Source organism: Mesorhizobium sp. B1-1-5, assembly GCF_006443065.1.
Taxonomy (GTDB): Bacteria; Pseudomonadota; Alphaproteobacteria; order Rhizobiales; family Rhizobiaceae; genus Mesorhizobium.
This window is the reverse complement of the sequence record NZ_VFWS01000021.1, coordinates 1-57,671: the sequence shown is the minus strand read 5'-3', so window position 1 is coordinate 57,671 and position 57,671 is coordinate 1. Positions and strand designations below refer to the sequence as shown.

General features: G+C 64.1%; 47 protein-coding genes and 1 pseudogene (1 of these 48 running past the window's edge). 29 read left to right on the top strand and 19 right to left on the bottom strand.

What is annotated here, in order from left to right; genetic code table 11:
• Together FJ980_RS10435 and FJ980_RS10425 are read left to right on the top strand one after the other, a co-directional pair.
• Window positions 1-136: the 3' end of a GFA family protein gene (locus tag FJ980_RS10435; RefSeq protein WP_140542816.1), read on the top strand. The gene continues 260 nt to the left of window position 1, outside the view; the window shows 136 of its 396 coding nt (coding positions 261-396); its start codon lies off the left edge, out of view; it ends in the stop codon at window positions 134-136.
• 278 nt (window positions 137-414) lie between these two features.
• Complete coding sequence (locus FJ980_RS10425) at window positions 415-627, top strand: hypothetical protein (RefSeq protein ID WP_140542814.1); 213 nt, start codon at window positions 415-417, stop codon at window positions 625-627.
• A gap of 20 nt (window positions 628-647) precedes the next feature.
• On the opposite strand, the gene FJ980_RS10420 is transcribed toward FJ980_RS10425, so the two are convergent.
• Window positions 648-1,577, bottom strand: coding sequence for a hypothetical protein (locus FJ980_RS10420; protein WP_140542813.1), 930 nt, complete (start codon window positions 1,575-1,577; stop codon window positions 648-650).
• A gap of 204 nt (window positions 1,578-1,781) precedes the next feature.
• On the opposite strand from FJ980_RS10420, the gene FJ980_RS10415 reads away from it, so the two are divergent.
• The 3 genes from FJ980_RS10415 to FJ980_RS10405 all read left to right on the top strand — a co-directional run bounded on the left by FJ980_RS10415 (window position 1,782) and on the right by FJ980_RS10405 (window position 4,781).
• Entirely contained in the window at window positions 1,782-2,654 is an 873-nt protein-coding gene (locus tag FJ980_RS10415; RefSeq protein ID WP_140542812.1) for an undecaprenyl-diphosphate phosphatase, read from the top strand.
• 48 nt (window positions 2,655-2,702) lie between these two features.
• Window positions 2,703-3,488: a phosphodiester glycosidase family protein gene (locus tag FJ980_RS10410; RefSeq protein WP_140542811.1), complete on the top strand. Its 786-nt coding sequence runs from the start codon at window positions 2,703-2,705 to the stop codon at window positions 3,486-3,488.
• Window positions 3,489-3,641: 153 nt separating this feature from the next.
• Window positions 3,642-4,781, top strand: coding sequence for a GH25 family lysozyme (locus tag FJ980_RS10405; RefSeq protein WP_140542810.1), 1,140 nt, complete (start codon window positions 3,642-3,644; stop codon window positions 4,779-4,781).
• Between the two features lie 414 nt (window positions 4,782-5,195).
• Here FJ980_RS10405 and FJ980_RS10400 read toward each other — a convergent pair.
• A pseudogene (locus FJ980_RS10400) lies at window positions 5,196-5,558 on the bottom strand (VOC family protein); the annotation flags it as partial.
• 62 nt (window positions 5,559-5,620) lie between these two features.
• Entirely contained in the window at window positions 5,621-5,827 is a 207-nt protein-coding gene (locus FJ980_RS10395) for a type II toxin-antitoxin system HicB family antitoxin (protein WP_140542809.1), read from the bottom strand.
• A 112-nt stretch (window positions 5,828-5,939) separates the two neighbouring features.
• On the opposite strand from FJ980_RS10395, the gene FJ980_RS10390 reads away from it, so the two are divergent.
• On the top strand, window positions 5,940-7,055 hold the full coding sequence (locus FJ980_RS10390; protein WP_140542808.1) for an Ldh family oxidoreductase: 1,116 nt from the start codon (window positions 5,940-5,942) through the stop codon (window positions 7,053-7,055).
• A 278-nt stretch (window positions 7,056-7,333) separates the two neighbouring features.
• On the opposite strand, the gene FJ980_RS10385 is transcribed toward FJ980_RS10390, so the two are convergent.
• Window positions 7,334-11,110: a vitamin B12-dependent ribonucleotide reductase gene (locus FJ980_RS10385; RefSeq protein WP_140542807.1), complete on the bottom strand. Its 3,777-nt coding sequence runs from the start codon at window positions 11,108-11,110 to the stop codon at window positions 7,334-7,336.
• Between the two features lie 710 nt (window positions 11,111-11,820).
• Here FJ980_RS10385 and gltX point away from each other — a divergent pair.
• Window positions 11,821-13,194: a glutamate--tRNA ligase gene (gltX, locus tag FJ980_RS10380; protein ID WP_140542806.1), complete on the top strand. Its 1,374-nt coding sequence runs from the start codon at window positions 11,821-11,823 to the stop codon at window positions 13,192-13,194.
• Here gltX and FJ980_RS10375 read toward each other — a convergent pair.
• The 3 genes from FJ980_RS10375 to FJ980_RS10365 all read right to left on the bottom strand — a co-directional run bounded on the left by FJ980_RS10375 (window position 13,112) and on the right by FJ980_RS10365 (window position 17,704).
• Entirely contained in the window at window positions 13,112-14,335 is a 1,224-nt protein-coding gene (locus FJ980_RS10375) for a DUF2865 domain-containing protein (RefSeq protein ID WP_140542805.1), read from the bottom strand. The two genes, gltX and FJ980_RS10375, sit on opposite strands and share 83 nt — an antisense overlap.
• Before the next feature lie 102 nt (window positions 14,336-14,437).
• Window positions 14,438-16,762, bottom strand: coding sequence for an NADP-dependent malic enzyme (locus FJ980_RS10370; protein WP_140542804.1), 2,325 nt, complete (start codon window positions 16,760-16,762; stop codon window positions 14,438-14,440).
• 162 nt (window positions 16,763-16,924) lie between these two features.
• Window positions 16,925-17,704, bottom strand: coding sequence for an SDR family oxidoreductase (locus tag FJ980_RS10365; RefSeq protein ID WP_140542803.1), 780 nt, complete (start codon window positions 17,702-17,704; stop codon window positions 16,925-16,927).
• Between the two features lie 121 nt (window positions 17,705-17,825).
• Between FJ980_RS10365 and FJ980_RS10360 the strand changes: the two genes are divergently transcribed.
• Both FJ980_RS10360 and FJ980_RS10355 read left to right on the top strand, forming a co-directional pair.
• On the top strand, window positions 17,826-18,656 hold the full coding sequence (locus tag FJ980_RS10360; protein WP_140542802.1) for a UDP-2,3-diacylglucosamine diphosphatase: 831 nt from the start codon (window positions 17,826-17,828) through the stop codon (window positions 18,654-18,656).
• A 191-nt stretch (window positions 18,657-18,847) separates the two neighbouring features.
• Window positions 18,848-20,062, top strand: coding sequence for an MFS transporter (locus tag FJ980_RS10355; protein WP_140542801.1), 1,215 nt, complete (start codon window positions 18,848-18,850; stop codon window positions 20,060-20,062).
• On the opposite strand, the gene dgcA is transcribed toward FJ980_RS10355, so the two are convergent.
• Window positions 20,033-21,016 carry an N-acetyl-D-Glu racemase DgcA gene (gene dgcA, locus FJ980_RS10350; protein ID WP_140542800.1) on the bottom strand — a complete coding sequence of 328 codons (984 nt, stop codon included), beginning with the start codon at window positions 21,014-21,016 and terminating at the stop codon, window positions 20,033-20,035. The genes FJ980_RS10355 and dgcA overlap by 30 nt on opposite strands.
• 77 nt (window positions 21,017-21,093) lie before the next feature.
• On the opposite strand from dgcA, the gene FJ980_RS10345 reads away from it, so the two are divergent.
• The 4 genes from FJ980_RS10345 to FJ980_RS10330 are packed head-to-tail and all read left to right on the top strand — an operon-like array spanning window position 21,094 to window position 25,170.
• A complete protein-coding gene (locus FJ980_RS10345; RefSeq protein WP_140542799.1) occupies window positions 21,094-22,278 on the top strand; it encodes an ABC transporter permease in 1,185 nt (394 codons plus the stop codon).
• Window position 22,279: 1 nt separating this feature from the next.
• Window positions 22,280-23,092 carry an ABC transporter ATP-binding protein gene (locus FJ980_RS10340; RefSeq protein WP_140542798.1) on the top strand — a complete coding sequence of 271 codons (813 nt, stop codon included), beginning with the start codon at window positions 22,280-22,282 and terminating at the stop codon, window positions 23,090-23,092.
• Between the two features lie 14 nt (window positions 23,093-23,106).
• Entirely contained in the window at window positions 23,107-24,480 is a 1,374-nt protein-coding gene (locus FJ980_RS10335) for an MlaD family protein (RefSeq protein ID WP_140542797.1), read from the top strand.
• A gap of 36 nt (window positions 24,481-24,516) precedes the next feature.
• Window positions 24,517-25,170 carry an ABC-type transport auxiliary lipoprotein family protein gene (locus FJ980_RS10330; RefSeq protein WP_140542796.1) on the top strand — a complete coding sequence of 218 codons (654 nt, stop codon included), beginning with the start codon at window positions 24,517-24,519 and terminating at the stop codon, window positions 25,168-25,170.
• A 99-nt stretch (window positions 25,171-25,269) separates the two neighbouring features.
• On the opposite strand, the gene FJ980_RS10325 is transcribed toward FJ980_RS10330, so the two are convergent.
• Window positions 25,270-31,383, bottom strand: a complete 6,114-nt coding sequence (locus FJ980_RS10325; RefSeq protein WP_140542795.1) for a kinesin — start codon at window positions 31,381-31,383, stop codon at window positions 25,270-25,272.
• A 301-nt stretch (window positions 31,384-31,684) separates the two neighbouring features.
• On the opposite strand from FJ980_RS10325, the gene FJ980_RS10320 reads away from it, so the two are divergent.
• The 3 genes from FJ980_RS10320 (at window position 31,685) to FJ980_RS10310 (ending at window position 33,739) form a co-directional block, all read left to right on the top strand.
• Window positions 31,685-32,053 carry an Hpt domain-containing protein gene (locus tag FJ980_RS10320; protein WP_140542794.1) on the top strand — a complete coding sequence of 123 codons (369 nt, stop codon included), beginning with the start codon at window positions 31,685-31,687 and terminating at the stop codon, window positions 32,051-32,053.
• A 101-nt stretch (window positions 32,054-32,154) separates the two neighbouring features.
• The gene (locus FJ980_RS10315; RefSeq protein ID WP_095765250.1) at window positions 32,155-32,475 is read left to right on the top strand and encodes a 2Fe-2S iron-sulfur cluster-binding protein; all 321 of its coding nucleotides are present in this window, start codon (window positions 32,155-32,157) and stop codon (window positions 32,473-32,475) included.
• Between the two features lie 232 nt (window positions 32,476-32,707).
• Window positions 32,708-33,739 (top strand): NAD(P)/FAD-dependent oxidoreductase, encoded by a 1,032-nt coding sequence (locus FJ980_RS10310; RefSeq protein WP_140542793.1) that lies wholly within the window; start codon window positions 32,708-32,710, stop codon window positions 33,737-33,739.
• Between the two features lie 182 nt (window positions 33,740-33,921).
• On the opposite strand, the gene FJ980_RS10305 is transcribed toward FJ980_RS10310, so the two are convergent.
• Both FJ980_RS10305 and FJ980_RS10300 read right to left on the bottom strand, forming a co-directional pair.
• A complete protein-coding gene (locus tag FJ980_RS10305) occupies window positions 33,922-35,406 on the bottom strand; it encodes an MDR family MFS transporter (protein WP_140542792.1) in 1,485 nt (494 codons plus the stop codon).
• A gap of 210 nt (window positions 35,407-35,616) precedes the next feature.
• On the bottom strand, window positions 35,617-36,237 hold the full coding sequence (locus FJ980_RS10300) for a DUF922 domain-containing protein (RefSeq protein ID WP_140542791.1): 621 nt from the start codon (window positions 36,235-36,237) through the stop codon (window positions 35,617-35,619).
• 84 nt (window positions 36,238-36,321) lie between these two features.
• Here FJ980_RS10300 and folP point away from each other — a divergent pair, with 84 nt between their 5' ends.
• Genes folP through folK form a run of 3 tightly spaced genes read left to right on the top strand, consistent with a single transcriptional unit; the run spans window position 36,322 to window position 38,034 of the window.
• The gene (gene folP, locus FJ980_RS10295; RefSeq protein ID WP_140542790.1) at window positions 36,322-37,176 is read left to right on the top strand and encodes a dihydropteroate synthase; all 855 of its coding nucleotides are present in this window, start codon (window positions 36,322-36,324) and stop codon (window positions 37,174-37,176) included.
• 2 nt (window positions 37,177-37,178) lie between these two features.
• Window positions 37,179-37,538 (top strand): dihydroneopterin aldolase, encoded by a 360-nt coding sequence (gene folB, locus FJ980_RS10290; RefSeq protein WP_095765255.1) that lies wholly within the window; start codon window positions 37,179-37,181, stop codon window positions 37,536-37,538.
• Entirely contained in the window at window positions 37,522-38,034 is a 513-nt protein-coding gene (gene folK, locus FJ980_RS10285) for a 2-amino-4-hydroxy-6-hydroxymethyldihydropteridine diphosphokinase (RefSeq protein WP_140542789.1), read from the top strand. Before folB ends, folK begins: the two co-directional genes overlap by 17 nt.
• 1 nt (window position 38,035) lies before the next feature.
• Here folK and FJ980_RS10280 read toward each other — a convergent pair whose 3' ends face one another.
• Genes FJ980_RS10280 through FJ980_RS10270 form a run of 3 tightly spaced genes read right to left on the bottom strand, consistent with a single transcriptional unit; the run spans window position 38,036 to window position 40,694 of the window.
• Window positions 38,036-38,275, bottom strand: a complete 240-nt coding sequence (locus tag FJ980_RS10280; protein WP_140542788.1) for a hypothetical protein — start codon at window positions 38,273-38,275, stop codon at window positions 38,036-38,038.
• Window positions 38,276-38,300: 25 nt separating this feature from the next.
• Window positions 38,301-38,849, bottom strand: coding sequence for a DUF924 family protein (locus FJ980_RS10275; protein ID WP_140542787.1), 549 nt, complete (start codon window positions 38,847-38,849; stop codon window positions 38,301-38,303).
• 9 nt (window positions 38,850-38,858) lie between these two features.
• Complete coding sequence (locus tag FJ980_RS10270; protein WP_140542786.1) at window positions 38,859-40,694, bottom strand: monovalent cation:proton antiporter-2 (CPA2) family protein; 1,836 nt, start codon at window positions 40,692-40,694, stop codon at window positions 38,859-38,861.
• 140 nt (window positions 40,695-40,834) lie between these two features.
• Between FJ980_RS10270 and FJ980_RS10265 the strand changes: the two genes are divergently transcribed.
• Window positions 40,835-41,818, top strand: coding sequence for an AraC family transcriptional regulator (locus FJ980_RS10265; protein WP_140542785.1), 984 nt, complete (start codon window positions 40,835-40,837; stop codon window positions 41,816-41,818).
• 60 nt (window positions 41,819-41,878) lie between these two features.
• Window positions 41,879-43,090 (top strand): MFS transporter, encoded by a 1,212-nt coding sequence (locus FJ980_RS10260; protein ID WP_140542784.1) that lies wholly within the window; start codon window positions 41,879-41,881, stop codon window positions 43,088-43,090.
• A gap of 84 nt (window positions 43,091-43,174) precedes the next feature.
• Here the strand turns inward: FJ980_RS10260 and FJ980_RS10255 are convergent, their stop codons facing one another.
• Complete coding sequence (locus FJ980_RS10255; protein ID WP_140542821.1) at window positions 43,175-44,071, bottom strand: LysR substrate-binding domain-containing protein; 897 nt, start codon at window positions 44,069-44,071, stop codon at window positions 43,175-43,177.
• A 260-nt stretch (window positions 44,072-44,331) separates the two neighbouring features.
• On the opposite strand from FJ980_RS10255, the gene FJ980_RS10250 reads away from it, so the two are divergent.
• From FJ980_RS10250 to FJ980_RS10220, 7 genes are read left to right on the top strand one after another with little or no spacing between them, the layout of a single operon-like run.
• Complete coding sequence (locus FJ980_RS10250; RefSeq protein ID WP_140542783.1) at window positions 44,332-45,846, top strand: leucyl aminopeptidase; 1,515 nt, start codon at window positions 44,332-44,334, stop codon at window positions 45,844-45,846.
• Between the two features lie 39 nt (window positions 45,847-45,885).
• Complete coding sequence (locus FJ980_RS10245; RefSeq protein ID WP_140542820.1) at window positions 45,886-46,803, top strand: proline iminopeptidase-family hydrolase; 918 nt, start codon at window positions 45,886-45,888, stop codon at window positions 46,801-46,803.
• 4 nt (window positions 46,804-46,807) lie between these two features.
• Window positions 46,808-48,469 (top strand): ABC transporter substrate-binding protein, encoded by a 1,662-nt coding sequence (locus FJ980_RS10240; protein WP_140542782.1) that lies wholly within the window; start codon window positions 46,808-46,810, stop codon window positions 48,467-48,469.
• Between the two features lie 57 nt (window positions 48,470-48,526).
• A complete protein-coding gene (locus FJ980_RS10235) occupies window positions 48,527-49,543 on the top strand; it encodes an ABC transporter permease (RefSeq protein WP_140542781.1) in 1,017 nt (338 codons plus the stop codon).
• On the top strand, window positions 49,543-50,514 hold the full coding sequence (locus tag FJ980_RS10230; RefSeq protein WP_140542780.1) for an ABC transporter permease: 972 nt from the start codon (window positions 49,543-49,545) through the stop codon (window positions 50,512-50,514). Before FJ980_RS10235 ends, FJ980_RS10230 begins: the two co-directional genes overlap by 1 nt.
• A complete protein-coding gene (locus FJ980_RS10225) occupies window positions 50,511-51,470 on the top strand; it encodes an ABC transporter ATP-binding protein (RefSeq protein ID WP_140542779.1) in 960 nt (319 codons plus the stop codon). Before FJ980_RS10230 ends, FJ980_RS10225 begins: the two co-directional genes overlap by 4 nt.
• An 8-nt stretch (window positions 51,471-51,478) precedes the next feature.
• On the top strand, window positions 51,479-52,468 hold the full coding sequence (locus FJ980_RS10220) for a dipeptide ABC transporter ATP-binding protein (protein ID WP_140542778.1): 990 nt from the start codon (window positions 51,479-51,481) through the stop codon (window positions 52,466-52,468).
• Between the two features lie 48 nt (window positions 52,469-52,516).
• On the opposite strand, the gene FJ980_RS10215 is transcribed toward FJ980_RS10220, so the two are convergent.
• From FJ980_RS10215 to FJ980_RS10200, 4 genes are all read right to left on the bottom strand, one after another.
• Window positions 52,517-53,071, bottom strand: a complete 555-nt coding sequence (locus tag FJ980_RS10215) for a hypothetical protein (RefSeq protein ID WP_181181165.1) — start codon at window positions 53,069-53,071, stop codon at window positions 52,517-52,519.
• Between the two features lie 99 nt (window positions 53,072-53,170).
• A complete protein-coding gene (locus FJ980_RS10210) occupies window positions 53,171-54,253 on the bottom strand; it encodes a TIGR01620 family protein (RefSeq protein ID WP_140542776.1) in 1,083 nt (360 codons plus the stop codon).
• Window positions 54,250-55,722, bottom strand: coding sequence for a YcjX family protein (locus FJ980_RS10205; RefSeq protein WP_140542775.1), 1,473 nt, complete (start codon window positions 55,720-55,722; stop codon window positions 54,250-54,252). The genes FJ980_RS10210 and FJ980_RS10205 overlap by 4 nt, the downstream gene beginning before the upstream one ends.
• A gap of 63 nt (window positions 55,723-55,785) precedes the next feature.
• The gene (locus tag FJ980_RS10200) at window positions 55,786-56,289 is read right to left on the bottom strand and encodes a histidine phosphatase family protein (protein WP_140542774.1); all 504 of its coding nucleotides are present in this window, start codon (window positions 56,287-56,289) and stop codon (window positions 55,786-55,788) included.
• A gap of 246 nt (window positions 56,290-56,535) precedes the next feature.
• On the opposite strand from FJ980_RS10200, the gene dksA reads away from it, so the two are divergent.
• Window positions 56,536-56,952: an RNA polymerase-binding protein DksA gene (dksA, locus tag FJ980_RS10195; protein WP_095765270.1), complete on the top strand. Its 417-nt coding sequence runs from the start codon at window positions 56,536-56,538 to the stop codon at window positions 56,950-56,952.
• Window positions 56,953-57,671 lie beyond the last annotated feature (719 nt).

The window sequence follows — 57,671 nt, the reverse complement described above, 5'->3', positions numbered from 1 at the left end:
TCTCGGCGTCACCTCCGGATCGCTCGACGACCCGTCCCTGTTCAAGCCGGACATGCATTTCTGGACCGCCTCGAAGCAGCCCTGGGTGATGCTCGACGATGGCCTGCCGCAATATGAAGGCGCGCCGCCGGCGTAGGATTTTCCTTCTCCCCTTGTGGGAGAAGGTGGATCGGCGCGTAGCGCCGAGACGGAAGAGGGGTGTTCCAGCGGAGTGAGACGTTGGCTTTCCCTGGAGCACCCCTCATCCGGCCGCTTCGCGGCCACCTTCTCCCACACGGGGCCCACACGGGGAGAAGGAAAAACTGCACAAAAATTTCATCTTCGATTCACGAGATAGCCGGCAAAGCGTCATTGGCGGGCCATCATTGGCTGCCTATCTAAGCGCCGTGCGGGAAGGCATCGAGGAGGCGACGGATGAGCGAGAGCATCAACACCCTGGACGAGCTTTTGAACGACCCGATGGTCCAACTCGTGATGGCGCGCGACCGCGTGCGCCCGGCCGAGCTTCGCCTGCTTCTGGAAAAGGCTCGCGAGAGGGCGAGCGAGGATTCCCGCATCGATCAGGCTTCGGTGCCGCCAGCGCATGTGGTGGCAAGAGGCTGCCTGAAGCAGTGGTTGTACCGCTGAGGCAACTCCAGGGAAATTGGTCAGCTCGAATTCGCGGGCAAGTAACTGTAATGGCTACGCAAATAGGCGAGCTTGAAGCCGAGCCGGTCGTAGTTGCGATAGGCCGGCCCGTCGCGGTCGGGGCGCGGCGCCTCGATATCGGCGACAAACAGTTTCGCGCCGGCGGCTATGCCGTCGCGGACCAGCCTTTCGCCAAGCATGGCGTCAAGATCGAAGCTCGGCGCCATGATGCCCGGCACCGGCGCGTCGATGCCGCTCCAGGCGGCCCCGTCTGAGATGAAGAACGAGCGCACGGCGGCGACCGCGCCCCTGCGTTTCAGCATGTAATGATGCCAGCCCTTGCGGCCGACAAGCGCCATCAGCCAGGGCGAGGTAGGGAGCCTGTATTTGGCATCGATGAAAGATGCCCATTCCGAGGCTGTCCTGGGCGTGACCTCCTCGACCATCAGATCGTCAACCGGGATCAGCGGGTCGCCCGTGAAAAGCGGTTCGTCCGGCAGCGATGTCGCGTCGCGATAGATGCGCTCCCAGCCGCCTTGCTGCTGCATCCCGCGCGCTTCCAGCCAGCATCTCAGCCGCGACGGCTCGGTATGCGGGTTGGTATAGAACCAAGGCCGCATGACGCCGGCCGCGCGGTAGTGCGCGAGCAGCGCGTCGACCTGTTCTTCCGTCGCCGGCCCATCGACGCCGATATTCTTCACGCAGTTGAAATGAATGAACGGGATCGTCGTGCAGGTGGTCCACACAAGGTCGCCGTCGCTTGCGATCGAAAGCCCGTGCTGCGCCGCGAAGTCCGCCGGCGCCGCTCCGTAGAGGTCGAGCCAGGCGGCGACGTCGGCGCGTTCGATGGCGCGGCTGAAATCGCGCGACACCACCTCGATCGCGATGTCCGGGACGTGCGTTTGCGGCGGCACCGCTGGTTGCAGTTCCGAGAGGGCGGCTGTCGACATCGTGATGCTCCTCCAATTTGCCTTACAGTGTAAGATTAGCGAATGATAATGTGGAGGCGGCCATTGTCAAGCAAGATTAGCGGCACCTTACAAATCCGTGAGTTGGAATCACGCTATCGTGAGGCTAAGCCTGTCCTCCAGGCTTTTCGAATGACGATTCACTTTTTGCCCCCAAAATGATTGGGGCACGAGGAAAGGACCGGGATGACCGACGTCTGCACTCAAGGACTGGATACCGGCTTTGTCGGCCTGGGTTATGCCAAGGTGGCATTTCTCGGCATCGTGCAAGGCATCACCGAATTGCTGCCGATCTCGTCCACGGCGCATATGCGCATCGTGCCGGCCGTTCTCGGCTGGCAGGACCCCGGCTCGGCCTTCTCCGCCGCCATGCAACTGGCGGCGCTGGCGGCGGTGGTCAGCTATTTCTGGAGCGATGTCAGGGACGTGCTGTTCGGTTCGGTTGCGGCGATCTCGCGCCGCGATTTCGGCGACCGCTATTTCCGCCTGGCGATCAGCATCGTCCTTGCCACCGTCCCGATCGTCATTGTGGGCCTCGCGCTTTCGGGCGTGCTCAACGCCTGCAATTCGCCGCTGCGGGGGCTGGCCGTCATCGGCTGGGCCTGTATCGCCATGGCGATCCTTTTGGCGCTCGCCGAGATCTTCGCCAGCCACAAGCTCGTGCTGCGCCAGGCATCGATCCTCGACGCGCTGCTGGTGGGCGTCGCCCAGGTCGGCGCGCTTATTCCCGGCGTCTCGCGCTCGGGCTCGACGCTGACGGCGGCGATGGGGCTGGGCTTCGCCCGGCCGGAGGCGGCGCGCCTGTCCTTCCTGCTCGGCCTGCCGGCCATCGCGCTGGCCGGCCTCAAGGAGCTCTATGAACTGCACAAGGTGCATCTCGATGCGCATGGCTGGTCGATCCTGGCCGTCGGCCTTGTCGTCGCCTCGATCTCGGCTTTCTTCGCGATATGGGGGCTGATGCGCGTGCTCGAGCGCTTCTCCGCCTGGCCGTTCGTCATCTATCGCGGCCTGCTCGGCGTGGTGCTGCTGATCGGCGTTGCGACCGGCTGGCTTGTCTAGAGGTCTCGGCCCACTCCGCTAAATCGACGCCGACGCCCGGGTGCGCTGATGGATCTTGTGACGCTGCTGCAATCGGTGCCGTTGCTGGCGACGCTGGTGAAATCGGCGGTGCCGGCGGCAATTGGCGCCGGCATGGGCTTCGGCCAATGGCTGGCGGCGCTGCCGCCGTGCCGCAACCAGGTTTTTGAGAACGCGACCTATCTGGTCTGCGAAACCGATCCCAAGCACTTTTCCATCGAGCTGTTCTGGAAGAACAAGGACGGCGATCTCTACCGATCGCTGCACAATCTGCGCAGCGCGCAGCAGGCGACGGGGCGCACCATGCTCTTCGGCATCAATGCTGGCATGTATCATCCGAACCTTGCGCCGGTCGGCCTCTATGTCGAGCGCGGCGAGCAGTTCACGCCGGCGAAGACGGGATCGGGCACCGGCAATTTCTCCATGCAGCCCAACGGCATCTTCTATCTCAGCGCCGGCAGGGCCGGCGTGCGTGCGACCAGGGATTATCTCAAGCGTCCGCCGCGCGTCGACTATGCCACGCAGTCCGGGCCGATGCTGGTCATCGACGGCAAGCTGCATCCGAAATTCCGTTACGACGGCACCTCGCGCAAGATCCGCGATGGCGTCGGCGTGCGCGCCGACGGGGTCGCGGTCTTCGCGATCTCGAACGATGTCGTGACTTTCCACGAATTCGCGCGGCTGTTCCGCGACCGGCTCGGCTGCCCGAACGCGCTCTTCCTCGATGGCTCGATCTCGAGCCTCTATGCGCCCGGGATCGGCCGCAACGACGATTTCTGGAATCTGGGGCCGATGATCGGCGTGTTCAGGCGCTAGCCACGAAGCTCGTTTCGGCGCCATCCCGAATCATCCGGTCGCGCCAAAGGTAAATTTTGATTCAAACTTTGTTGGTAATTTCTCATTAGGAATGGGGTTTCCGGCGGCGCTGTTCCTGCCTTCGGTCTGTTTTGTTTTGCGTACAGGTCAAAGATGCGGAATTTTGGCGTCGTCAGTTTCGTGCTCGCATCGCTTTGCCTTGCCGGCTGCTCGTCCACGTCCGGCGTCGATGCCTTGCAGATGCCGTCCAACGAGACGACGAGCTCGGTTGTGCGGCCAAGCGCGCCGGTGTCGAAGGGCGTGAGGACAGCCGTCACCGAAAGAACCGTCGAGACCGCGTCGATGTCGGGCGCCGCGCGCATCAAGCCGCCGGCGCCGTTGCTCGACGAAAACAATGCGATCCCCGACGACGAGAACGCTCGTGCCGGCGATGAAGATTCGCGCCCCTTCGGCCTTGCCGAGGAGGAGACGGTGAACTTCCCGGCGACGGACCTCCCGGACAGCGTCGAGCCGCCGGTGCAGGAGGCAGCGCTCGTCTCGCCGCCGAAGCGGCTGTCGCGTGCCGCGCCTGCGATGCTCGCCGGTCCGGTCACCCGCTATGCGTTCCGCGACGCCAAGCCGATCAATTTCGGCCGCTCCTCGCCTCGCCACCTGGCCGTGCACGGCGTCGACGTCTCGCGCTGGCAGGGCAACATCAACTGGCAGAAGCTACGCGCCCAGGGCGCCAACTTCGCCTATATCAAGGCGACCGATGGCGGCGACCATCTCGACCCGATGTTCATGAAGAACTGGCGCAACGCCGATGCCGCCGGGCTGAAGCGCGGCGCCTATCATTTCTTCTACTGGTGCCGCACCGCCGGCGAGCAGGCCGACTGGTTCATCCGCAACGTGCCGAAGGTCGACGGCGCGCTGCCGCCGGTCATCGACGTCGAGTGGAACGGCGAGTCCTCCTGCAAGCGGCGGCCCTCGCGCGAGAAGGTGCTGGAAAAAATGCAGGTGTTCATGGACAGGCTGGAGCGCCACTATGGCCAGCGGCCCATCATCTACACCAGCCCCGACTTCTATCGCGACAACCTGCGCGGCGCCTTCCAGGACTACCCGTTCTGGCTGCGCGCCGTGGCCGCGCACCCGTCAAAGGTTTATCCGGGCCGCAGGTGGCTGTTTTGGCAGTATTCCGGCTCCGGCCTGTCGCATGGCGTCAGCGGCCGCATCGACCTCAACGTCTTCCATGGCGACGAGCGCCAATGGCGCGCCTGGCTGGGCGGCGGGCAGATGATAGCCGACGCGGATTGAGGGGCGCTTTTTCCTTCTCCCCTTGTGGGAGAAGGTGGCCGCGAAGCGGCCGGATGAGGGGTGCTCCAGGGAACGCAGACCTTCGCAAACGACTGATGATCGCCAGCGTCTCACTCCGCTGGAACACCCCTCATCCGTCTCGGCGCTGCGCGCCGATCCACCTTCTCCCACAAAGGGGAGAAGGAAAGGGCGCTCACGCCTCGGCTCGCGCAGGTCGTCATCCTCGGGCTTGTCCCTGGGCTTGACCCGAGGATCCATTCCGTGACCTCCGCGCAGCGCGCAACCGTGCAGAATTCTGAACCCGCTGCAACGCTTCAGAGTCACGGAATGGATTCCAGGGTCTGCGCGCGTCGCTTCGCTCCTTGCTCCGCCCTGGAATGACGAAGCGGAGGTTTTGCCGCCACCTACCCCCCCGTTGATCATCGCCTCGATATTATAACCATCGGGATCGAGCACGAAGCAGGCGTAGTAATGCTCCGCATAATCCGGACGCGGCCCGGGCGCGCCATTGTCCGCCGCGCCCGCTTCGAGCGCCGAGCGGTAGAACGCATCCACCTCCGTCTTGCTCTTCACCCGGAAGGCGACATGCAGATGGGTGAGCGGCGGCTTCTCGCCCGTGCTCTGGATCTCGAACAGGCAGCCATTGCCGACATCGAAGGCCCAGAACACGCCTTCCTTGCCGAAGGACAGGCGATATCCCAACGGCGAAAAGGCCTTTTCGTAGAAGAGCTTGCTCTTCTCGAAGTCGTTCACTTCGATGGTGATGTGGTCGATCATTGTCGGTCAATGGGTGCGTTTGGCAGCGAGGCCTTACCCAGGGTCGGCGTGGCTGGCGGCAGCTATGCCTCTACATACTCGGCCAGGCTGACGCCTTTCGGCACACCCAGTCCGTCGGCACGCAGACTTTCGATGTGGAAGCGGATCGCATCACGGATTTCGGTTTCCACTTCAGCTACCGTCGCTCCGGTAGCGATGCAGCCTGGCAGGTCGGGCACATATGCGGAAAAGTTATTTCCGGCTTTTTCGATGATCACAGCATAAAGCATTGCGCTATTTCCGTTCACATATAGTAGGCTCCGTTGGTGGGCCGACGGTTTCATCCGTGCGATCGGCGACGGCGCCGTCCGTTGTTCGCCGCTTATCTTTGCTGAAATCTGTTTGATCGCCGACGATGACTGGAACAAAGACTGGGTTTGTAATATGGAAACCTTCGAAAATGTCCAAATTCGTCACGCAGCCTTAGAGGCATTCTGCAGCCTTGTTTTGCAAAGCCATGGTGCTTCGGAGTCCGCTGCCGCGGCCTGTGCCCGGGCACTGTCGGAAGCATCGCTTCGCGGTGTTGATACCCACGGTGTGCGTCTCCTCCCGCTTTATGTTCAGTGGATCAAGGGTGGGCGACTGAATACGTCCGCCAATATCAAATACTCGAAAGTCGCGCCAGGCTTGGGCGTTGTGGATGCAGACGGTGGGTTCGGTCATGTCGCTAGCTACCGCGCGGTTAATGAAGCGATCGTGCTCGCGAAAGAGACCGGTATTGGAGCCGTTGCCGTCCACCGCACGTCACACCATGGCGCCACAGGGACATACGCTCTCCATGGTGCGTCCCAGGGTTTCGTAACCTTCGGTTTCACGCAATCCGGTCCAGGTGTTGTCGCGCATTCCGGACGAGAGCCTTTCCATGGAACGAATCCGATTGCCTTCGCGGTTCCGCTTGAACGCGAAGAACCCGTGCTGCTGGACACGGCGACAAGCTCTATCCCTCTCAACCGGATATACCTCAGGCGCGATACCGGCACTCAATTGCCAGAGGACGTCGCGGTTGATCAAGAGGGGCGGATGACGACCGATCCGCATCGTGCGGTATCCCTACTACCGCTGGGAGGGGTCGAATATGGATACAAAGGCGCCGGACTGGCAACAATGGTTGAGTTGCTATGCACGATGTTCACGGGCAGCGCTGCAGCCGTTACCTTGCCGGCTTTAAATGATGTCAGCAGGGGCCAGCCCAGCCCATTAGGTCACTTTTTCTTGGTGCTGGACGGAGCACGCTTTCGCGGTATGGCACCGCTGCTGGAAGTCGCTTCAAGTCTCGTCACTAAGCTTCGTGCTTGTGAGAGCGTCGCCGGCGGCCAAGTTATGGCGCCGGGCGATCCCGAAAAACTTGAAAAAATGCGACGGTCCGAAACTGGCGTGCTGGTCGACCGTGCGACTTGGCTGCGGCTCAGTGAACTGGCGAACGAAAAGGCTTTGCCAGTTCCGGCAACGCTTGCGTAGCAAGGCCGGTTAATCAGGAACCAAGCACCGGCTTACCCGTCGCGACCGTCGATAACAGTGTGATAGATTCAAAAGTGTCTTCGTCCGAAGCAGAACTCCATACTGGATGGAATGCAATCCAACTCCAGCAAAGTCTGCATAACCATTCGTCGCTCGTTCTCCAATCTGAAGCCTTGAGCTTGAAAAAGATCTGATATCGCGTCGAGTCCATTTCCAATGAAAGTCCTGCGCCCTGAGCGCGGGACTAATTAGCCGTAGAAGGAATTTCGCGAAGCTTTTCAGCTGCACCCGCTCGTGCTTCCGCACGTGTCGCACTTCTCGCAGGTGCCGTTCCGCACCATGGTGAAGTTGTGGCACTCGGAGCATTCGTTGCCGGTGTAGCCCTGGAGAAGCGATTGCTGGCGCCTTGTCGCGGCGAGCTTCTTCGCCTCGGCCGCCTCGTTGGCGGCGGCGTCGGTGAACAGCGCTTCGGCGCCGCCGGCGGCCTCGGCTTCTTCTTCCACCATATCCTCGGCCAGTTCCCTGGCGCGCTCCTCATAGTCGCGCTTGTAGGCGATGGCCTCGTCGCTTGCCGGCTTCAGCGCCAGCACGTTCGAGCCTGAGAAGGCGGTGGGCGCAGCGCGGGCTGGGGCGGTCGACGGCCCCGAGCCGCCGAAACCCTTCGGGTCTGAACCAGCAGCGGACACCAGCTTCACCGGCGAGGCGCCGCGATAGAGGCCCTTGGAGAAGGGCGTCGCCTTGCCTTCGGTGATGCCGCGGCCGAGCGCCGTCTTGTCGAAATCCGACTGGTCGACATGGGCGAGGTCGTGGCGGCCGAGATAGGAGACGGCGAGCTCGCGGAACACATAGTCGAGGATCGACGTCGCGTTCTTGATCGCGTCGTTGCCCTGCACCATGCCGGCCGGCTCGAACTTGGTGAAGGTGAAGGCCTCGACATATTCGTCGAGCGGCACGCCATATTGCAGGCCGAGCGAGATGGCGATGGCGAAGTTGTTCATCATCGCGCGGAAGGCGGCGCCCTCCTTGTGCATGTCGATGAAGATCTCGCCCAGGCGGCCGTCGTCGAATTCGCCCGTCCTGAGATACACCTTGTGGCCGCCGACGACGGCCTTCTGGGTGTAGCCCTTGCGGCGGTTCGGCAGTTTCTCGCGGTCGCGGTAGAGCCGCTCGATCACGCGCTCGACGATCTTTTCCGTCACCTGCACGGCGCGCTGCGCGGCGGGCGCCGCGATCAGCTGCTCGACCGCCTCGTCCTCGTCCTCCTCGCCATCGGCGAGCAGCGAGGCGTTGAGCGGCTGCGACAGCTTGGAGCCGTCGCGATAAAGCGCGTTGGCCTTCAGCGCCAGCTTCCAGGACAGCATGTAGGCGTTCTTGGCGTCCTCGACCGTCGCCTCGTTCGGCATGTTGATGGTCTTGGAGATGGCGCCCGAGATGAAGGGCTGCGCTGCCGCCATCATCAGGATGTGGCTGTTGATCGAGAGCGAGCGCTTGCCGATCTTGCCGCAGGGGCTGGCGCAGTCGAACACCGGCAGGTGCTCGGCCTTGAGGAAGGGCGCGCCTTCCAAGGTCATCGCACCGCAGACATGGATGTTGGCGGCGTCGATGTCCTTCTTCGAGAAGCCGAGAGCCGGCAGCATCTCGAAGGAGATGTCGCCGAGCTGCTCGTCGGTGAAGCCGAGCGTCTCCTTCACCCAGTCGGCGCCGAGCGTCCACTGGTTGAACACGAACTTGATGTCGAAGGCCGACTTCAGCGCCGCATTCAGCGCCGCGATCTTTTCGTCGCTAAAACCCTTGGCCTTCAGCGAGGAGGGGTTGATGCCGGGCGCCTGGTTGAGGTTGCCGTGGCCGACGGCATAGGCCTCGATCTCGGCGATCTGGCTCTCGGAATAGCCCAGCGTGCGCAGCGCTTCCGGCACGGCGCGGTTGATGATCTTGAAGTAGCCGCCGCCGGCGAGCTTCTTGAACTTCACCAGCGCGAAGTCGGGCTCGATGCCGGTTGTGTCGCAATCCATGACGAGGCCGATCGTGCCAGTCGGCGCGATGACGGTTGCCTGCGCATTGCGGTAGCCATGTTCCTCGCCGAGCTCGATGGCGCGGTCCCAGGCGGCGCGGGCATGCTCGGCCAAAGCCTGCTGCTTCAGGTCGGAGGCGACCAGCGGCACCGGGTTGACGGCGAGCTTCTCGTAGCCGTCCTTGTCGCCGTAAGCGGCGCGGCGGTGATTGCGCATGACGCGCAGCATGTTCTGGGCGTTGCGGTCATAGTCCGGGAAGGCGCCGAGCTCGGCGGCCATTTCGGCCGAGGTCGAGTAGGCGACGCCGGTCATGATGGCGGTGAGCGCGGCGCAGATGGCGCGGCCCTCGTCGGAGTCGTAAGGAATGCCCGAGGTCATCAGCAGGCCGCCGATATTGGCGTAGCCGAGGCCGAGCGTGCGGTAGTCGTAGGAGAGCTTGGCGATCTCCTTGGACGGGAACTGCGCCATCATCACCGAGATTTCGAGCACGACGGTCCACAGCCGAACGGTATGCTCGTAAGCGGCGATGTCGATCGTGCCGTCTTCGCGGCGGTAGGGCAAAAGGTTGATCGAGGCGAGGTTGCAGGCCGTGTCGTCGAGGAACATGTATTCCGAGCACGGGTTGGAAGCCCGGATCGCACCGGCGGAGGCGCAGGTGTGCCAGTCGTTCATCGTCGTGTTGAAGTGCAGGCCCGGATCGGCGGAAGCCCAGGCGGCGTAGCCGATCTTTTCCCACAGGTCGCGCGCCTTCAGCGTCTTCAGCACCTTGCCGTCCTTGCGGGCGGTGAGCTGCCAGTCGCCATCCGCCTCGACGGCGCGCAGGAAGTTGTCCTTCAGCGACACCGAATTGTTGGAGTTCTGGCCGGAGACGGTGAGATAGGCGTCCGAATCCCAGTCGGTGTCGTAGGTCTTGAACGACATCGAGGTGTAGCCCTGGCGCGCGAACTGGATGACGCGGTAGATGTAGTTCTCCGGCACGGCGTCCTTCTTGGCCGCCTTGATCTCGCGCTTCAGCGCGGTATTCAGCGCCGGGTCGAAGCAGGCGTCGTCATGGCCTTCGCAATTGACGCAGGCCTTCATGATGGCTTCGAGATGCTTCTTGACGATCTTGGAGCCGGTCACCAGCGAGGCGACCTTCTGCTCCTCATTGACCTTCCAGTCGATGAAGTCCTCGATATCCGGGTGGTCGGCGTCGACAATGACCATTTTCGCCGCGCGGCGCGTCGTGCCGCCCGACTTGATGGCGCCCGCCGCGCGGTCGCCGATCTTGAGGAAGCTCATCAGGCCGGACGAGCGGCCGCCGCCGGAAAGTTTTTCGCCCTCACCGCGCAGCATCGAGAAGTTCGAGCCGGTGCCGGAGCCGTATTTGAACAGGCGCGCTTCACGCACCCACAGGTCCATGATGCCGCCCTCGTTGACGAGGTCGTCCTGCACGCCCTGGATGAAGCAGGCATGCGGCTGCGGGTGCTCGTAGGAGGACTTCGACTTGGTCAGCTTGCCGGTAAAGGGGTCGACATAGAAGTGGCCCTGACTCGGGCCGTCAATGCCATAGGCCCAGTGCAGGCCGGTGTTGAACCATTGCGGCGAGTTCGGCGCGACGCGCTGGGTGGCGAGCATATAGGCGAGCTCGTCGCGGAAGGCGCGAGCGTCATCCTCGGATTTGAAGTAGCCGCCCTTGTATCCCCAGTAGGTCCATGTGCCGGCGAGGCGATCGAAAACCTGGCGGGCGTCGGTTTCCGAACCATAGCGCTCGGCCTCGGGCAGCTTGGCGAGCTCGGCCTCGTCGGCAACCGAACGCCACAGAAAGGAGGGGACGTCGTTCTCCTCAACCTTCTTCAGGCGTGCCGGCACGCCGGCCTTGCGGAAATACTTTTGCGCCAGGATGTCGGCCGCGACCTGGCTGAACTGCGCCGGCACATCGATATTGTCCAGGCGGAACACCACCGAGCCGTCGGGATTCTTGATCTCCGACAAAGCCTTGCGGAATTCAATCTCCGCATAGGCAGACTGATCTGGCTTGGTGAAGCGACGCTCGATGCGCATTGGTCCCGTTCCTTTGTGTCTATATATAGCGCTTTTCCCAAGGGATTGCTGCCCTACATGGCGAAAAGCGCAGTCCGCCGTTTGCCGGCATCGCGGGCGACGCCGACACTCTCCTCGTCGCAGGCGCCGCCATGCAGACAAGCAAACGCCTTTCCAGGCGCTTACCCAGGTTGCCGGCCGACCCGCGGGCCCCTCGAACTGAAACTTTTGTCGATTCCCTACGTAGAGGGAGGTTCACACTATCTAGCGTCGAGCCTGCCTGCAAACACTAAATATAGTGTTAACAGATCATTTTTTCCAGGCCGACAATTCTCCCTTTCGCCCACCCAAGCCCTAACGATCCCAACGCTTCCGCCGGCCTCGTGAACAGGCGGAAATCCGGGCAAAACGCACAAAATCCGGGAAAAAGACCGGCCTCAGAACTCTCCGGTCGCGCCCGCTACAGGAGCGCATGGCCTATAAAAAGCGACTCGTTCCGACCCGTCAAGGATTCGTTTGCGTAGCTTTTATGACCCCAACATCTTGTGTGTCACATATGTGGATAACGGGGACATGCGAAGCCCGGCTTTGCAGGCGCTTGACGCGGTGATCGGCCGGGCGGGCAACCGTGTCGGGCCGATGGCTTTTCATTTTAGCTGGCTTGCACTATCTGTTGCGTTCGCGCGGGGGCGCGCCTTGTCAACACCAAAAGCATCCGCTACGCCCCGCTCATGACAGTTACCGTACGTTTCGCCCCATCGCCGACCGGCCGCATCCATATCGGCAATGCGCGGACCGCGCTGTTCAACTGGCTTTTCGCCATGAACAACAAGGGCCGTTTCATCCAGCGCTTCGACGACACCGACATTGCCCGCTCGACGCAGGAATATGCCGATTCCATTCTTTACGACCTGCATTGGCTGGGCATCTTCCCGGATGTCACCGAATACCAGTCGCGCCGCTTCGAGATTTATGACGCTGCGGTCGAGCGGCTGAAGGCGGCGCGGGTGCTTTATGCCTGCTACGAGACGCCGGAAGAGCTCGACCTGCGCCGCAAGGTGCGCCGCACGCGCGGCCTGCCGCCGGTCTATGGCCGCGAGGCGCTGACGCTGACGCCGGAGCAGGTGGCCGAGTACCAGTCGGATGGCCGCCGGCCGCATTGGCGTTTCCTGCTGCCCAACTACACCAACGACCCGCTGCAGCCGGAGCGCACCGAGGTACGCTGGAACGACCTGGTGCGCGGCGAGGAGACGGTCGACCTCGCCTCACTGTCGGATCCTGTCCTGGTGCGCGAGGACGGCACCTACCTCTACACGCTGCCCTCGGTGGTCGACGACATCGAGATGGGTGTCAGCCATGTCATCCGCGGCGACGACCATGTCACCAACACCGGCGTGCAGATCGCCATCTTCAAGGCGCTGGGCGCCGAGCCGCCGGTCTTCGGCCACCACAATTTGCTCACCACAGTGTCGGGCGAGGGGTTGTCGAAGCGCACCGGCGCGCTGTCGATCGAAAGCCTGCGCGAGGACGGCATCGAACCGATAGCCGTCGCTTCGCTGGCGGTGCTTGTCGGCACGTCGGAAAATGTCACCGCCGCGCATGATCTCAACGAGCTTGCCGGCCATTTCGACCCGGCGGCGACGTCCAAGTCAGCCTCCAAATTCGACCCGGACGAGCTCTTCGTGCTCAACCGCACACTGATGCATCGCATGTCGTTCGAGGAAGCGCGCGACCGGCTGATGGTGCTGGGCATTTCCGGCGACAAGGCCGAGCCGTTCTGGCTTGCCGTGCGCGGCAATCTCGACCGCCTGTCGGACGCGGTCGCGTGGTGGCGCATCCTGAGCGAAGGCCCGCAGGAACCGGCCGAGTTTTCCGGCGAAGACCGCGATTTCCTCAATCAGGCGTTCGACGTTCTCCCCGAGGAGCCGTGGAACGGCACGGTGTGGAAAGACTGGACCGGCAAGATCAAGGAAGCCACCGGCCGCAAGGGCAAGCCGTTGTTCATGCCGCTGAGGTTGGCCCTTACCGGGCGGACTTCGGGGCCGGAGCTTTCAGATCTATTGCCGCTGATGGGTCGGGAAGGAACGCTGGCCCGACGACCCTGACTTTGCGCTGATCGGGCGGCAGCGCCGAGACCGGCGACACCGGCACCTTGGTGATCAGCCGCCTGATCGCGTCCTGGTCAAGCCTGCCTTCGGCATCGGCGAGTGTTTCCGGATCGGCGCCCGGATCGGGTTTGACCGCCGGCTTCGGAATGAAAGGCGCTGCCCCGCCGTTCGGCTGCGACTGTTCGGGATCGGGCGGGTTGCCGCCGATGATCGTGAAATTGCCGGCCTGCGCGTTGCAGCCGCAGGTGGGCGGGCGCGAGTAATTGGCCTGCTTGTAGAGATAGGCGGTCGGCAGCTCGCTATAGGATTGACCTGTCGCCGACGAGGTCATCGAGCCAGAGTCGTCGTCCATTCCGCGCGAATAGAAGACCTGCATCTCGGTACCTGGGCAGCTCGATTCGCAATTCTTCTGGTCGCGCTCGAAGTCACCGATGGAAGCGGCATTCGACATCGGGAAGAAATAGCCGTCGCAGGTGCGCACGCACATCGTATGGAATTCGCCGCCCAGCCGGGGCAGATCCATGCCGTCCGGCTGGTTGATGACACGGCGGATGTTGCGCACGCTCGGATCATCAGGCGGCACCTCCGCCGAGTCCGGCATATCGGGGGCATCGGGCGTTTCGAGCTGCTGGTCCTGGCGGCCGAAAAGCTGCTCGAACAGATTGCCGCCGCCATTGTCGCGGGCCGCCTCCCGAAGCGGCGCGCGGCGCGGCGCGATCTCGTCGTCGCGGCAGCCATTGGCATCGAGCGCCGCCAGGATGCGGCTGCGGTCGCGCCGCGTGCCGCCGGCGGCCAGCCGCTCGCGCTTGGCCTGCAAGGTGTCCAGATTGGCGTTCATGCGCTCAATCGAGGCGTTGATCGCCGCGCATTGGCTGACATTGCGCGAAAACAGCGTGAAGCCGCAACCGGCGTCGCTTGCCCGGCCGCGGGCCTTGGCAAGCTGCTCGCTCTGGCGCCGGATGGCATCGTCGTATTTGCGCACGATGCCGGGGCCTCCGCCACCACCGCGGGCGGTGGCGAGTTCAGCTTTGAGGTGCCGGCATGTGCGAGAGGCGGCCTGGGTTTCAGCGACGGCGACAGCTGAACCTGTAAGCGCTGCAAGCAGCGTCGCAAGATGCGTCAGCTTCAGCCCCTTCATTCGCCTGGAATCCCGATTGCCCGTGGCCGGAAGACTATCGCGTTCGTGGTTAACTGTTCCCTTAGTCTGCTACTCGACACAATTGCGCTTTGGCGCGTCGCCTCAATTCAGGTCGACAAGCGCCTGCGCCTTATGCGCCGCCTCGACCACCGCAAGCGCGGTCATGTTGACGACGCCGCGCGAGGTTACGGACGGCGTCAATATATGCGCGGGCTTGTCGGTGCCGAGCAGGATCGGCCCGACATGCAGCGCGTCCATCATGGCGCGCAAAGCCGTCAGCGTGATGTTGGCCGAATCGAGGTTCGGGAAGACCAGAAGATTGGCTTCGCCCTTCAGCCGCGAATGCGGATAGACGCGCTGGCGCAGATGCTCCGACAATGCGGTATCGGCATGCATCTCGCCGTCGCACTGCAAGCCGGGCGCGATGCGGCCGAGGATTTCCGCCGCGCGGCGCATCTTCAGCGCGCTCGGGGAATCGCGCGAGCCGAAATCCGAATGCGACAGAAGTGCTGCCTTCGGCTCGATGCCGAAGCGCTGGATTTCCTCCGCCGCCAGCACCGTCATCTCGGCGATCTCCTCCGCCGTCGGATCGACCGAGACATGCGTGTCGGTGAGGAAGATGATGCCGCGCTGCGAGATCAGCATCGACAGCGTCGACAGGTCGCGGTCCTTGATGCCGGCGCGAGGCCCGATGATCAGCGCGACATTGCGCAGATGCCGTTCGAAGCGGCCTTCGAGGCCGCAGACCATGGCGTCCGCGTCGCCGCGCTTCAGCGCCAGGGCCGCAATCACCGTGTTGTCGGTGCGCACCATGGTGCGGGCGGCCTCCGTCGTTATGCCGCGCCGGCCGGCCAGTTCGATCAAAAGGTCGACATAATGGCGGTAGCGCGGATCGTCCTCCGGATTGATCAGGGCGAAATCGACGCCCGGACGGATGCGCAGGCCATAACGCTTCAGCCTGACCTCGACCACATGCGGGCGGCCGATCAGGGTCGGTTCGGCGATTCCTTCCTCCAGCACCACTTGCGCGGCGCGCAGCACGCGCTCGTCCTCGCCGTCGGCATAGATGACGCGCTTGGCGCTCGAGGTTTTGGCGGAGGAGAACACCGGCTTCATCACCAGGCCGGAGCGGAAGACGAAGCGGTTGAGCTTGTCGATATAGGCGGTGAAATCGGCGATCGGCCGCGTCGCGACGCCGGTGTCGCAGGCAGCCTTCGCCACCGCCGGCGCGATGCGCAGGATAAGGCGCGGATCGAAGGGCGAGGGGATCAGGAAATCGGGGCCGAAAATCGGCGTCTCGCTGGAATAGGCGCGCGCCGCGACATCCGAAGGCTCCTCGCGGGCAAGGGCGGCGATCGCCCGCACGGCCGCCATCTTCATCTCCTCGTTGATGGCGCTGGCGCCGCAATCGAGCGCGCCGCGGAAGATGTAAGGAAAGCACAGCACGTTGTTGACTTGATTGGGAAAATCCGAGCGCCCGGTGCAGATCATGGCGTCCGGCCGCGCGGCGCGCGCCACTTCCGGCATGATCTCGGGATTGGGATTGGCCAAAGCCAGGATCAGCGGTTTCGGCGTCATGTGCTGCAGCAACTCCGGCTTCAGCACCCCGGCGGCGGAAAGGCCGAGAAAGACGTCGGCGCCGGAGATGACGTCGGCCAGCGTGCGCGCCTCGGTATCCTTCACATAGGGATCCTTCCAGCGATCCATCTCTTCGACGCGACCCTTATGAGCGACGCCGAAACGGTCGGTAACCCAGATGTTTTCCACCCTGGCGCCGAGCGAGACCAAAAGGTTGAGGCAGGCGAGCGCCGCCGCACCCGCGCCGGACGTGACGATCTTGATGTCGGAAATCGCCTTGCCGGCCAGTTCCAGCCCGTTGAGCACCGCGGCTGCGACGATGATCGCGGTGCCGTGCTGGTCGTCGTGGAAGACCGGAATGCCCATGCGGGCTTTCAGCCGCTCCTCGACCTCGAAACATTCAGGCGCCTTGATGTCCTCGAGGTTGATGCCGCCGAAGGTCGGCTCGAGCGCCGCCACCGTCTCGACCATCCGCTCGATCTCCGGCGCGTCGATCTCGATGTCGAAGACGTCGATGCCGGCGAACTTCTTGAACAGCACCGCCTTGCCTTCCATGACCGGCTTGGAGGCGAGCGGGCCGATATTGCCGAGCCCAAGCACGGCGGAGCCGTTGGAGACGACGCCGACGAGGTTGGCTCGAGCGGTGTAGTCGGCGGCGGTGGCGGGATCGTCGCGGATCTCGAGGCAGGGCGCTGCCACGCCCGGCGAATAGGCAAGCGCCAGGTCGCGCTGGTTGCCGAGCGGCTTCGTCGCCTGGATCTCGAGCTTTCCCGGCGTCGGGTGCTTGTGGAAGAAGAGGGCCGCCTCGTCGAGGTCCGACCGGGCCGTTTTCTTGTTCTCGCCGTCCATCCGGCCCTCCCTCTGTTCCTGATTTGGGAGCCTTTTAGCATGTGCCGGAGAGTTTTCGCGACGGCAAATAGCGGACTGCGGCCTTCACAATGCCGGAGCGAAAATACTCAAACGATTCCAGACGGTTGGGCTGTGAGTCTCAAGCCTTTTGATCGGCGGCGGTCAGAACGCGCTGACGTAGAGGCCGCCGTCGACCGGGATGTTCTGGCCGGTGAGATAGCCGGCATGGACCGAGCATAGGAAGGCGCAGACCTGGCCGAATTCCTCCGGCGTGCCGAGACGTTTTGCCGGCACGTCGGCGCTGATGCGGGCCTTGCGCGCGGCGGCCGCGGCCGGATCTTCCGGAGTGCCGGCCTCGTGCGGGCCGCGCAGCCGGTCGGTGTCGAGCTTGCCGGGCAGCAGGCTGTTGATGGTGACGTTGCGGTCCATGACCGTGCGCGCCACGCCGGCGAGGAATGAGGTCAGGCCGGCGCGCGCGCCGGACGACAGGTCGAGACCGGGGATCGGCACATAGACCGACAGCGAGGTGATGTTGATGATGCGGCCGAAGCCGCGCTTGGCCATACCGTCGATAACCGCCTGGATGAGCTCGATCGGCGTGACCATGTTCTGCGTCACGCCCTCAAGGATCTTGCTGCGGTCGAGCTCGCGAAAATCGCGCAGCGGCGGGCCGCCATTGTTGTTGACCAGGATGTCGGGGTTGGGGCAGGCGGCGAGCATCGCTTTCTGCACCTCGGGCTTCGACACGTCGCCGGCAACTTCGATGACATCGACGCCGAATAGATCGCGGATCTCCTTGGCGGTCTTGGCCACGAGTTCGGCGTTGCGGCCGTTGACGACGAGGTCGACGCCGGCTTCGGCAAGCGCCATGGCGCAGCCTCGCCCCAGTCCCTTGCTCGAGGCGCAGACGATGGCTTTCTTGCCGCGAATGCCGAGATCCATGACGGTTTTCTCCTGATTGTGTTGCGCGCAAGCTAGCGCTTGGGCTGGACCAACCGCAACCGTCATACGGTTGTTGCATGAATCGGGGCATAGGCACGCGAAAGCAAAGGGTAAAATCGTGATGTCAGACCCAGAGCCCCGCACTTTCCGCGCCCTGTTCATTTCCGACGTGCATCTCGGCTCGAAAGCGGCCAAGGCCGATTTCCTGATCGACTTCCTGCGTCATCACGACGCCGAGATCATCTATCTGGTCGGCGATATCGTCGACGGCTGGCGGCTGCGGCGCAACTGGCACTGGCCGCAGAGCCACAATGACGTTGTGCAGAAGCTTCTGCGCAAGGCGCGCAAGGGCGCCTCGATCACCTATATCGCCGGCAATCACGACGAATTCGCCCGCCAGTTCCAGGGCGTGCATTTCGGCGGCATCGTCGTCGCCGACCGCGCCATCCACGAGACCGCCGACGGCCGGCGCCTGCTGGTCATCCATGGCGATCAGTTCGACACGGTGGTGCACAACCAGCGCTGGCTGGCCTATCTCGGCGACTATGCCTATGACGCGGCGATGCTGATCAACCGCGCGGTGACCAAGCTGCGCCACCTGCTCGGCCTGCCTTACTGGTCGTTCTCGTCATGGGCCAAGGTCAAGGTGAAGAAGGCGGTGAACTTCATCGGCTCGTTCCAGACCGTGCTTTCGGAAGAGGCGCGGCGCTCGCATGTCGACGGCGTGATCTGCGGCCACATCCATCACGCCGCGATCGAGAATTACGGCGATGTGCAGTACATCAACACCGGCGACTGGGTGGAAAGCTGCACGGCGGTGGTCGAGCATTTCGACGGCCGCATGGAAATCCTGACCTGGGCGCATGTGCTGCCAGAGGCGTCGGCCGGCAATGAAGCGCTGGTGCCAATCGACATCATCGACCTGAAGGGCAGGGCGGCTCAGGCGGCTTGAGCGCGGCTGCCTTTTTCCCGGTTCAGGCTATTGCCTTCGCGCTCACGCTGGCCGCGCTCGCTTCCCCAGCCCCTTCCGTCAACAGCTTTGCCCTCGATCGATTGGTCCAGCCGGTTCCGTCGCGCTTTGCCGCATGTTAGGGATCGAGACACGTTGCATGGGAGTCGAATGCAGCGAAATTGGATCGATTCATGTCGCTGCCGCCGCTATCGCCCGAACAGCTTGTCAAGCCGAGTCATTTCGAACTGCGCATGAGCCTGATCTTCGCGACCTTGTTCGTCTCGCAAGGCACGCATCTGCCTTACTTTCCGCTCTGGCTGCAGGCGAAAGGTTTTCATGCCGAGCAGATCGCGGTCATCCTGGCCGCGCCGATGTTCCTGCGCGTGTTGACGACGCCGATGCTGACCGCGCTTGCCGACCGGGCCCGGGATCGCGCCGATGTCTATATCGCGGTGGTTGCAGCCTCCATGGTCATCTCTGCCGGCTATTTCTTGCCGCCTACCTATGCCGTCGTGCTCGCCGTGTCCCTGCTTTTGACGATCGTCTGGACGCCGCATTCGCCGATGGCCGATTCGCTGGCGCTTTCGGGCGTGCGCCGTTTCGGCTCGAATTACACGGCAATGCGCAAATGGGGCTCGATCTCGTATCTGTGCGCCAATGTCGTGGGCGGATTCATCCTGGCGGCCACGGGTCCGCAGGCGGTCCCGGTCATCATCTTCATTGCGCTCGGCGCGGCCTTGGTCGCGGCGCTGCTGTCGCCGCGCATGGGGCGGCCGCGCAAAGCCTCGCCGCTGTCGGCGACCGAGATCCAGCATAAGGCGCCGAGCCTGTTCAATGCCTATTTCCTCTATTTCACGCTCGGCGTCGGCATCATCACCGCCAGCCATGCCTTCCTCTACGGCTTCGTCTCGATCTACTGGAAATCGATCGGAATCGGCGATTCCGTCGTTGGCCTGCTATGGGCCTGGGGCGTGGTGTCGGAAGTCTGCATGTTTCTGTTTTTCAATCGTATTTTTGCTTCCATCTCGGTGGCCAGGGTGATGGTGATCGCCGGCATCGGTTCGATCGTGCGCTGGATCGCCTTTCCGCTGGTCTGGCCGCTCGGCCTGGGCGTCGCCGGCTTCTTCGGCGTCCAGACGCTGCATTCGGTATCGGTGGCGATGGTGTTGATCGGCCTGCAGAAGATGATCGGCGAAACGGTTTCCGAAGAGCGCACGGGCGCCGCGCAAGGCATCGCCTATTTCTTCAACGGCTTCTTCATGGCGGCGGTGACGCTCGCTTCAGGCCCGCTCTATGACCGTTTGGGCGTCGACGGTTTCTGGGCGATGATCCCGATCGCGGTCGTCGGCATGGTGCTGATAGGCCTGGCTTCCCGTTCAGCCCCAAAGCACCCTGTCGGGGGGTGAAACCAGCGATCCCCGGTAGACGAGGCAGGGGTCGCGATCCCGTGCCAGCAGCAGCGGACCGTCGAGGTCGACGAAGTCGGCGTCCTGCGCGAGCAGCACCGCCGGGGCCATGGCGAGCGAAGTGCCGACCATGCAGCCCACCATGATGCCGAAGCCGAGTTCGCGCGCGCGGTCGCGCAAATTCAACGCCTCGGTCAGGCCTCCGGATTTGTCGAGCTTGATGTTGACGGCGTCGTAGAGGCCGACCAGCGCATCGAGGTCCTTTGCCGCGTGCACGCTTTCGTCGGCGCAGACCGGCACTGGATGCGCGATCCGGCGCAGGATGTCGTCCTCGCCCGCCGGCAGCGGCTGTTCGACAAGCGCGACGCCGTGCTGCGCGGCGAAGGCAAGGTTCGCCTCGACATTTTCGTCGGTCCAGCCCTCGTTGGCATCCAGGATGATGCGGCTATCGGGAGCGGCTTCCGCCACCGCGTGGATCCTTGCCATGTCGCCGTCGCCGCCGATCTTGACCTTGAGCAGGGGCCGCCCGGCATTGGCGCGCGCTTGCGTCGCCATGGCGTCCGGCGCGGCGAGCGACAGCGTGTAGGCGGTTTCCAGCGGCCTGGTCGGAAGGGCCCCGATTGCCGCCGCCACGGGCATCCCGGTCAGCTTGGCCTCCAGGTCCCAAAGGGCGCAGTCGATGGCGTTTCGTGCGGCGCCCGCGGGCATGGCCGCGAGCAAGGCGGTCCGGTCGATGCCGGCGACGACCGGATCGCGCATGGCCTCGATAGCCGCGCGCACCCCCTCCATGGTCTCGCCATAACGCTTGTAAGGCACGCACTCGCCGCGCCCGGAACGTCCCCCGTCAGCGATCGTTACGGTGATGACTTCGGCCTCGGTTTTGGATCCGCGTGAGATGGTGAAGGTGCCGGCGATCGGGAATCGCTCCATTTCGACCGAAATGACACGCGCCATAATTTTCTTCTCCGGCTGTGCGACACCGGTCTGCCGGCAAATCGACACGCCAGTCCGGTCACGCTAAACAGGACGCCATGTTGACCATCCGCAAACGCGACGCAAGCGGCGAGCCCAAGGACGCCGAGCACCGGCCTCGCATCGCCGTGGGCGAGGAAGGGGGCGTGCTGGGCTGCGCCTTTTCCGGCGTGTGGACGACGCGCACCGTGGCGCTGGTCGATGCCGACATGCGCAAGATCGAGCAGAGAAGCGGCGCAAAACAGCTGATGCTCGACCTTTCCCACATCGAAAAGATGGACACCGCCGGCGCATGGCTTATCGACCGGTTGGCCAGCGCCTTCGAGAAGAAAGGCGTCGAGGTCCATTTGCAGGGGCAGAGCGAGATCGCTTCGATCCTGCTCGGCGCGGTCGGCGATGCGGTTCGACGGGAGCCCGAATCGGGTCCGGCCGGGCCGCCCAACATCATCCTGCGCGCGCTGGAGCTGGTTGGCCGGCGCGTCTACGAGATGCGCGACGATTTCTTCGCCTCCATGAACATCCTCGGCGCCACGATCCGCGGCGCGCAGATGAAGCTCGGCCGCGGCCACGCGGTCAACCCGGCCGCGATCTTCAACCAGATCGATCGCATGGGCGTCGGCGCGATACCGGTAGTGGTGCTGATGTCGGCCATTGTCGGCGCCATTGTCGCCCAGCAGGGCGCCTACCAGCTCAGCTATTTCGGCGCCAACATCTTCGTCGTCGACCTCGTCGGCGTGCTGATCCTGCGCGAGCTCGGCGTGCTGATGACGGCGATCATGCTCGCCGGCCGTTCGGGGAGCGCGATCACCGCCGAGATCGGCTCGATGAAAATGCGCGAGGAGGTCGACGCGCTGAAGGTGATCGGCCTCAATCCGATCGGCGTGCTGGTCTTTCCTCGGCTCGTCGCGCTGGTGATCGGGCTGCCATGCCTCACGATCATCGCCAATTTCGCCGCGCTTGGCGGCGGCATCGTCGCCGCCTGGCTCTATTCCGATATCCCGCCGGCCGCGTTCATCGACAGGCTGCGCGTCGCCATCGACCTCAGCACCATCTTCGCCGGCCTGATCAAGGCGCCGTTCATGGCCCTGATCATCGGCATCATCGCGTCGGTCGAGGGCATGAAGGTCGGCGGCAGCGCCGAATCGCTGGGCCTGCACGTGACCGCGTCGGTAGTGAAGTCGATCTTCGTCGTCATCATACTCGACGGGCTTTTCGCCATGTTCTACGCAGCGATCGGGTTCTGAGATGGCGAACGGCAACGGCGCCACGGCAGCGCAGGACACGAATGACGACGAAGTCGTGCTTTCGGTTCGCGATGTCACCGTCGCCATCGGCGACAAGGTGATCCTCGACAAACTCTCGCTCGATATCAAGCGCGGGGAAATCCTCGGCTTCGTCGGCGCTTCGGGCGCCGGCAAATCGGTGCTGTTACGCACCATATTGGGACTGATGCCGAAGCAATCGGGGACGATCAGCCTGTTCGGCGTCGACGTCGACAAGGCCAGCGACGCCGATCGCCTGCGCATCGACATGCGGCTTGGCGTCCTTTTCCAGCACGGCGCGCTGTTTTCGGCGTTGACGGTGATGGAAAACGTGCAGGTGCCGATGCGTGAATATCTCGACCTGCCCAAGGCGCTGATGGATGAGCTGGCCTTGCTCAAGATCGAGCTGGTCGGGTTGCCGCCCGACGCCGCGCTGAAATTCCCGTCCGAGCTGTCCGGCGGCATGATCAAGCGCGCGGCGCTGTCGCGCGCCCTGGCGCTCGATCCGGACATCGTCTTTCTCGACGAGCCGACCTCCGGGCTCGACCCGATCAGCGCCGCCGAGTTCGACGAGCTCGTCGTCAAGCTGCGCGACACCATGGATCTGACCGTCTACATGGTCACGCACGACCTCGACACGCTGTTCACCGCTTGCGACCACGTGGCGGTGCTCGGCAAGAAGAGGGTGCTGGTCGAGGGCACGATCGACGACATGCTGAAGAGCGAGGAGCCTTGGGTGAAATCCTATTTCCGCGGAAAACGCGCCCGGCAACTTGATCTTGCGGCGCGCGCATAGCCATAAGTGGGGCGATGGAAACAAGAGCCAACTACATTATTGTCGGCATCTTCACGCTGGGTGCGATCCTGGCGGCCTTCGCTTTCGTCTATTGGACTGCGGCGATCGGCGAAAGGGGTGAAACGGCAATGCTGCGCGTGCGCATCCCAGGCTCGGCTTCCGGCCTCAGCCGCGGCAGCCTTGTGCTGTTCAACGGCGTCAGGGTGGGTGACGTGAAGAACGTCTATATCGACGGCGACGATCCGACCGTCGCCATCGCCGACACCGAAATTGCCCGTTGGACGCCGATCACCAAATCGACGCAGGCCGATATCGGACTGACCGGCCTCAGCGGCCAGGCCAATATCGAGCTCAAGGGCGCCGATCCGAAAGAGACCAGGCTGCTCGACGAAGCGGAGAAGGAAGGCAAGGTCGCCGAAATCGTCGCCAATCCGTCCGCGGTCACCAACCTTTTGCAGACGGCGCAGAACATCTTCACCCGCGCCGACAAGGTGCTTGGCGAGCTCGAAGGCTTCACCAAGGACGTTCGCGGTCCGCTGACGCAGACGGTCAAGAACGTCGAGACCTTCTCGGACGCGCTGGCCAAGAATTCCGACGGCATCGACAAGTTCCTGTCGGCGGTGAGCTCGCTTTCGGATCAGCTGAAGAATGTCTCGGGCCGGCTCGACAGCACGCTGAAGGCAGCCGAAGGCCTGCTTAATTCCGTCGACAAGGACCAGATCAAGAGCATCGTGGCCAATATCGACACGGTGACGACGAACCTGAAAGAGACCTCGAAGCAGTTCGACACCGTCATCGATAACGTCAACACGGCGGTCGGCTCGATCAACGATTTCGCCAAGCAGACGCAAGGCACATTGGCCAAGGTCAACGGTGTGCTCGACGGCATCGATCCGGCCGACGTCAAGGCCGCTTTGGCCAACATCCAGAAGGCCAGCGCCAACGCCGACAAGGCGGCGTCCGACATCGCCAAGGTCACCGACAAGATCGCCAACCGTTCCGACGACATCAACGAGACCATCAAGGACGCCCGCCAGCTCGCGCAGCGCCTCAACGACGCTTCGGTGCGCGTCGACGGCATCCTGGTCAAGGTCGACAATCTCCTTGGCTCCGGCGAGGCCAACGGTGTCATGGCCGATGCCAGGGCGACATTGAAATCCTTCAAGCAGGTGGCCGACACGCTGAACTCCCGCCTCGGCACAATCGTCGACAACCTGTCGCGCTTCTCCGGCCAGGGCCTGCAGAACGTCGAGGGGCTGGTGCAGGACAGCCGGCGCTCGATCAATCGCATCGAGGAAGCGGTGACCGATCTGAGCCGCAACCCGCAGCGCATTCTGTCCGGCGGCGCCGGCGAGGTCCGGCAGTTCGATGGAAGGGCACGGCGTTGACTTCGGCCGCCGCGACCGTCAAGAAATGAACCGCAAATGCGGGTTGATCGTAAGATCCGGGGACAGCGGGGATCACGCGTGAAGTCGATCGGGGTGGTTGCGGGTAGTTTGAGATCGTCCGCCGCAGCGTTGCTGGTGCTTGCGGTCGCCGGCTGCGCGGCCCTGGGCGGCAAGCCGGCGCCGCTCGACACATTCGAACTGTCCGCGCCGTCGCTCGATGTGCGTGCCCACAGCCGCCGCCAGATCCTGATCGCCCAGCCGTCGGCGCTCAAGGCGCTGGACAGCCAGAACATCGTCATCAGGCCTTCCGACCGGTCGATCCAGTTCCTCAAGGGCGCGCAATGGGCGGACCGGCTGCCATTGATCGTGCAAGCGAGGCTGGCTGAAACCTTCCAGCGCTCCGGCAGCTTTGCCGGCGTCGGAAAGCCGGGCGAGGGGCTGGCGATCGACTACCAGATCATCGTCGAGGTGCGCTCCTTCGAGGTGCGCGTCAATGGCGGCGAGCATGCCGATGTGGATCTGTTCGTGCGCATCCTGAACGACCGCAACGGCGAGGTGCGCGCCTCGAAGAACTTCACCGCCAGCGCCCCGGTCTCGGGCAGCGGCAACGCGGCTTACGTCGGCGCGCTGGACAGCGCCTTCGGCCAGGCGGCGACCGGCATCGTCCACTGGACGGATTCGACGATCTGACAGCGGTTGCCAAGGCGCCGGGAAACCAATTGCATCGATCAACGGACAAAAGAAAAAGGCGGGCCGAGGCCCGCCTTTTTTGTCAGACTTGTCGGCCGCTCAGTGCAGCCGGCCGCTGGCGTGGGCCAGCATGGTGTAGACCTTGCCGGTGTCGGACGTGAGGTAGGTCTGCGCCATGATGTTGTCGCGGTCGTTGCGCGAGACATCCTTGAGCAGCTTCTCGAAATCCTCGCAGTAACGGTCGACCGCGGCGCGGAATTCCGCCTCGGCTTGATACTTGCGGCGGATTTCGTCGAAGGTCTGCTGGCCCTTCAGCGTGTAGAGGCGACGGGTGAAGACGTCGCGCTCGCCCCGCCGGTAGCGGTTCCACAGCTCAATCGAGGCGTCATGGTCGATGGCGCGGGCGATGTCGACGGAGAGCGAGTTGAGCGACTCCATGACATGCAGCGGCGAGCGCTGGGCAGGCGTCGCGCGCGGCGCTTCCGCCGGCGCTGCCGGCCGCAGCTCTTCCTCACGCGAGGCATTGGTGAGGAGGTCGCGCACCCAGCCGCCCTGCTGGGGCTTGCCGTTCGGATCGCGGCGCGGCGCCTCGGCGGGGCGTTCAAGGTCGAGCGTGCCGCGCAGCGTGGTCTCGGCGACCGGCGCCTGCGGAGCGCGGGCCGTCGGTTGCGGTTGCTGCTGTGGCTGCGGCGCCGTGGGACGGCGCAGCGGCGGTTCGGCGGCTCGGGCCGGCGCCTGCGGAGCCGGGCGCAGACCGCGTGGCTCGCCCTGTTCGCTGCTGCCGCTGCGGCCGGATTTCGCAACGATATCCGACAGTTCCTTGAGCGCATTGATCTGCTCTGCGACAGCGCGACGAATGGCCGAGGTCGATTCCTTGGCTTCCTCCGGCATCTCGATCACGCCCTTCTTCAGCTCGGCGCGGGTAAGGTCGAGCTCGCTCTTGATCGAGCCTGCGGTGCGACGCATCTCTTCGGTCGCGTCGGCAAAGCGGCGTGTGGCCGAATCGACGACGTCGGCGATGGCGGTGCGGATCTTTTCCGCCGATTCCATCGTGCGGCCCTCCGCGGTCTGCATCGTCTGGCCGACGAGGTTTTCGAAGGAGCGCATCACCTTCTCGAGGTCTTCCGACTTCTTGACCAGGCCGACGGCGAGGTCTTCCAGCGAGGACTGACGCTCCAGCGTGTGCTCGAGATTGCTTTGCGCGGAGCTGAGCAAATTCGAGGCGCTGGAGAGCAACCGGCTGTGTTCGTCGAACTTGGTCGCGATCGAGGCCACCTCGCGCAGCGTCGCCGAGGACAGGTCGGTGAGCCGCGTCGTGTTGGAATCGACCAGACGCGCCGAACTGGCGAAAGTCTGGGCGGCCTTCTCCGTGGTCGTGGCGAAGCTCTGCGTGCTGCCGGAGAGCCGCTCCTCGACCTGGCCGAGATTGACGGCAGCCTGGTCGATCAATTGGCCGAGCTGCGCGCTGGAGGTGGTCATGCGGCCGATAAGATCGGCCACGCTGTCGGCAAGCGACGAGCGGGCGCCTTCGACGGCCGACAGCGTCTCGGCCGTGCGGCTGGCGAGAGCATTGACGAGGTTCGTGTTCTCGCTGCGCAGCTTCTCGGCCGCCCGTTCGGTGACCTCTTCCATGCTGCGCTGCAGCTCGGAGCCGCCCTGGGCGAAGCGCTCGACCAGCGGTTTGGCCGTCTCGTCGAGGATTTTCGCCATCTCTGCCGAACGCGCCGCGAGCATGGTGTTGAGCTCGCGGGTGTTGGCGCCGATCGTGCGGGCGGCCTCGTTGGTGCTCTGGCCGATATGCTGGCCGACCGCAGTGAAGGTCTCGGCGATGACATTGGCGCGCGAGATGAGCTGGGCCTCGGCGCTGGAGACCTGCTCGTTGAGCTTCTGGCCCATGGTCTCGGCGGTGTAGGCGAAGCGGTTTTCCACGCTCGCCACCTGGTCCTCGACACGGGCGGCCGCGGCCGAGGCGCTTGCGGCCAGCCGCTCGTCGGCTCCGGCCAGCGCCTGCTCGATCTCGCGGGCATGCACGGCAAGCTCCTGCCCGGTCTGGCGGGCACGGTCGGCGACGCGTTGTTCGGTCGCCGCGAAGGCGCCGACGATCGTGTCGGCATGCTCGCCGATGGTCGAGGTGCTCGAGGCGATACGCGACACCAGACGGCTGTCGGCGTCGTCGAAGATACGGGCAATTTCGGACGCCCGCGACGACAGTGCTTCCGAGCCCTCGGCGATACGCGAGATCAGATGCTGGTCGGCGCTGTCGAAGATGCGGCCGAGGTCCGAGGCGCGGGCGGCCAGCGCTTCGGCCGATTCGCTGATGCGCATCGAAAGCCGCTCGTCGGCGCCCTCGAAGTTGCGCAGGATGTCGCCGGCACGGGCGGCCAGCGACTGCGCCGTCTCGACGGCGCGGGCAACCAGCTTCTGGTCGGCTGCGTCGAAGGTGTTGGCGATGTCGCCGGCGCGTGCGGCCAGCTTGTCGGCGGTTTCCTCGGCGCGGGCCATGAGCGAGTTGGAGGCATCGTCGGCGCGCGCCATCAGCATGTTGGACGTATCCTGGGCGCGCTCGTGCAGGCGGCGGTCCGCCGCCTCGAAAGCCTGCGCGATGTCCTCGGCCCTGGCAAGCAGCGCGGCGGAAGTCTGCTCGGCGCGTTCGGCGATCTTGCGGTCGGCGTCGCTGAAAGCCGCACCGGCCTGCTCGTGCAGGGTGCTGGTGATTTCCATGACCTTGTCGCGCAGCGCGCCCGCCACGAAGACCGCGGTCTTTTCCAGCACGCCGCGGACATTGTCGACGCCGGTCGACAGCGCACGCTCCATGGTGCCGGCGCGCTCCTCGATGACACCGGTCTGCCGGCTGAAGGCCTGCTCGATCTTCTCGACATCGGCGGCAATCGCCGCCGAGATATCGCTGCTTCGGGCAGCGATCTGATCAATATGGCCGGAAACCGAACGGTCGACGTCCTTGCGCGCATCGGCAAGCTTGACGAGATCGTCCTCGAGGGCCTTGGCCAGCATGTTGCGGCCCTCGGACAGCTTGCCGACATGACCGGCGATGACATCGTCGATCTCCGAGCGGCTTTCCGTCAGCTTCTGAAGGTCCGCTTCGAGGGCGCGCTTGAGGATATCGCGGCCTTCGGCGAGCTTCTCGACCTGGCCGGCGACCAGGCCATCGATCGAGGAACGGCTTTCGGCGAGCTTGGCGAGGTCGGCTTCCAGCGCACGCTTGAGGATGTCGCGGCCTTCGGCGAGCTTCTCGACCTGGCCGGAGACCAGGCCGTCGATGCCGGCGCGGCTCTCGGCGAGCTTGGCAAGATCGTCCTCGAGCGCCTTGGACAGCGTCGCACGGTTCTGCGACAGCTGGTCGGCATGGGTCTGCATGAGGCCGCTGGCATTAGCCATATCGGTCTCCAGCGCACGCGAAAGCTCGGCGCGGTGGTCGGTGATCTTCTGCGAATGATCGACGATCGCGCCCTGGATGGTGTTGAGGTCGGCTTCCAGCGCGCGCTTGAGGATATCGCGGCCCTCGGCGAGCTTCTCGACCTGGCCGGCGACCAGCCCGTCAATGCTGGAGCGGCTCTCCGCCAGCTTGGCGAGATCGTCCTCCAGCGATTTCGACAGCACCGAACGGTCCTGAACAAGCCGGTTTTGATGGTCGGCGATGGCGCCGCTGACGGCCTGCAGGTCGGTTTCAAGCGCTTTCGAAAGCTGTGAGCGATCTTCCAGCACCCTGTCCGAATGTCCCGCTATGGCTCCCTTGATGGCGTTGATGTCGGCTTCCAGGGCACGCTTGAGGATGTCGCGGCCTTCGGCGAGCTTCTCGACCTGGCCGGCGACAAGGCCGTCGATCGAGGCGCGGCTTTCGGCGAGCTTGGCAAGGTCGGCTTCCAGCGTCTGCGACAGCAGGCTGCGGTCGTCGGCGAGCTTGCCGGCGTGGCTGTCGATCAGGCCGCGGATGCCGCTCAGATCGCTTTCAAGGGCGCGGCTGAGCTCGCCGCGGTCCTCGGCGAGCTTGGTCGAGTGGGTCTCGATCAGGCCGCGGATGCCGATGATGTCGGTCTCGAGCGCCTTGGCGAGCACGGCGCGGCCCTCGGCGATCTTCTCGACCTGACCGGCGACAAGGCCGTCGATGGAGGCCCGGCTGTCCTGCAGCTTGTTGAGATCGGCCTCCAGCGCGCGCGCCAGGATGTTGCGGCCCTCGGCCAGCTTCCCGACATGGCCGGCGACCATTTCGTCAATCATCGTACGAGCTTGGACGAGCCTGCCGGAGTCTTCGTTCAAGACCTGGGACAGGCGGTTGCGGCCTTCTTCGAGCTGCTCCAGATGGCTGCCCAGCGACGCATCGATGGCGGCGCGGGACTCGTTGACCTTGCGCAGGTCTTCTTCCAGCGCCCGCGAGATCAGGCCGCGGCCTTCGGCCAGCTTCTGCACCTGGTTGGTCACGGCGGCATCGATCGCCACGCGGCCTTCGGCGAATTTCGCCAGGTCCTCCTGCATGGCGGCCGCCATGCGCTCGCGACTCTCCGAAAGCGCGCGGCTGTGGTTCTCGACGGCTTCCTCGATGCCGACACGGGCATCGGCCAGCCGCTGGATGTCGGAATCGAATGAGCGCGACACGACATGCCGGGCCGCTTCCATGCGCCCGGCGAAGTCGGTGGCGCGGGCCTCAAGCATGGAGGAGGTCGACGAGATGATATCCGCCATGTCGGCGCCAATCTGCGTCTTGCCCTGATCGATCATCGACGTCAGCTGGTCCTTGCTGTCGGCGAAGGTGTGCGCGATCTCGCGGGCGCGCTCGACCAGGGTCTCGTTGATCTGGCGGGCGCGGGCTTCGAGGGCGGCGTTGAGTTTCTGCGTTCCGGTGTCGAGCGCCTCGGCGCGGGTCTGGAATTCGCTGATCAGCGCCTGACCGCGTTCGGCCAGCGTCCGCTCGATGCCGCTGAGGCTCGTCTCGAACTCCGAACTCAAGGTGCGCGCCGCGCCGCCGAGCAGCGAGACCATGCCGTTGGTGCGGTCGTCGAGCAGGTCGGTCAGCGAGCGTGTCAGGCCGTCCGTGGTGTCGGTCAGCTTGGCGATACGGGTATCGAGCAGGCTCGCGAAAGCCTCGCCGGAGGTCGAAAGACGGTCCGTGATGTTGTCAAGGCGCGATTCCACCGAATCGAAGATCGATGTCGAGCTTTCATTGATGCGGTCGATCAGCGTGTCGCCGGAATTGTTGATCGTCATCGACAGCTTGGTCGACGCGTTGAGGATCGAGTCGCGGATGATGTCGCTGGCCGAGCCGATCTCGTCGCGCAGCGTCTCGTGAGCGCTGGCGATGGAGGCGCGCACGCGCTCGGCATGGGTGACGACCGCCTCGCGCTCGCTGCCGAGGCCGTCGACCAGCGAACGGATGCGGGCCTCGTTCTCGGAATAGGAGCGTTCGAGCTGGCTGACTTCGCCGTGGACGAGCGTTTCGAGCTCAACCGCGCGGGCCAGGGTGCGCTCGATGCCTTCGCCCATGGCCGCCACCTCTCGGCGAACGGCCTGGCCGATCATCATGACACGGTCCTGGGCGAGGTTTTCGGGCTCCGCCAGGCGGAAGGCGACCTCGGTCATGGATTGCGCGGCGAGGCGCATTTCCTGCGCGCGCCGGATCATGGCGGCGAACGCCCAGAACAGGATGACCGGAACGATCGCGGCAACCGCCAGGCCGATCAGCTCGGGACGGGCGAAGAACTGGTCGAAGGTACGGATGTTCCAGATGCCGGGGCCGAACAACAGGTTGGCCAGGCCGCCGGCACCGGCGATCCAGGCCAGCGAGATAAAGGCGATCACCCAGTAAACGGTGCTGGACGCACGGCGGTTGAGGCTGTGCAGCAGCGTCTTGTAGTCCTTCTGGCGGTCGTCATTGGCGGGCGTGAAGCCGGCGGGAGGCGTAAAGCCGGACGTCTGCCCATTGCGCGGCTCGACCGGGCGCAACTCCGCCGGCTTGGCCGCGGGCGCCCTGGGAGGCTGGGGGCTGGCAGGCTGGGGACTGTTTGCCGGCTCCGTCCTCTGGCTGCGCCCTTCGCGCGCCAGCTCGTCGGCCGCCGCCGAAATCTGCGCTTCGAGATCCTCCATCGACGCCGCCATGTCGAGGCCGCCTTCGTCGCCGTTAAGGTCAAGGTCAAGCGCCTTTTCCAGTTCCGCGGCCACGTCATTCTCGAGAGACTTCGTCGTCGTTGGTTTCTTAGCCATGCCTTCGCTACCCTGTACTAGCTGCCGCGGGACTTATGATTTTGGCCTGATTCTGGCCCGATTCTGGCTTGTCTATCCCGCGCAGGAGGCTGAAAAATGGACCTTCGTATCGTAATGACACACAGGGGTAAAGAAAACATGCATTCCGGGCGATACGTAAAACTTTAAATATAAGGTTAACGGAGACGTGATCCGGCTGCCTCCGTGACAACATTTTTCCTCTGCAGTCGTTAACCCGTTGGCGACCGGGAGCGCCTATTTTCGTGGGCCCGTCTGCCCGCTTGATGGAGTTGCAGTGCGTATGCGTGGCGAAAGTGGTATTGCGTTTTCCATGCCGGGGGGCGACGCCTCCGGAACGGCTGGAGCCCGACCGGTGGATCTCGGCCATCTGGCACGCCAGACAATGGGCGACCGCGACCTCGAACGCGAGGTGCTGGCGCTGTTCGTGCACCAGTCGCTGTCGGTCCGTGACCAGATCGCGGATGCCGACGCCAGGCAAAGGGTGCTTCTGGCACATGGCCTGAAAGGCTCGGCGCGCGGCATCGGCGCCTTTGCGGTGGCCGACTGCGCCGCGATCATCGAAACCCAGCCGGAAGACGTCCGGGCGCTCAAGAGGCTCAGCACGCTGATCGAGGAAGTGCGCGACTTCATCGCCGGCATCAGCCGCTAGTATCCCACCTTTCTGAAAAACGTCATTTCGTGGCGCTTTCGCGCCGCAGTTGACTTGTCCGGCAGAGTGATTATCTCGGCTGCGACTCCTCAGGTGACTTAATGACCAAGCTGACTTACATCGCCCATGACGGGACCCGGTTTGACGTGGAAGCCGAAAACGGCTCGACGGTGATGGAAAACGCGATCCGCAATGCGGTTCCGGGCATCGAAGCCGAATGCGGCGGCGCCTGTGCCTGCGCGACCTGCCATGTTTATGTCGACGAAGCATGGACGGCGGAGGTCGGCGAGCCGGAGGCGATGGAGGAGGACATGCTGGACTTCGCCTACGAGGTCCAGCCGAACTCACGCCTCTCCTGCCAGATCAAGGTGCGCGACGCGCTGGACGGGCTGGTGGTTCGGGTCCCCGCGCGCCAGGGTTAAGACGCGTCGATATTCAGGTGAGGCCGGCCTGCAAATGGCGATTTCCTGCGCTTCCGGTGCTCACGTACTTTTAGTACGCTCCGCTCCGGTGCTCGGAACCCGCCATTTTCGACTCGGCCTGACCTGAATCTCGACACATCTTGGCTGCTTCCCAATATTCTTTCGCGCCGGCAGCTTGGCAGCGGCCGATAGCTCATGCAGTCTCGCCGCATTCCCAATCAGGGCGCAGCGCATGACCGATACCATCAAAACGGACGTTCTCATTGTCGGGGCAGGGCCGATCGGCCTGTTCGCCGTGTTCGAGCTCGGCCTGCTCGACATGAAATGCCATCTGATCGACATTCTCGATCGTCCCGGCGGCCAATGCGCCGAGCTCTATCCTGAAAAGCCGATCTACGACATTCCAGGCTGGCCGACGATCTCCGCGCAAGGCCTCGTCGACAAGCTCATGGAGCAGATCCATCCGTTCAAGCCGGACTTCACCTTCAACCGCATGGTGTCGAGCCTTGAAAAGCTGGAGGACGGCAGTTTCCGCGTCGCCACCGACGAAGGTGAATTGTTCGAAGCCAAGGTGGTGGTGATCGCCGCAGGCGGCGGCTCGTTCCAGCCCAAGCGTCCGCCCATTCCGGGCATCGAGGAGTACGAAGGCAAGAGCGTGTTCTATTCGGTCCGGCGCATGGAGGAATTTCGCGGCCACGATCTCGTCATCGTCGGCGGCGGCGATTCGGCGCTCGACTGGACGCTCAACCTGCAGCCGATCGCCAAGAGCGTGACGCTGGTGCATCGCCGCCCGGAATTCCGGGCCGCGCCCGACAGCGTCAACAAGATGTATGCCATGCATGAGATGAAGCAGCTCGAATTCCTGGTCGGCCAGGTCAGCGGCCTTGCCGGCGGCGGCGGTCAGCTGTCGTCGGCGACCATCAAGGGCGGCCCGGATGGCGACGTCGAGGTGCCGTGCACCCGCATGCTGCCATTCTTCGGCCTCACCATGAAGCTCGGGCCGATCGCCGAATGGGGCCTTAACCTGCACGAGAACCTGATCCCGGTGGACACCGAGAAGTTCCAGACGTCGATCCCGGGCATCTTTGCCGTCGGCGACATCAACTGGTATCCGGGCAAGCTCAAGCTGATCCTGTCAGGCTTCCATGAAGTGGCGCTGATGGCGCAGGCCGCCAAGCGGATCGTCAGCCCGGGCGAGCGCATCGTCTTTCAGTACACGACCTCGTCGACCAGCCTGCAAAAGAAGCTCGGCGTGCATGATTAAGGCGTATTGATATTCAGGTGATGCCGGACTGCGAACGGCAGCTTCCTGCGCTTCCGGCCTTCGCCGGCCGAAGCCCTCATAAGTGTTCCGTCCTACGAAGGCTACGGCCGGCGTAGGCCGGTTCTCGGAAACTGCCCTTCTCGACTCGGCCTGACCTGAATCTCAACACACCTTCAAACGATCTACTCCGCAAGCGCGGGCGCGGTTTGCTCGTCGTGGCCGCGCAGTTCCTTTTCGGGCATCAGGGCCAGCGTGATCAGCGCCAGGACGAGCGTTGCTCCGGCGGCGACGAATATCATCACGAACGGCAACGCCGATGCCGGATGGATATGCGTCTGCGAGCCTTCTGAGGACAATGGCAGGCCGTAGCCGAGCGCGACGGCGCCGAGCATGGCCACGCCGAGCGCGCCGCCCAGCGTGCGCAGGAAGGTCAGAACGCCCGTCGCGACTCCGAGATGCGCGCGATCGACGGCATTCTGGACCGAGACGGTGGCAACCGGGAATGTCGTTCCGCTGCCCAGGCCGATCAGAGTGGTCAGGATTTCCACTTCGAGCAGCGAGGCGTGTTCCGCAATGGCACTGAGCACGCCAATGCAGACGATGGCCAGGCCGACGCCGATCATGGCGATGCGCTTGTAATGGACAAAGCGCGGGATCGTGCGGCCGCTGAAGGTCGCGCCGGCGACCGTGCCGAGCAGGAGGCCGAGCATCGCGGTGCCGGATTCGCTGACCGAAAGCCCGACGACCGATTGCAGATAGACCGGCAGGTATACCGACGCGCCGATGTTCGCGGCCTGCAGCAGGAACATCGATAGTGTGCCGGCGAGCACGATCGGGTTGCCCAAGACTTCGAGCGAGATCAAAGGCTCGGCCGCCTTGAGCAGCCTGAGCGCGAAGAAGGCCCAGAACACCACCGAACAGGCAACCAGTCCGAGGATTTCGCGGGAGAACCAGGGATAGGCGCTGCCGCCCCAGCTGAGCGCCAGGAGCAGAAGCGTCGTGGCGACTACCAGCAGCACGGCGCCCAAGCCGTCGATGCGATGGTTCTTGGCCGCGACCGGCAGCTTCTTCAACGGGTTGTTGATGATGGCCATGGCCAGGAAGCCGATCGGCAGGTTGATCCAGAAGATCAGCGACCAGTGCAGATGCTCGGCAAACACGCCGCCGAGCAGCGGGCCGGCGACGCTCGCGACCGCCCATGTGCCTGCGATCCAGGCCGCATAGCGGGCGCGCTCGCGCGGCGGCACGAGGTCGCCGATGACCGTCTGGGCCAGCGCGAAGAGACCGCCGCCGCCGGCGCCCTGGATGGCGCGGCCGATGACCAGCAGCAGCATGTTGGGAGCAAGCGCGCTGACCAGCGACCCGAGCAGGAAGACGAGGATGGCGGCGTAGATGACAGGGCGGCGTCCGTAGACATCGGAAATCTTGCCGTAGAGCGGCGCCATCGCGGTCGCGGTCAGAAGATAGCCGGTGACGATCCACGGCAGATATTCGGCATGGCCGAGCGCGCCGGCGATCGTCGGCAGGGCAGGGGCTACGATGGTCTGATCAAGGGCCGCCAGCAGCATCGACAACAACACGCCGCCGATAATGGCATTCTTCTCGTTCTCGCTCATCATCGGCGCGGCTTCCGGCGCCATCGTCTGGTTCTCGACGGTCTGGTCCATGCATCATTCTTTCAAAGGCTGGTGCTTGGTGCGCCAAGACAGCTTTGGCCGGTCGCACCTGTCATTTCTCATCGTGGACCCGAGGCTTTGGCGCTTCGAACCCGCTATATGTCGTTCGATATAGGCCGATTTCGACCATCACTCGAAAGTTTTTCCGGTCTGGCACCATGCTTGGATGAAATTGGCCCCGGACAGGGCTCGGCTCTCAAGTCAAGGCGGCGGCAACTGGCCGGCTTCGACACGCTCCATCCGGTAGCGCATCAGCCGAAGGATACGGCTTTCGAAATTGACGCTCTCGACGCGGTCGAAGCGGACCTGGTCCTGATCGTGCATGGCGAGCTCAGCTGCCTGGACCGCGGCGGCGTTGAGCTTCGCCTGCTCGCAGGTCTTTTGCGGCGGGATTGCCTTCAGCGCATCCTCGAGCAGGCGCGCGTGGTTCTTGGCGATCTCTACATGGCGCTCCTCATGCCGCTTGATGTCGGCGGAGAGCGTGTCCCAGAACAGCCTGACGCCGGGATCGGCTTTGCGCGGGCGCCGCCATTCGGGGAGGATCACCTTGACCTTCACGGTGACGGCCGCGTCGGCGACACGGCAGGACCCGGCGCTCTGCGCGTAGCTGATGCGGGTGGTGAAGGCCATTTGCGTGGCGCCGGGATGCCGCGACCCGGTGCTCTTCACCTCGGGGCCGTTTTTCGAGAGCTGGTTCTGGATATCGTCGAGCGTGCGGCCGCCGACGCTGAAATAGCTGTAGGTCTTGACCAGACTGGCCGCGCCTGCCGGCATGGCGGTGATCGAGAGCATCAGGGCGCAGAGCAGGGAAGGGTTCATCATATTGCCTCTTCACGCACCTTGCTTTAGGGCCGTCGCCAGCGCAACGGAATTGATTTCGCGCGGATCACGCATGGTTGATGGACAATGACGACAAGGCGGTGGCAGCTGGCTCATGGGCGCTATCTGGACCTCGGTCCGAAGGCGGTCGTCGTTGGCATCCTCAACGTGACGCCCGACAGTTTTTCGGATGGCGGCCTGTTCGCCGCGCCCGAGAAGGCGCTGGAGCAGGCGCGCCGCATGGTCAAGGAAGGCGCGGCGATCATCGACGTCGGCGGGGAATCGACGCGGCCCGGTTTCGCCCCGATCTCCGCCGAGGAAGAGCAGGGGCGCGTGCTGCCGGTCATCGCGGCGCTCGCCGCTTCCGGCGAGGCACTGATCTCGGTCGACACCTATCGCGAGGACACCGCGCGGCTTGGCGTCGCCGCCGGCGCCCATATCGTCAACGACGTCTGGGGGCTGCAGCGTGAGCCGGGCATCGCGCGCGTCGCCGCCGAGACAGGCGCCGGGCTCGTCATCATGCATACCGGGCGCGAACGGCAGAAGCTGCCCGACGTGATCGAGGACCAGTTCCTGTTCCTGCGCAAATCGCTGGAGATCGCGCGCGCCGGCAATGTCGCCGACAGCCAGATCGTGCTCGATGCCGGCTTCGGCTTCGCCAAGGAAACGGCGGAGGAAAACCTCGACCTGATGGCGCGGTTTTCCGAGCTTCAGGCGCTCGGCTACCCGTTGATGGCCGGAACCTCGCGCAAGCGCTTCATCGGCACAGCCACGGGGCGCGATCCCGCGGAACGGGCTGCCGGCACGGCGGCCACCAGTGTCATCCTACGCTTGAAGGGAGCCGACCTGTTTCGCGTCCACGATGTCGCAATCAACGTGGATGCGCTGGCGGTCACCGATGCTATGCTTCAACGCGAAAACGAGCTTCCTCCCGGACACTGATCATGTACCTCATCCGCATGAAGAACTGCGCCTTCTTCGCCCGCCACGGCGTGCTGGACGAGGAGGAGACGCTTGGCCAGCGTTTCTACGTCGATGCCGAGCTGACGGTCGAGCCGAGCCGGCCGCTGACCGAGGATTCCATCGAGGACACCGTCAATTACGGTGTCGCCTTCTCGGTCATCGAAAAGATCGTGACCGGACATCGCCGCTTCCTGATCGAGGCGCTGGCGCTGGAGGTGGCGAAGGCGCTGACGGCGCGGTTCTCCCAGATCAGGAAAGCCGCGATCACGGTGCGCAAGCCGAACGCCCCGGTGCCGGGCGTGCTCGATCATGTCGAGGTGACCGTTGTCTGGCCAGAATAGCGCCGTCTACCTCAGTCTCGGCGGCAATCTCGGCGACCCGGCGAAGTCCATGGGCGCGGCATTGCGCATGCTGGATGGCGACGACGCGACGCGCGTCACCGCCGTGTCCTCGATTTACCGCACGCCGCCCTGGGGCAAGCTCGACCAGCCCGATTTCCTCAACGCCGCCGCCGCGATCGAGACGGCGCTTTCGCCACGCGCGCTGCTCGAGCTTTGCCTCGACGTCGAGGGGCGGTTGAAGCGCGTGCGCGAGGAGCGCTGGGGGCCGCGCCTTATCGATATCGACATCCTGGTGTTCGGCGACCGGGTGATCCACGAGACCGGGCTCGAAGTGCCGCATCCGCGCATGCTGGAACGTGCCTTCGTGCTGGCGCCGCTGGCCGAGATCGCGCCAGGGCTTTCGGTCGGTGGCAGGAGCGTGTCGGAACGGCTCAAAGCCGTCGATACGTCCGGCATCGAGCGGCTGCCTTCGGGCCGGGAATGGTGGCACGCTTAGGTCAGCCGGCAGTTGTGTCTGTTGGTGGAAGACGAATCCTGGCTGTGGCAATCATCCATTCGATCATTTCCAAAGGCACTTCGGGCTGAAATAGCGTAACCGTCATCTTGCCATCGACATCTGAGAAGAAAATCTCACCCACCACGCATTGATCTTGGTCAGCAAGCTCAAGATACATCCCATCGCGTTGAAGATCGCTGCCGATAGTGGCTTCATAACTTCTGCCTGCAAACTCAATCATTTCGCAACGCTCCGCGCGGCCGTCATCAACCCGAAAAACCGCCGCCGTCCAAAAATGCCTGCTCCTCGGCCGTCGTCGCGCGGCCAAGCATCCGGTTGCGATGCGGGAAGCGTCCGAAGCGCCGGATAATCTCCAGGTGCTCCTCGGCATATTTCAGATAGTCGGGCGCCTTGGCGATTGTGAGCTCGACCGACCTTTCCTGGTCCGCCAGCACTTCGGAATGCTCGAAGGGCAGATAGAGAAAGACGCGAAACAGTTCTTCCAGCTCGAGGTCCTGACCGGCGGCAATCGCCCTGTCGGCGAAGTATCTCGCGAGCGGATCGGTCGCGTACATGTGGCCGGTGCCGCGGAAGCAGTTGCGCGGGAACTGATCGAGCAGGATCATCAACGCCAGCGATCCTTCGGCATGCGCATTCCAGTCGTCGCATTCGCGCCGCGCGGCGGCGTAATGCAGCTCGAGAAAGCGGCTGCGGAAATCGGCGTCGAAGGCGTCGTTCTTCTCGAACCAGGCGTCCTCGCCGGCATCGCGCCAGAATGTGATGACCGAAAGCGCTCGCGGATCAAGCTCTGCCATATTTGCCCCTCAGTTCTTGGTCTCTGCCTGGTTCAGCACGACGGCGGTTTCCTGGTTCAGCGCCCGGCCGGCGCGGCGTGGCTGCGTCAGCGGCGTCGGGATCGGCGTGCCGATATTGCCCTTCAGGAAACGCTGGCCGGCGCGCACGCCCTCGGCCAATTGCGTCTCGAAGCGCGCTTCGTCGCGGCGTCGCACATCCTCCATGACTTCGGCGACCTCCTCGGGATCGACGCCAAGCGCCTCCAGCGCGGAGCCGCCGAAGACCAGCGCCGATTCGAAGGTCTCGCGCAGCTGATAGTCGACGCCGGCGCGCACGAGCTGCAGCGCGGTGCCGCGGTCGAAGGCCCGCGCCAGGATGGTGACCAGCGGGAATTCGGCCTTGATAAGCTGCGCGATGCGCACGGCGGCGTCGGGCTTGTCGACGCAGATCAGCACCGCGCGGGCGCGCCCGGCGCCGGCCGCATGCAGGATGTCCAGCCTCGTGCCGTCGCCGTAATAGACCTTGAAGCCGAAATCGGCCGCCGCCTGGATCATCTCCACCTCGTTATCGATGATCGAGACGTCCATCCCGCGCAGCAAAAGCGGCTGGCTGGCGATCTGGCCGAAGCGGCCGAAGCCGATGATCAGCACGCTGCCGGTGAGGCCGTCGGCAATGTCGACGCCGTCGAGCGACTGCTCGTCTCGCGGGGTGAGGTAACGGAGCGCTACGATCGCGAGCGGCGTCAGCACCATTGAGATGATGACGATGGCAGTCAGCGTGGCGTTGGCCTGGCCGTCGATGATGCCGACCGCGGCAGCGGAAGAATAGAGCACGAAGGCGAACTCGCCGCCCTGCGCCATGAAGACGGCGCGTTCGAGCGCCTCGCGATGGCCGCTTTTCAGAATGCGCGCGACGACGTAGATGCCGAATGCCTTCATGACCATGTAGGCGACGACATAGATGGCGATGAGCCGCCAGTTCTGGGCGACGACGCCAAGGTCGAGCGACATGCCGACGGCGAGGAAGAACAGGCCGAGCAGGATGCCGCGGAACGGCTCGATATCGGCTTCGAGCTGGTGGCGGAAGGTCGATTCCGACAAGAGAACGCCGGCGAGGAAGGCGCCCATCGCCATCGACAGGCCGGAGAGCTGCATGGCCAGGGCCGAACCCAGCACCACCAGCAGCGCCGCGGCGGTCATGACTTCGCGGGCGCGGGCGTCGGCCAGGATGCGGAAGAGCGGATTGAGCAGGTAACGGCCGGCCACGACCAGCCCCACGATCGCGGCGATGCCGATCCCGACTTCGGTCAGCCGCTCCGAAAGGCTGGTTTCGGCGCCGCCCGGCGCGAGGAATGCGATAAGCGCGAGGAGCGGCACGATCATCAGGTCTTCGAGCAGCAGTATGGAGACGATGCGCTGGCCTTTCGGCGTGGCGATCTCGCCGCGCTCTTCGAGCAGCTGCATGACGATCGCCGTCGAGGTCAGGACGAAGCCGGCGCCGGCGACGAAGGACTGCGCGATGGGAAAGCCTCCGGCCAGCCCGACGAGAGTGAGCAGGACTGCGCAGACGCCGACCTGCAGCGCGCCGTGTCCAAAGATCTCGCGGCGCAGGCCCCAGAGCCGTGACGGCTGCATCTCCAGCCCGATGATGAACAGGAACATGACGACGCCGAGCTCGGCAACATGGAGGATCGCTTCCGATTCGGAAAAGATGCGCAGGCCGAACGGACCGATGACCACGCCGGCGGCGAGGTAGCCGAGGATCGAGCCCAGTCCCATGCGCTTGAAGATCGGCACGGCGACGACGCCCGCGGCGAGCAGCGCCACAACCTGCACCAGATCGCTGCTCGACGCTTCAACTGCCATGCCTGTCGTCCCGTTGATCGACCCACTCCTTGCATGCCCCGGGAGCGAGAGGCAAGGGCGCGGAGACTGGCTGGAAGAGTAGGGTGCCGTTGAAGCGGCCTCTGCTTGCCTGCCGGACGTTCGGCATATATAGTAGCAGAATGCCTGACTATTCGTCCCGCCCGCCTCTGCATATCCCGATGGATGCGCTCAGCGAAGTCCTACAGGACTTTCGCTTGAGTGGGGTCAACTATGGCCGCTGCGAGCTCCGGCATCCATGGAGCATCGCCTTTCCGCAACAGAAGCTGCTTCGCTTTCACTTTGTCGGCCAGGGTCCATGCTGGATTTATACCGAGGCGGAAGGCTGGCAGGAGTTGCGCGATGGCGATCTGGTGCTGTTGCCGCAAGGCATCGCCCATCGGCTGGCTAGTGCGCCGGACGTTGTCGACGACTCGCTCGAGAGTTGCCAGGTTACCAAGTTGGGGAGCAATGTCTGTGAGGTGGTGCGGGAAGGGACGGGCGCGACAAGCACCCTTTTCTGCGGCTCCATGGCCCTGGGCGCCTATGCGCTCAATCCACTGATCACGTTGATGCCATCAATTATCAAAGGGTGCGATGTGGCCGGCAACGATCCGGTCGTCGGTCCTTTGCTGGCGGCTATGACGGCCGAGGCCGCGCAACCGCAGATGGGCAGCGCCACGATTCTGTCCCGTATGGCGGACTTGCTGACGGCCCGGCTTATCCGCTGCTGGGTCAATTGCACTGGAGCTTCGACCACCGGGTGGCTTGCAGCCATCCGTGACCCCCATATCGGCCGCGCGCTGGCAGCCATGCACCGAGATCCCGGCCATAACTGGACCCTGGAAAGCCTTGCCGGCCTGGCAGGCCAATCGCGCTCGATTTTCGCCGAGCGCTTCAGCGCTGTATTAGGAGAGGGTGCGGCACACTATCTCGCCCGTCTGCGTATGCAGCTTGCCCGCGAGTTGCTGGGGCAAAACGGCCTGTCGGTTGCCGAGGTCGCTACCCGTTTGGGCTATGATAGCGAAGCATCCTTCGCGCGCGCGTTCAAACGCATCACCAATGTCTCGCCAGGCGTTGTGCGCCGCACAATTCCCGGACGAACGGACATGAATTTCGGATTATAAGGTACATATCATCCGAGAAGACTCGTCTATTGAAGACCTCCAGACTTTGGAGATCTTTCAGTGACAGACACAACATTACAGCTTGAAGACGCGGCGATAGACCTCGATGACGCTGCGCCAGCCCCGTGGAACGCAGCCGCCTGGTTTGCGGTCATTTCATTGGCGGCCACCAGCTTTGCCCTGGTATCAGCCGAATTCCTGCCGGCAGGCCTGCTGACGCCGATGGCGCGGGACCTCGGCATCAGCGAAGGAACCGCCGGACAGGTCGTCACCGCCACGGCTTCGGTCGGCGCGGTGACGGCCATGTTGAGCAATGTCCTCATCGGCCGATTGAATCGCAAGACGGTGCTGGTTGGCCTCAGCGCCTTGGCGGTCGGTTCCAACCTCCTTGCCGCGCTGGCGCCCAATTTCTGGCTGTTGCTGCTGGGCCGGGCCGGGCTCGGAATCGCTCTCAGCGCATTCTGGGCACTCTCGGTTGCCGTCGTGGCTAGGCTGGTTGGCGCCAACGCGACAGGTCGGGGCATGGGCATCGTCACCCTCGGCGTCTCGCTCGCCACCATCGCCGCCCCGTCAATGGGAGCGTTGATCAGCGACTGGCTGGGTTGGCGCAGCGCCATGGCCACGACAGCGGGGCTGGCCGTAGTTGCCATGCTGCTGCAATTGCTGAGCCTGCCGACCTTGGCTGCGACGGCCAGCAATAGTCTGGCTGACGTATTTCGGCTGACACAGCGGCGCGGCATTCAACTCGGTATGCTGGCCATTCTTTTGCTGATGACGGGGCATTTTGCCGGCTCTGTTTATGTGCGCCCCTTCCTCGAACACGTGACGCTCCTCGCCACCGGGCCAATTGCCCTGGCCCTGCTCGGATTTGGCATCGCGGCTGTGATCGGCAACGTCGCCGGCGGCCGTATGGCCGACGCCAATATCCGCATGGCTCTCGTGGGTACCGCCGTGTTGATGGGGTTTTCGGCGCTGGCACTGGTGCTTTGGGGCGTGCACATTGGCGTCGCCTTCGGATTCGTCGCGCTTTGGGGATTGGCCTTCGGCATGGCGCCGGTCGTGCTGCCGACCAACCTGTCCCGCGCGGCACCTGATGCGCTGGAAGCTGCGGGTAGCCTGATGGTCGTCTCCTTCCAGGTTGCCATCACCATCGGCGCGGTTGTCGGTGGCTATGTCGTGGACACCTATGGCGCCACGGGACCTTTGACCCTTACCGCCGTCCTTGCCGTGGCGACAGCCGCGCTGGCACTCCTACAGCCTCGCGGCGACTGAACCTTGCTCCGGCTGACCTGGGCAGCCTATATCCGGCCAGTCGGCCGCCGCCTTTTTCTTGCGCGGCGCTTCGGAGGAGACGCGCTACGCGATACCCATCGCGCGCTTATGCTCGGCGATCTCGGCGAGCAGCCAATCCTGGAACAGGCCGGTGCCTGGCTTGTTCCCGATGCTGCGGCGCTGGTGCAGGTAGATTCCGGCGGGATAGGTGTGGCGGGCGCTGAACGGGGCGACAAGCTTGCCTTGCTGCAGAAGGTCCTGCGCCATCATGGTGTCGGCCAAAGCGATGCCCGCGCCGTTTATCACCTCGCGCATGATCAAGGTGCAGTCATCGAGCGTCGTGCTGGATTTCGGCGTGGCGTCCAGAACGCCTTCCTGCTCCAGCCAGCGCCGCCAGCGCATGCTCTCGCATTCGTGGATCAGATGATGATTGACGAGATCGGCGGGCGTTCTGAGCGGCACCGGTCCCTCAAGCAGCGACGGCGCGCAGACCGGCGTCAGAACGAGCGGGATCAGCAGCGTCAGGGCCGGGCCGGCCTTGTAAACGAACTCATCGACAATGGCCAAATCGAAGTTGGCGCGCTTGCCCGACGTCGAGATCTCCAGGTCCACGGACGGATGCAGCTTGCGGAAATTCGGCAGCCGGTCCGCCAGCCAAAGGTTCAGGACCGCCGGCACGCAGAGCACCCGGACTCGCTGGGTCCTGCCGTGACCATGGACGAAGCTGACATCGTCGGTGGCGCGCCAGATAGCCTCGAATGCTTCGGAGAGGCCGCGCGCATAATATGAGCCCCTGATGGTCGGTGTGATCTGGCGAAAGCCGCGCTCGAACAGATCCTGGCCAAGGTTCTTCTCGAGCGCGCGGATGTGGCGGCTGACGGCCGAGGGCGTCAAATGCAGCTCCTCGGCTGCATCCTTGATGCTGCCGAGGCGCGCGGCGGCCTCGAAAGCGCGCATGCCATTGAGTGAAGGCAGGGCCATTGGCCAATCATGAAATGTCAGTTGAGTTTTTGTCAATCGACTTGCGCAAAATTGGCGTTTGATTGCCCGGCCGGTTCGGGGATACCCAAAAGGCAAGAGCGACCAAGTCGCCGTCAGAATACAATTATTTGGGTACTCCGATACCATTCCCCAACGGCGCGAACCGGCCTGACCGGTTTCCACCGGGGACCGGCGAAGCTTTGCGTATGATGTCAAGCTGAGCCTCGGCGGGGCGCCCCAGAATGGGAGAACGAGCTTTTATGCCTCAGTCGCCGGTGCCGGTCTTTGAAGCGGCTGACGAGATTTCCGCGGAAGCCTCGGTCGTCGTCATCCTGCAAACCGCTCAAACCGGTTTTGGCCCCCGGGCAGGGAAACTCGACGCCGAAATGGATGGAATTTTGTCCCGCGCTTGCTCCGAGCCGGCCGCGCTTGAGGAGTCCGGCACCTGTGTCGATGTCATTGCTCCCAAGGCTATGTCGGCCCGGCGCGTGGTGGTGCTGGCTTTGGGCAATGCCTCGGCTGTAACCACGCTTTCCCTGGCGCGGGCCGGCGGTTTGCTTGCGGCGCATCTGGAAGGCAAGGGCGAATGCGCGGCCACCCTGATGCTGGACCCGCTCGCCGGTGTCGACCTGCCCGCAGCGGAAATCCTGGCGCGGGTCGCGCTCGGCATGCGGCTGCGGCGCTATCGTTTCGACATGCGCAACCGGCGGCAAGGGGCTGGCGCCGACCGCACTTTGCGGGTGCAATTGATCGGCGCGCCCGGTCCGGAACTGAAGGCGGCGCTGACACGGGTCAATGCCATCGCGGACGGCGTCGAATATGCGCGCACGCTGGTCAACCTGCCGCCGAACCATCTCCATCCCGACAATTTCCACGATCATCTGGAGCCGCTGCGCGAGGCCGGCATCGATGTCGAGATCCTCGATGCGGCGCGGCTGAAGGAGCTCGGCATGAATGCGATCCTGGCCGTCGGCTCCGGCTCGGCGCGACCGCCGCGTGTCGCGGTCCTGCGCTATCGCGGCAAGGGCGCTCCCGCGCAGCCGCTGGCTTTCGTCGGCAAGGGCGTCTGCTTCGATTCCGGCGGTCTGTGCATAAAGCGCGGCGAGCAGATGTTCGACATGAAGGCCGATATGGGCGGCGCGGCCGCCGTTGTCGGGCTGTTGATAGCGCTCGCCCGGCAAGGCAGCCCGGTGCATGCCGTCGGCGTGCTCGGCATTGCCGAGAACATGCCGTCCGGCACCGCGCTCAAGCCGCGCGACATCATCACGACGGCGTCGGGCCAGACGGTGGAAGTGTTCGACACGGATGCGGAAGGCCGACTGATCCTGGCCGACTGCCTCTACTATGCCGCCTCGCGCTTCAACCCTTCGGTGATCGTCGACCTGGCCACGCTGACCTATTCGGTGATGCGGGGCCTCGGCTCGGTCTTCGCCGGCCTTTTCAGCACCGACGACACCATCGCCTCGCGCATGATCGCGGCCGGGGAAAAGGTCGGCGAGCGGTTCTGGCAGCTGCCGCTCGACCGGGCCTATGACGAGGGGCTGCAATCGCCCTTCGCCGATATCCGGCATCACGCCAAGGACATGGAAGACGGCGACGCGCCCCATGCCGCGGCCTTCCTGCGCAATTTCACCGAAGAGCGCCCCTGGGTGCATCTCGACATAGCCGGCAAGGAAATGGCCGACAAGGACCGGCCGCTGGGCCGGGAGGGCGCCACGGCCTTCGGCGTGCAGATGCTGGAAGAGTGGGTGCAGTCCGGGCGGGCGGCGAACTAGAGCGGCAACGAGATGTCTTCAACCACTGAGGGAGCCGAGATGCCGTCCGAGATCGTCAGCAAGGAAGGGCGGGCCGGCTTCGGTGCCTATGAGACCTGGTACCGGATCAGCGGCGCGCTCGATGCCGGCAAGGCCCCGGTCGTGATCCTGCATGGCGGGCCGGGTGCTGCCCATAATTACGTCGATGCCTATAAGCTTCTTGCCCGGGGCGGCCGTGCCGTCGTCCACTACGACCAGCTGGGCTGCGGCAATTCCACCTTGCTGCCGGAAAAGGGCGCCGATTTCTGGACGCCCCAACTCTTCATCGACGAGCTGGAAAACCTCATCGACCATCTCGACATCCGCGGCGGCTTCCATGTGCTGGGTCAAAGCTGGGGCGGCATGCTGGGCGCCGAATATGGCGTGACCAGGCCGAAGGGCCTGAAGTCGCTGACCATCGCCAACTCGCCGGCGTCCATGAAACTTTGGGTCGAGGAAGCCAACCGCCTACGCGCCGATCTGCCCCAGGACGTGCAGGAGACGCTGACGAAGCACGAGCAGGCCGGCACGACGGACGATCCGGCCTACCAGGCGGCGACGATGCGGTTCTACGAACGGCATGTCTGCCGGGTCGCGCCGTTCCCGCCCGAGGTGACAGAGACCTTCGCCCAGATCGTGCGCAATCCGACCGTCTACAATGTGATGAACGGCCCGAACGAGTTCCACGTCATCGGCACGCTGAAGAGCTGGAACGTCATCGACCGCCTGTCGGCCATCGAGGTTCCCACACTTCTCATCTCGGGCCATTACGACGAAGCCACGCCCGCGACCGTGCAGCCCTTCAAGGACGGCATCAAGGGATCGCGCTGGCAGATATTCGAGCATTCCAGCCACATGCCGCATGTCGAGGAGCAGGATCTCTGCATGCGTGTGGTGGGAGACTTCCTGGACGACAACGACAACAGAAAAGGGGAATGACGACATGAAGAAACTGCTTTTGGCGGCGTCGGCCGCGGCATTGCTGGCCGGCTCGTGGCTCGCTCCGGCGCATGCCGAATATCTCAAGGAACACCGGGGCGGCACCATTCGCCTTCTCGCCCGGTCGGCGGCCGGAACCCTCGATCCGCACATCAACTACACCGACCAGGGCTGGCAGATGTACCAGCCGATCTATGACGGCCTGGTCGCCTTCCGCAAGGCCGAGGGAGTCGAGGGTTTTTCCATCGTTCCCGACCTCGCCGAGGCGCTGCCCGAGGTCAGCAATGACGGCAAGACCTTTACCTTCAAGCTGCGCAAGGGCATCAAGTTCTCCAACGGCCAGGACCTCGGCGTGAAGGACGTCGTCGCCTCCTTCCAGCGCATCTTCAAGATTTCCGGGCCGACCTCGGGCACTTTCTATGCCGGGATCGTCGGCGCCGACAAATGCCTGGCCGACACCAAGAGCTGCACGCTGGAAGGCGGCTTCGTCGCCGACGAGGCGACCGGCACGATCACCCTCAATCTCACCAAGCCAGACGCCGAGATCCTCTACAAGCTTGCCTTGCCGCATGCCGTGATCATGCCGGCCGACACGCCGGCGGAGGACATGGGCTCCAAGCCGATCCCCAGCACCGGCCCCTACATGATCTCGGCCTTCGATCCCAACAAGGGCATGACGGTTTCCCGCAACCCCAATTTCAAGCAGTGGAGCGAGGAAGCCCAGCCGGACGGCTATCCCGATGTCGTGCAGTATGATTTCGGCCTCTCGGAAGAGGCCGCTGTGACGGCGATCCAGAACGGCGAAGCGGACTGGATGTTCGACGCGCTGCCCAGCGACCGCCTCGGTGAGCTCGGCAGCAAGTCCATGGACCAGCTGCACATCTCGCCGCTTTCGGCCTGGTGGTACGCGCCGCTGAACACCCGCATGGCGCCATTCGACAATGAAAAGGCGCGCCAGGCCGTCGCCTATGCGGTCGACCGCAACACGCTGGTCAAGCTGTTCGGCGGCAAGGTGCTGGCTTCGCCGGTCTGCCAGGTCCTGCCGCCGGATTTCCCCGGACATGAGGACTATTGCCCCTTCACCAAGAATCCGGGCGCCAAATGGTCGGCCCCGGATGTCGACAAGGCCAAGCAGCTCGTCGAGGAATCGGGCACCAAGGGCCAGAAGGTGACCGTCATCGTCGAGGACACCGCCATCTCGCGGTCGATCGGCGTCTATCTGCAGAGCGTGCTGACCAACATCGGCTATGTCGCCGACGTCAAGCCGATCTCGTCCAACCTGCAGTTCACCTATATCCAGAACACCAACAACAAAGTGCAGATGTCCGTCACCCAGTGGTACAAGGATTACCCGGCGGCGTCGGACTTCCTGAACATCCTGTTCAGCTGCGCTTCCTATCGCGAAGGCTCGGACGCCTCGATCAACATTTCCGGCTTCTGCGACAAGGACATCGACGCCCAGATGCAGAAGGCGCTGGACCTCGGCGTGACCGACCAGAAGGCGGCCGACAAATTGTGGGCGGCAATCGACAAGCAGGTCACCGACAAGGCGCCGGCGGTCGGGCTGTTCACGCCGAAGCGGCTTGATTTCGTCAGCAAGCGTATCGGCAATTTCAAGTTCAACCCGCAGTTCAACTGGATTATCACCCAATCCTGGGTCCAGTAAGGGGCCTGGGTGCAGTAAGGGGCCTGGGTCCAGTAACGAACCGCGGAAACACATATCGTGTCCAGCCAAGTCGCCGCCATGCCGCGCAAGACGCGAGGGCCCTGGGCCGTCGCGTTTGCGAGGCTGGCAACGGACAGGGCCGCCATGGCGTCCCTGGCCGCGTTCCTCATCATCGTCCTCGCCTGTTTCAGCGCGCCGCTTTACGCAAAATGGGCGGGCACGGATCCGTTCGCCTCGACGCTCGACGCCGTCATCCAGATCGATGGCGCCGACGTTCCGGTGATGGAGCAGTCGACCGAGGGACTGGGGCTTGGCTACACGCCGATCGGTCCGACATGGCGGCTCGGCAATTATTTCCTCGGCGCCGACAGCCAGGGCCGCGACGTCATGGCAAGGTTGCTCTACGGCGGCCTGAACTCGCTTTTGATCTCCGGCGCGGCCACCATTTTCACACTGATCGTCGGCACGATGGCGGGACTGATCGCAGGTTACTTCGGCGGCATCACCGATACGGTGCTGTCGCGCTTGCTCGACGTGCTCTGGGCGTTTCCGATCTATCTGCTGGCGATCTCGCTTTCCATCGTCACCATCGCGCAAGGCATCGCGATCGGACCGATCGAGATCCAATCCGGCAGCTTATGGTTGCCGATCATCATCATAGGTATCGTCTATATACCCTATGTCGCGCGGCCGATCCGCGGGCAGGTCCTGGCGCTGCGCCACAGCGAGTTCGTGTTCGCCGCGATTAATCTGGGCGTGCCGGGCTGGCGCATCCTGTGGCGCGACATCCTGCCCAACATCACCACCACGCTGATCGTGTTCGTGCCGCTGATGATGGCGCTGAACATGCTGACGGAATCGGCGCTTTCGTTCCTGTCGATCGGCGTGCAGCCGCCGGCCGCAAGTTGGGGCACCATCATCCAGGATGGGCAGGCGCTGCTCTATACAAGACCGCTGGTGGCGCTGGTGCCCGGGCTGGCGATCGCCGTTTCCGTCATGGCGCTCAACGTCTTCGGCGACGGCCTGCGCGATGCGCTCGACCCGCGCTCCAAGGTCCGGCTGGGGCGCGACTGATGTTTTACGCCATCCTTCGTCGTTTCGGTCAGATGCTGTTCGTGATGTTCGGCATCTCGGTCATCGTCTTCCTGATCTTCTTCGCCACGCCCGGCGCCGATCCCGCCGCGCGCATCGCCGGCCGCAACGCTTCTCCCGAAGTGCTGGCCGCGGTTCGCCACAGCTTCGGCTTCGACCAGCCGCTCTACGTGCAATACACGCGCATGATGGAGAAGATCTTCGTCACCGGCGACCTGACCTCCTTCGTCAATCGCGGCTGGAAGGTGGTGCCGGCCGTCATGGACTCGATCCCGGTGACGCTTTCGCTGGTGTTCGGCGCCGCGGTCCTGTGGGTGGTCGTCTCCATCATCATCGGCATTGTCGCCGCGGCCACCCGCGACAGCTGGCTGGACAAGCTTCTGATGGCACTGGGCCTGCTCGGCATCTCCATGCCGGTCTACTGGCTGGGCGAGGTTATGAACCTGATCACCCAGAGCCGTTATCACGACAGCTGGGCGTTCTCCTGGGTGCCGCCGCTCGGCTACAAGAATTTTTCCGACGATCCCAAGGGCTGGTTCCTGACGCTGGTCATCCCATGGATCACGCTCGCCATCCTCTATATCGGCATTTATGGGCGCGTGTTGCGCGCGGCGATCATCGAATCCATGCAGGAAGATTATATCCGCACCGCCCGCGCCAAGGGCCTGTCGGAGACGCGCATTCTGTTTCGCCATGCGCTGCGTACCTCGCTGATCGCCTTCGTCACGCTGTTCGGTCTCGACTTCGGCGCGCTGGTGGGCGGCTCGGCCTTGCTGACCGAGGTCGTGTTCGGCCTGCACGGCATCGGCAAGCTGACCTATGACGCGCTGCAGAATCTCGATTTGCCGATGATCATGGCGACGGTCATGTATGCCTCGATGTTCGTGGTGATCGCCAACGCGGTCGTCGATTTCGTCTACATCCTTCTCGATCCGCGCCTGAGGGCATCATGATATTGTCGGTGCGCGATCTCAAAGTGTCCTTCCGCACGCATGACGGGCCGGTACGGGCCATCGACGGCGTTTCCTTCGACCTGGAGGAAAGCGAGATCCTCGGCGTCGTCGGCGAATCCGGCTCCGGCAAGACGGTGTCGCTGCTCGCCGTGATGGGCCTCATCACCGACCCGAACGCCACCATCGAAGGCTCGATCCGCTACAAGGGCCGCGAACTGGTGGGACTGCCGACGCGCGAGCTGAGGCGCCTGCGCGGCAACGAGATCGCGATGATCTTCCAGGACCCGATGACCGCGCTGACGCCGGTCTACACGATCGGCTGGCAGATCGCCGAGCAGATTCGGGCGCATCGGGGGTTAAGCAAGTCCAAGGCGATGGAGCGCGTCGAGCAGTTGCTGGCGGAGGTGAATTTTCCCAACCCGCACGAGGCGATGTCGCGCTATCCGCACCAGCTTTCCGGCGGCATGCGGCAGCGGGCGGTGATCGCGATGGCCTTGTCCTGCGATCCGGCGCTGCTGGTGGCCGACGAGCCGACCACCGCGCTCGACGTCACCGTGCAGGCCGGCATTCTCGACCTCGTCCGCAAATTGCGCGCGAAGCACAAGTCGGCGGTGGTCTTCATCACGCATGACATGGGTGTGGTCTCCGAGCTCGCCGACCGCGTCATGGTCATGTATGCCGGCCGCGTGGTGGAGCGCGGCACCCGCACGGAGCTGTTTTCCGATCCGCGACATCCTTATACGCGCGCTCTGCTCGGCTCGATCCCGCCGCTGGACGGCGAGAAACCGCGCCGCCTGCCGGCTATCCCAGGGTCGCCGCCTTCCTTGCTGCGGCTGCCGCAAGGCTGCGCCTTCGGTCCGCGCTGCCCGGTGCGCTACGAGCCTTGCGAGGCCGGCAAGCCGGGTCTCGGCAATGGCGCGCATGCCGCCGCATGCTTTCGGGTGGCACAGGCATGAGCGAGTTGATGACAGACACAGATCGCCCAATCCTCGAGACGCGTTCGTTGGCAAAACGCTTTTCGATCGGCACCCGGTTTTCCGCCGAAGGCAGGCGGACCGTCCACGCGGTGGACAACGTCTCGCTGACCGTGCGGCGCGGCGAGACTGTCGGCCTTGTCGGCGAATCCGGATGTGGCAAGTCCACGCTGGCGCGCTGCCTAGTTCGGCTCTACGACATCACCGACGGCAAGCTTCTGTTCGAAGGCGACGACATCACCTCGAAATCGCTGTCCGAGCTCAGGCCGCTTAGGCGGCGCTTGCAAATGGTCTTCCAGGATCCCTCGGCCTCGCTCAATCCGCGCCGGCGCGTCGGCGATCTCGTCGCCGAGCCGCTGCGTATCCACGGCAAGGTCTCGGCCAAGGAGATGGCCGCGCGGGTGGCGGAGCTGTTCGAGCTGGTCGGGCTGTTGCCGGACCATATGATGCGCTATCCGCACGAATTCTCCGGCGGGCAGCGCCAGCGCGTCGGCATCGCGCGGGCGATCGCGTTGAATCCCGACCTTGTCGTGCTGGACGAGCCGGTCTCCGCGCTCGACGTGTCGGTGCAGGCCCAGATCGTCAACCTGCTCGCCGATCTGCAGGAGAAGCTGAAGCTCACCTATATCTTCATCGCCCACGATCTCTCCGTGGTGCGCCAGGTCTCGACGCGCATCGCGGTCATGTATCTCGGCTCGATCGTCGAGGACGGACCGGCGGAAGAGGTCTTTGCGACACCCGCCCATCCCTACAGCCAGGCGCTGATCTCGGCGGTTCCCATCGTCGAGACGACGCCTGCGGGCGCGCGCAAGCGCATCATCCTCACCGGCGACGTGCCGAGCCCGCTGAAGCCTCCGTCCGGATGCCGCTTCCATCCGCGATGTCCGATCGCGGCGGACCGGTGCCGCTCGGAGCGGCCGGAACTGAAGGAATATCGTCCAGGCCGCAAAGTGGCCTGCCACTTCCCGACTTTGACTTGATCTATCTATTTTCGCGAGCGTGGGCGCGGGCTGCCGGAACGTGCCGGATCAGTTCTTGGCGATGGCGCCGACTTCGACCGAATCGACCCGCTTCAGGCTCATGCCGATCACCGGCACCAGCTGATTGTCGACGCGCACGGCCACCGTCACGGTCATCGAATTGCCGTCGGGCACACGCGCCTGCATGACGCCGTTCAACTGCTTGCGATTGATGGTGAAGACGACCTTCTGGGCGTCGACGACATTGCCGCCGACAATGTCCATGCCGCTTTCAGTTGAGCCGCCCATGAAGGTGCCCCTGTAGCCATCGCGGCCCTTGCGCTCGACGCTGGCCGACATCTTTTGCGTGAACACGCCGACCCTGCAGCCGCCGTCAAGCGTCATGCCGAGCTTGCTGGCGGGCGTCGAGCCATTGAAATCGCAGGTGAATTTCGTGCCTTTGTATTTGCCGGCGATGATCTCGCCAGGGCCGACCCATCTGCCTTCGACGGAGCGGAAAAACTGCTTGTCCGGCTCTGCGCCAAATGCCTTTTCGACGAGGCCGAGCGGCGCGGCAATCGCAATGGCGGCAGGCAGGACGCAGGACAGGATTACGCTTCTCATCGACGACACCCGGCACGAAAGAGTCTATTCTTGGGACCGGACCGACCATGCAGAAGATTGGTTAATGCTTCGTCACCCGCGGTGGGTCGCGCGTTTACCTTATCGGTCGTCCTGGCCGTTCTTTCGTGCCGCGAACGACGTCAGCGCCGAGAGGAAATCGCCGAGGCCCGGGCGCTTCACGGCGATGAACGGCAGGGGGCGGGCGGTTTCCATCGCGGCGATGCCGATGCGCGCCGTCATCATGCCGTTGACGACGCCTTCGCCGAGTTTTGCCGAGAGTTTTGCGGCAAGCCCATGGCCGACGATCTGCTGCACGAAACTGTCGCCCACCGCGATCGAGCCGGTCACCGCCAGATGCGCGAGCACGCCGCGCGCCAGCCGGAAGAAGCCGAGCGTGCCTGGGCGGCCGCCATAGAGTTCGGAGAGGCGCCGGATCAGCCGCCCGGCCTCGAACACGACATAGGCGATGTCGACCAGCGCGCGCGGGCTGACCGCCGTTATGAGGGACACGCGCTTCGCCGCCTCCAGAATCATGGCTTTGGCGCGGGCATCGAGAGGCGACAGGATCTCGGTCTCGGCCAGCCGCACCAGATTGGCGCCGTCGATGATCTCGCCGCGCAATTCGGCGAGCGAACGGCGGCCGGCGGCGGTCTCGGGTTTTGCGGTGACGAAAGCCGAGAGCTCGTCGACCAAGGCGCGCGCCGCCTTGGGGTCGTCGCGCGCCACGGCATCGAGGGCCCGTTTCTGCATCTTTTCGACTTCGGCAAGACGGGCGATGGCGAGGAATTCGCGGATGAGGATGACGAGCAGCGAGAGCAGCGCGATCGCCGCCATGCCGGCCGCCAGCCAGCCGAGCCATTCGGCGCGCGCGAACAGGTCGCGGATCAGCTGGTCGGCCCAAAGGCCGACCGCCAGCGAGACGAGCACGCCGAGAGCGCCGAAGAACAGCCGGGAAAGCAGCGAACGCTTTCTCGGCGCTGTCGCCGGCGGCGGAACCGCGGCCTCGACATCCGGCTCGTCGAAGACGTCGACTTCCGAGGGGATCACGACCGCTAAATCGCCCCTCGCGGCACGTGGCCTGCGCGCCGGCGGCTCCTCTGCGGCGCTATTTCGCTGTGGTTGCGGCGGCGCTTCGGTCTCAGGCTCGATGCGGAAGGCCGCCGGTTTGCGGGGCGCGGTCATGCCAGATGATCTCCGATCAGGAACTGCAGCGCGCGGTCGAGCCGGATATGCGGCAAGGACAGCGTGACGCCTTCGGCGGTGCGTTCAAGCTTCGGCGGACGGAAACGCACGAAGCGGATCGCCGGTTCGGCGCTGTCCGCCGGTGATCCGGAAATGTCGAACACCGCCTCCACCCTTTCCGGCAAATCGCCCGGGAAGATGGCGGTTTCGGTCTTTCCGTCGAATGTCTCGCCTTTGATCGTCTCGCTTTTCAGCGGCATGCCGATGATGACGGGGAGTGTCTCTCGCCCCTGCTTCACCGTGCCTTCGCGGGTCGAGCGAACGGCGGCCATGGCGACGACATCGACGGCTGCGCCGCTGAAATTCGCCCGCGCGACGGCGCGGTCGGTCAGCCGGCGCACGATCGCCTGCAGCCGGTCATGGCTTTCGTGGTGCAGATGGTCCGCCTTGGTCGCGGCCACCAGGATGCGGTCGATGCGGCGCGAGAAGAAGTCGGTCAGGAAATTGCCCCGTCCGGGCCGGAAGCAGGACAGGATCTCGGTGACCGCGCGCTCCAGATCGGCCATCGCGGCCGGGCCGGCATTGAGCGCCTGCATGGCGTCGATCAGCACGATCTGCCGGTCGAGGCGGGCGATGTGCTCGCGAAAGAACGGTTTGACGACATGCGTCTTATAGGCCTCGTAGCGGCGCTCCATCATCGCCCGCAGCGATCCGGAGCGCGGCCGGCCTTGCGACGGCGCCAGCAGCGGCGCGAAGGTGAGCGCCGGCGAGCCTTCGAGATCGCCCGGCATCAGGAAACGGCCTGGCGGCAGCGTCGACAGCGCGCGGTCGTCGAGCTTGCACGCCTTGAGATAGGCGGCAAAGCTTTCGGCCAATCGCCGGGCGGTCATCTCGTCGGCGTCGGCATCGGGATTGATGGTGGAGGCCAACTCACGCCAGGCCTGCGACAGGTCGCAGCGGACGGGCAGGGCGGCCAACTCGACCGCCTCGCGCGAAAAATCGGCGAAGGATTTGCCGAGCAGCGGCAGGTCGAGCAGCCATTCGCCGGGATAATCGACGATGTCGACCGACAGTTTTCCGGCGGAAAACAGACGATTCCAGCCGGAAGCCGACTCATATTCGATGGTGAGCCTGAGTTCGGAGATGGCGCGCGTGGAGTCCGGCCAGACGCGCTCGTTCACCAAAGCCGCGACATGATCTTCATATTGGAAACGCGGAACGGCATCGTCCGGCTGCTCCTCAAGGAAGGCGCGGGCGATGCGGCCGGACTTCTGCGCCTCGAACAGCGGCAAGCGACCGCCATGGATGAGATTGTGGACGAGGGCTGAGATGAACACTGTCTTGCCGGCGCGCGACAGGCCGGTGACGCCAAGGCGCATTGACGGAGAGAAGAGCCCGGCGGCGCGGCCCGACAACGTGTCGAGCGCAATCCTCGCCTCGTCGGTAAAACTGGTCAGCGATGATGCCAAATCAGGCCTCTAGTTGCGCGTCAGCGCCCGATATAGGCCCTGGGCCGTGCGTTTGAAATGGCCTCAGAGGTCGGCCGGCGTGAGAAAAGCTTCGAGATAGCCGTTGCCTTGCGCCGCTTCGGCAAGGTTGCCGGGAAAGCGCACCACGGCAAGGCCGGAGGTCGGAAAACCATGATTCATCATGCCGCGCGCCGCCTGCTCGCCATTTCCGGACACCGCCATGGCCAGATCTTCGGTCATGGGGTTGTGGCCGATCACCAGAAGCTGGCCGGCGTCCCGATTTTTGCGGATGATCTCCAGATAGCCGGCCGCATCCTCGCTGTAGAGCGTGTCGAAGAACAGCACCCGGCCGGTGTCGGTGCGCCCCGCCAGGCCTTCCAGCGTCTGCCTGGCCCGCTTGGCGCTGGAGCAAAGGGTGACGTCCGGCACATAGTTGCGGGCCCGCATGGCCTCTCCGATCGCTTCGGCATCGGCCATGCCCGATTCGTCGAGCGGGCGATCGAAATCGCGCATGCCGGGCAGCGCCCAGCCGGCTTTGGCATGCCGCAACAGATAAAGTCTGCTCAACCGGACCCCCATGGCGCTACCTTCGTGACAAAGCGCGATTAGTCACCAGAACGATGTCATGCACAATGGTCGGCCGGCAACTGCAACGAATCATGTGCGAATTCGTTTTCTGCCGTTGAACAACGTTGTCGCCGGAGTTGCCGATGCAAGACTAACAATTGCGTGAAACTGTCGCCGATAGCGCTTGTGCAGGCTCTTTTCCCCGAATATATAGGCGCCAAATTTTGGGGTTGTTGGGTGAGTCGAATGAACGATATCGTTACCGCCAATTACGTACCCTCCGAAGACGAGCCGTTCATGAACGAACGGCAAAAATCGTACTTCCGTCAAAAGCTTATCACCTGGAAGAACGACATTCTGCGCGAAGCGCGCGAAACCCTCGAAATCCTGCAGCAGGAAAACGCCAATCATCCCGATCTAGCCGATCGCGCCTCCTCCGAAACCGACCGTGCCATCGAATTGCGCGCCCGCGATCGCCAACGCAAGCTCATCTCGAAAATCGACTCCGCGCTCCAGCGCATCGACGAAGGCACCTACGGCTATTGCGAGGAGACCGGGGAGCCGATCGCGCTGAAGCGGCTCGATGCGCGTCCGATCGCGACGTTGTCGATCGAGGCGCAGGAGCGCCATGAACGCCGCGAGAAGGTCTATCGCGACGACTGACGCGATCCAACAGGCAGGAACATCAAAAATGGCCGGAATTCGGTGCTCAGGGCGCGGAAGGCTCGCCTCCGCCGGCAAGCTGCCGTTAAAGCGCTTCACGGTTTCACCATTTCACGGAAATGGCGAACCGCTCTATCTCTTTGTTTTTACGCAATTCCAGACGGAAGCTACGGCGAAGCCGCCAAGCCTAACCGCGCACACTTTCCCTAGTTCCCCGACACAGGGATTTTGAAGGGCTGCCGTTTTGTCTTGGTGCAGGATTTTCCGTTCATTCTATGGCGGAGCAAGGAGCGAAGCGACGCGGCGCAGACCATAGAATCCATTCCGTGACGTGGACGCGCCGCCACGGTGCAGAATTTTGCTCCGTTGCATTCCTTGGCGAAGGTAACGGCATGGATTCCAGGGTCTTCGCGACGCCGCTTCGCGGCTGCTCCGCCCTGGAATGACGACAGGGTGAGCGTGTCGGCCAATCTCCAACGCATGCCGCCTGCCAACGCAAACAGAGCCGACCGGTCAAAGTCCCTGTGCAGTGCCGTTAGGTCAGCGCTTGTGGCTGCCCAACTCGCCAAGCAGCTTGGTCATCTCGTCATCGAGCGAAGGCTTGGCCGCGGGCTTGCTGGGTGCCGGCTGGGAATGCGTCTCGTCGAGAGAGGTCTCGAGCTCGTGCATCAGCGTGTCGTCGATGGAATCGTTTGGGGGCGGCGGTGCATATCGGGTGC

Bases quoted from the DNA above. Each gene is read 5' to 3' on its own strand.
- FJ980_RS10395 (WP_140542809.1), bottom strand. From the start codon at position 5,827: ATGCTTTATGCTGTGATCATCGAAAAAGCCGGAAATAACTTTTCCGCA.
- FJ980_RS10270 (WP_140542786.1), bottom strand. From the start codon at position 40,694: ATGGCAGTTGAAGCGTCGAGCAGCGATCTGGTGCAGGTTGTGGCGCTG.
- FJ980_RS10305 (WP_140542792.1), bottom strand. From the start codon at position 35,406: ATGGACCAGACCGTCGAGAACCAGACGATGGCGCCGGAAGCCGCGCCG.
- FJ980_RS10370 (WP_140542804.1), bottom strand. From the start codon at position 16,762: ATGGACGGCGAGAACAAGAAAACGGCCCGGTCGGACCTCGACGAGGCG.
- FJ980_RS10320 (WP_140542794.1), top strand. From the start codon at position 31,685: ATGCGTGGCGAAAGTGGTATTGCGTTTTCCATGCCGGGGGGCGACGCC.
- FJ980_RS10335 (WP_140542797.1), top strand. From the start codon at position 23,107: ATGGAAACAAGAGCCAACTACATTATTGTCGGCATCTTCACGCTGGGT.
- FJ980_RS10255 (WP_140542821.1), bottom strand. From the start codon at position 44,071: ATGGCCCTGCCTTCACTCAATGGCATGCGCGCTTTCGAGGCCGCCGCG.
- FJ980_RS10360 (WP_140542802.1), top strand. From the start codon at position 17,826: ATGTCAGACCCAGAGCCCCGCACTTTCCGCGCCCTGTTCATTTCCGAC.
- FJ980_RS10245 (WP_140542820.1), top strand. From the start codon at position 45,886: ATGCCGTCCGAGATCGTCAGCAAGGAAGGGCGGGCCGGCTTCGGTGCC.
- FJ980_RS10230 (WP_140542780.1), top strand. From the start codon at position 49,543: ATGTTTTACGCCATCCTTCGTCGTTTCGGTCAGATGCTGTTCGTGATG.
- FJ980_RS10375 (WP_140542805.1), bottom strand. From the start codon at position 14,335: ATGAAGGGGCTGAAGCTGACGCATCTTGCGACGCTGCTTGCAGCGCTT.
- FJ980_RS10240 (WP_140542782.1), top strand. From the start codon at position 46,808: ATGAAGAAACTGCTTTTGGCGGCGTCGGCCGCGGCATTGCTGGCCGGC.
- FJ980_RS10220 (WP_140542778.1), top strand. From the start codon at position 51,479: ATGACAGACACAGATCGCCCAATCCTCGAGACGCGTTCGTTGGCAAAA.
- dgcA (WP_140542800.1), bottom strand. From the start codon at position 21,016: ATGGCGCGTGTCATTTCGGTCGAAATGGAGCGATTCCCGATCGCCGGC.
- FJ980_RS10425 (WP_140542814.1), top strand. From the start codon at position 415: ATGAGCGAGAGCATCAACACCCTGGACGAGCTTTTGAACGACCCGATG.
- FJ980_RS10365 (WP_140542803.1), bottom strand. From the start codon at position 17,704: ATGGATCTCGGCATTCGCGGCAAGAAAGCCATCGTCTGCGCCTCGAGC.
- FJ980_RS10275 (WP_140542787.1), bottom strand. From the start codon at position 38,849: ATGGCAGAGCTTGATCCGCGAGCGCTTTCGGTCATCACATTCTGGCGC.
- FJ980_RS10385 (WP_140542807.1), bottom strand. From the start codon at position 11,110: ATGCGCATCGAGCGTCGCTTCACCAAGCCAGATCAGTCTGCCTATGCG.
- FJ980_RS10215 (WP_181181165.1), bottom strand. From the start codon at position 53,071: ATGAGAAGCGTAATCCTGTCCTGCGTCCTGCCTGCCGCCATTGCGATT.
- gltX (WP_140542806.1), top strand. From the start codon at position 11,821: ATGACAGTTACCGTACGTTTCGCCCCATCGCCGACCGGCCGCATCCAT.
- folP (WP_140542790.1), top strand. From the start codon at position 36,322: ATGACGACAAGGCGGTGGCAGCTGGCTCATGGGCGCTATCTGGACCTC.
- FJ980_RS10300 (WP_140542791.1), bottom strand. From the start codon at position 36,237: ATGATGAACCCTTCCCTGCTCTGCGCCCTGATGCTCTCGATCACCGCC.
- FJ980_RS10310 (WP_140542793.1), top strand. From the start codon at position 32,708: ATGACCGATACCATCAAAACGGACGTTCTCATTGTCGGGGCAGGGCCG.
- FJ980_RS10410 (WP_140542811.1), top strand. From the start codon at position 2,703: ATGGATCTTGTGACGCTGCTGCAATCGGTGCCGTTGCTGGCGACGCTG.
- FJ980_RS10340 (WP_140542798.1), top strand. From the start codon at position 22,280: ATGGCGAACGGCAACGGCGCCACGGCAGCGCAGGACACGAATGACGAC.
- FJ980_RS10325 (WP_140542795.1), bottom strand. From the start codon at position 31,383: ATGGCTAAGAAACCAACGACGACGAAGTCTCTCGAGAATGACGTGGCC.
- FJ980_RS10355 (WP_140542801.1), top strand. From the start codon at position 18,848: ATGTCGCTGCCGCCGCTATCGCCCGAACAGCTTGTCAAGCCGAGTCAT.
- FJ980_RS10210 (WP_140542776.1), bottom strand. From the start codon at position 54,253: ATGACCGCGCCCCGCAAACCGGCGGCCTTCCGCATCGAGCCTGAGACC.
- FJ980_RS10250 (WP_140542783.1), top strand. From the start codon at position 44,332: ATGCCTCAGTCGCCGGTGCCGGTCTTTGAAGCGGCTGACGAGATTTCC.
- FJ980_RS10265 (WP_140542785.1), top strand. From the start codon at position 40,835: ATGCCTGACTATTCGTCCCGCCCGCCTCTGCATATCCCGATGGATGCG.
- FJ980_RS10345 (WP_140542799.1), top strand. From the start codon at position 21,094: ATGTTGACCATCCGCAAACGCGACGCAAGCGGCGAGCCCAAGGACGCC.
- FJ980_RS10315 (WP_095765250.1), top strand. From the start codon at position 32,155: ATGACCAAGCTGACTTACATCGCCCATGACGGGACCCGGTTTGACGTG.
- FJ980_RS10280 (WP_140542788.1), bottom strand. From the start codon at position 38,275: ATGATTGAGTTTGCAGGCAGAAGTTATGAAGCCACTATCGGCAGCGAT.
- folB (WP_095765255.1), top strand. From the start codon at position 37,179: ATGTACCTCATCCGCATGAAGAACTGCGCCTTCTTCGCCCGCCACGGC.
- FJ980_RS10330 (WP_140542796.1), top strand. From the start codon at position 24,517: ATGCGGGTTGATCGTAAGATCCGGGGACAGCGGGGATCACGCGTGAAG.
- FJ980_RS10405 (WP_140542810.1), top strand. From the start codon at position 3,642: ATGCGGAATTTTGGCGTCGTCAGTTTCGTGCTCGCATCGCTTTGCCTT.
- FJ980_RS10420 (WP_140542813.1), bottom strand. From the start codon at position 1,577: ATGTCGACAGCCGCCCTCTCGGAACTGCAACCAGCGGTGCCGCCGCAA.
- FJ980_RS10225 (WP_140542779.1), top strand. From the start codon at position 50,511: ATGATATTGTCGGTGCGCGATCTCAAAGTGTCCTTCCGCACGCATGAC.
- dksA (WP_095765270.1), top strand. From the start codon at position 56,536: ATGAACGATATCGTTACCGCCAATTACGTACCCTCCGAAGACGAGCCG.
- FJ980_RS10415 (WP_140542812.1), top strand. From the start codon at position 1,782: ATGACCGACGTCTGCACTCAAGGACTGGATACCGGCTTTGTCGGCCTG.